Source organism: Candidatus Thiothrix putei (assembly GCA_029972225.1).
GTDB classification, from domain to species: domain Bacteria; phylum Pseudomonadota; class Gammaproteobacteria; order Thiotrichales; family Thiotrichaceae; genus Thiothrix; species Thiothrix putei.
Map to the genome: position 1 here is coordinate 1,306,717 of CP124756.1, position 57,075 is coordinate 1,363,791.

General features: G+C 50.1%; 60 protein-coding genes and 1 tRNA gene (2 of these 61 cut by a window edge). 49 read left to right on the forward strand and 12 right to left on the reverse strand.

Annotation, left to right across the window (positions count from 1 at the left end; genetic code table 11):
* The 13 genes from QJT81_06725 to lpxC all read left to right on the forward strand — a co-directional run.
* A protein-coding gene (locus QJT81_06725; protein ID WGZ95674.1) for a penicillin-binding protein 2 crosses the window boundary here: on the forward strand, window positions 1-229 show its end. 1,568 nt of this gene lie to the left of the window's left edge; only the last 229 of its 1,797 coding nucleotides appear in the window; its start codon lies off the left edge, out of view; it ends in the stop codon at window positions 227-229.
* Window positions 226-1,716 (forward strand): UDP-N-acetylmuramoyl-L-alanyl-D-glutamate--2,6-diaminopimelate ligase, encoded by a 1,491-nt coding sequence (locus QJT81_06730; protein WGZ95675.1) that lies wholly within the window; start codon window positions 226-228, stop codon window positions 1,714-1,716. Before QJT81_06725 ends, QJT81_06730 begins: the two co-directional genes overlap by 4 nt.
* Window positions 1,713-3,056: a UDP-N-acetylmuramoyl-tripeptide--D-alanyl-D-alanine ligase gene (murF, locus tag QJT81_06735; protein ID WGZ95676.1), complete on the forward strand. Its 1,344-nt coding sequence runs from the start codon at window positions 1,713-1,715 to the stop codon at window positions 3,054-3,056. Before QJT81_06730 ends, murF begins: the two co-directional genes overlap by 4 nt.
* A complete protein-coding gene (gene mraY / locus QJT81_06740; protein ID WGZ95677.1) occupies window positions 3,056-4,138 on the forward strand; it encodes a phospho-N-acetylmuramoyl-pentapeptide-transferase in 1,083 nt (360 codons plus the stop codon). The genes murF and mraY overlap by 1 nt, the downstream gene beginning before the upstream one ends.
* A gap of 19 nt (window positions 4,139-4,157) precedes the next feature.
* Window positions 4,158-5,516, forward strand: a complete 1,359-nt coding sequence (gene murD / locus QJT81_06745; GenBank protein ID WGZ95678.1) for a UDP-N-acetylmuramoyl-L-alanine--D-glutamate ligase — start codon at window positions 4,158-4,160, stop codon at window positions 5,514-5,516.
* Window positions 5,513-6,742: a putative lipid II flippase FtsW gene (gene ftsW, locus QJT81_06750; protein ID WGZ95679.1), complete on the forward strand. Its 1,230-nt coding sequence runs from the start codon at window positions 5,513-5,515 to the stop codon at window positions 6,740-6,742. Before murD ends, ftsW begins: the two co-directional genes overlap by 4 nt.
* Window positions 6,732-7,856, forward strand: a complete 1,125-nt coding sequence (gene murG / locus QJT81_06755) for an undecaprenyldiphospho-muramoylpentapeptide beta-N-acetylglucosaminyltransferase (GenBank protein ID WGZ95680.1) — start codon at window positions 6,732-6,734, stop codon at window positions 7,854-7,856. The genes ftsW and murG overlap by 11 nt, the downstream gene beginning before the upstream one ends.
* Complete coding sequence (gene murC / locus QJT81_06760) at window positions 7,853-9,289, forward strand: UDP-N-acetylmuramate--L-alanine ligase (GenBank protein WGZ95681.1); 1,437 nt, start codon at window positions 7,853-7,855, stop codon at window positions 9,287-9,289. The genes murG and murC overlap by 4 nt, the downstream gene beginning before the upstream one ends.
* Complete coding sequence (locus QJT81_06765; GenBank protein WGZ95682.1) at window positions 9,286-10,206, forward strand: D-alanine--D-alanine ligase; 921 nt, start codon at window positions 9,286-9,288, stop codon at window positions 10,204-10,206. Before murC ends, QJT81_06765 begins: the two co-directional genes overlap by 4 nt.
* Window positions 10,206-11,030 (forward strand): cell division protein FtsQ/DivIB, encoded by an 825-nt coding sequence (locus QJT81_06770; protein WGZ95683.1) that lies wholly within the window; start codon window positions 10,206-10,208, stop codon window positions 11,028-11,030. The genes QJT81_06765 and QJT81_06770 overlap by 1 nt, the downstream gene beginning before the upstream one ends.
* Window positions 11,011-12,255, forward strand: coding sequence for a cell division protein FtsA (gene ftsA / locus QJT81_06775; protein WGZ95684.1), 1,245 nt, complete (start codon window positions 11,011-11,013; stop codon window positions 12,253-12,255). The genes QJT81_06770 and ftsA overlap by 20 nt, the downstream gene beginning before the upstream one ends.
* Before the next feature lie 18 nt (window positions 12,256-12,273).
* The gene (gene ftsZ / locus QJT81_06780; protein ID WGZ95685.1) at window positions 12,274-13,488 is read left to right on the forward strand and encodes a cell division protein FtsZ; all 1,215 of its coding nucleotides are present in this window, start codon (window positions 12,274-12,276) and stop codon (window positions 13,486-13,488) included.
* A 231-nt stretch (window positions 13,489-13,719) separates the two neighbouring features.
* Window positions 13,720-14,637, forward strand: coding sequence for a UDP-3-O-acyl-N-acetylglucosamine deacetylase (gene lpxC / locus QJT81_06785; protein ID WGZ95686.1), 918 nt, complete (start codon window positions 13,720-13,722; stop codon window positions 14,635-14,637).
* A gap of 4 nt (window positions 14,638-14,641) precedes the next feature.
* Here the strand turns inward: lpxC and QJT81_06790 are convergent, their stop codons facing one another.
* Window positions 14,642-15,064, reverse strand: coding sequence for a hypothetical protein (locus QJT81_06790; GenBank protein ID WGZ95687.1), 423 nt, complete (start codon window positions 15,062-15,064; stop codon window positions 14,642-14,644).
* A 137-nt stretch (window positions 15,065-15,201) separates the two neighbouring features.
* On the opposite strand from QJT81_06790, the gene QJT81_06795 reads away from it, so the two are divergent.
* The 4 genes from QJT81_06795 to QJT81_06810 all read left to right on the forward strand — a co-directional run bounded on the left by QJT81_06795 (window position 15,202) and on the right by QJT81_06810 (window position 21,116).
* Complete coding sequence (locus QJT81_06795; GenBank protein ID WGZ95688.1) at window positions 15,202-16,116, forward strand: peptidoglycan DD-metalloendopeptidase family protein; 915 nt, start codon at window positions 15,202-15,204, stop codon at window positions 16,114-16,116.
* Window positions 16,117-16,234: 118 nt separating this feature from the next.
* On the forward strand, window positions 16,235-18,946 hold the full coding sequence (gene secA / locus QJT81_06800; GenBank protein WGZ95689.1) for a preprotein translocase subunit SecA: 2,712 nt from the start codon (window positions 16,235-16,237) through the stop codon (window positions 18,944-18,946).
* Between the two features lie 21 nt (window positions 18,947-18,967).
* Window positions 18,968-20,176 (forward strand): bifunctional glutamate N-acetyltransferase/amino-acid acetyltransferase ArgJ, encoded by a 1,209-nt coding sequence (argJ, locus tag QJT81_06805; protein ID WGZ95690.1) that lies wholly within the window; start codon window positions 18,968-18,970, stop codon window positions 20,174-20,176.
* Complete coding sequence (locus QJT81_06810; protein WGZ95691.1) at window positions 20,157-21,116, forward strand: Nudix family hydrolase; 960 nt, start codon at window positions 20,157-20,159, stop codon at window positions 21,114-21,116. The genes argJ and QJT81_06810 overlap by 20 nt, the downstream gene beginning before the upstream one ends.
* A gap of 10 nt (window positions 21,117-21,126) precedes the next feature.
* Here QJT81_06810 and QJT81_06815 read toward each other — a convergent pair whose 3' ends face one another.
* From QJT81_06815 to ccsA, 5 genes are all read right to left on the reverse strand, one after another.
* On the reverse strand, window positions 21,127-21,330 hold the full coding sequence (locus QJT81_06815; GenBank protein WGZ95692.1) for a DUF465 domain-containing protein: 204 nt from the start codon (window positions 21,328-21,330) through the stop codon (window positions 21,127-21,129).
* A gap of 7 nt (window positions 21,331-21,337) precedes the next feature.
* Window positions 21,338-22,927 (reverse strand): DEAD/DEAH box helicase, encoded by a 1,590-nt coding sequence (locus QJT81_06820; GenBank protein WGZ95693.1) that lies wholly within the window; start codon window positions 22,925-22,927, stop codon window positions 21,338-21,340.
* 201 nt (window positions 22,928-23,128) lie between these two features.
* Window positions 23,129-24,493, reverse strand: a complete 1,365-nt coding sequence (gene radA, locus QJT81_06825) for a DNA repair protein RadA (GenBank protein WGZ95694.1) — start codon at window positions 24,491-24,493, stop codon at window positions 23,129-23,131.
* A complete protein-coding gene (locus QJT81_06830) occupies window positions 24,486-25,775 on the reverse strand; it encodes an HlyC/CorC family transporter (GenBank protein WGZ95695.1) in 1,290 nt (429 codons plus the stop codon). The genes radA and QJT81_06830 overlap by 8 nt, the downstream gene beginning before the upstream one ends.
* Window positions 25,776-25,777: 2 nt before the next feature.
* Window positions 25,778-26,581 carry a cytochrome c biogenesis protein CcsA gene (gene ccsA / locus QJT81_06835; GenBank protein ID WGZ95696.1) on the reverse strand — a complete coding sequence of 268 codons (804 nt, stop codon included), beginning with the start codon at window positions 26,579-26,581 and terminating at the stop codon, window positions 25,778-25,780.
* 132 nt (window positions 26,582-26,713) lie between these two features.
* On the opposite strand from ccsA, the gene ffh reads away from it, so the two are divergent.
* From ffh to trxA, 13 genes are all read left to right on the forward strand, one after another.
* The gene (ffh, locus tag QJT81_06840) at window positions 26,714-28,099 is read left to right on the forward strand and encodes a signal recognition particle protein (GenBank protein ID WGZ95697.1); all 1,386 of its coding nucleotides are present in this window, start codon (window positions 26,714-26,716) and stop codon (window positions 28,097-28,099) included.
* A gap of 109 nt (window positions 28,100-28,208) precedes the next feature.
* Window positions 28,209-28,556, forward strand: coding sequence for a hypothetical protein (locus QJT81_06845; protein ID WGZ95698.1), 348 nt, complete (start codon window positions 28,209-28,211; stop codon window positions 28,554-28,556).
* Window positions 28,557-28,980: 424 nt separating this feature from the next.
* Window positions 28,981-29,337 (forward strand): hypothetical protein, encoded by a 357-nt coding sequence (locus tag QJT81_06850; protein ID WGZ95699.1) that lies wholly within the window; start codon window positions 28,981-28,983, stop codon window positions 29,335-29,337.
* A gap of 227 nt (window positions 29,338-29,564) precedes the next feature.
* Complete coding sequence (locus QJT81_06855) at window positions 29,565-30,800, forward strand: hypothetical protein (protein ID WGZ95700.1); 1,236 nt, start codon at window positions 29,565-29,567, stop codon at window positions 30,798-30,800.
* A gap of 115 nt (window positions 30,801-30,915) precedes the next feature.
* Window positions 30,916-31,626 carry a DUF1287 domain-containing protein gene (locus QJT81_06860; GenBank protein WGZ95701.1) on the forward strand — a complete coding sequence of 237 codons (711 nt, stop codon included), beginning with the start codon at window positions 30,916-30,918 and terminating at the stop codon, window positions 31,624-31,626.
* Window positions 31,627-31,796: 170 nt separating this feature from the next.
* Window positions 31,797-32,051, forward strand: coding sequence for a 30S ribosomal protein S16 (gene rpsP / locus QJT81_06865; GenBank protein ID WGZ95702.1), 255 nt, complete (start codon window positions 31,797-31,799; stop codon window positions 32,049-32,051).
* A gap of 6 nt (window positions 32,052-32,057) precedes the next feature.
* Complete coding sequence (gene rimM, locus QJT81_06870) at window positions 32,058-32,564, forward strand: ribosome maturation factor RimM (protein WGZ95703.1); 507 nt, start codon at window positions 32,058-32,060, stop codon at window positions 32,562-32,564.
* A gap of 5 nt (window positions 32,565-32,569) precedes the next feature.
* A complete protein-coding gene (trmD, locus tag QJT81_06875) occupies window positions 32,570-33,307 on the forward strand; it encodes a tRNA (guanosine(37)-N1)-methyltransferase TrmD (protein ID WGZ95704.1) in 738 nt (245 codons plus the stop codon).
* A gap of 22 nt (window positions 33,308-33,329) precedes the next feature.
* A complete protein-coding gene (gene rplS / locus QJT81_06880; GenBank protein ID WGZ95705.1) occupies window positions 33,330-33,674 on the forward strand; it encodes a 50S ribosomal protein L19 in 345 nt (114 codons plus the stop codon).
* Between the two features lie 197 nt (window positions 33,675-33,871).
* Window positions 33,872-35,686, forward strand: coding sequence for an EAL domain-containing protein (locus QJT81_06885; protein WGZ95706.1), 1,815 nt, complete (start codon window positions 33,872-33,874; stop codon window positions 35,684-35,686).
* Between the two features lie 15 nt (window positions 35,687-35,701).
* Window positions 35,702-37,051: a UDP-N-acetylmuramate:L-alanyl-gamma-D-glutamyl-meso-diaminopimelate ligase gene (mpl, locus tag QJT81_06890; GenBank protein WGZ95707.1), complete on the forward strand. Its 1,350-nt coding sequence runs from the start codon at window positions 35,702-35,704 to the stop codon at window positions 37,049-37,051.
* A 12-nt stretch (window positions 37,052-37,063) separates the two neighbouring features.
* Entirely contained in the window at window positions 37,064-37,675 is a 612-nt protein-coding gene (locus QJT81_06895) for a flavin prenyltransferase UbiX (protein ID WGZ95708.1), read from the forward strand.
* 34 nt (window positions 37,676-37,709) lie between these two features.
* Window positions 37,710-38,072, forward strand: a complete 363-nt coding sequence (trxA, locus tag QJT81_06900) for a thioredoxin (protein WGZ95709.1) — start codon at window positions 37,710-37,712, stop codon at window positions 38,070-38,072.
* Window positions 38,073-38,135: 63 nt separating this feature from the next.
* Here the strand turns inward: trxA and QJT81_06905 are convergent, their stop codons facing one another.
* Window positions 38,136-38,744: a metal-dependent hydrolase gene (locus QJT81_06905; GenBank protein ID WGZ95710.1), complete on the reverse strand. Its 609-nt coding sequence runs from the start codon at window positions 38,742-38,744 to the stop codon at window positions 38,136-38,138.
* A gap of 305 nt (window positions 38,745-39,049) precedes the next feature.
* Between QJT81_06905 and aroC the strand changes: the two genes are divergently transcribed.
* From aroC to QJT81_06940, 7 genes are all read left to right on the forward strand, one after another.
* Window positions 39,050-40,147: a chorismate synthase gene (aroC, locus tag QJT81_06910; protein ID WGZ95711.1), complete on the forward strand. Its 1,098-nt coding sequence runs from the start codon at window positions 39,050-39,052 to the stop codon at window positions 40,145-40,147.
* On the forward strand, window positions 40,144-41,322 hold the full coding sequence (locus QJT81_06915) for an MFS transporter (GenBank protein ID WGZ95712.1): 1,179 nt from the start codon (window positions 40,144-40,146) through the stop codon (window positions 41,320-41,322). The genes aroC and QJT81_06915 overlap by 4 nt, the downstream gene beginning before the upstream one ends.
* Entirely contained in the window at window positions 41,306-42,097 is a 792-nt protein-coding gene (locus QJT81_06920) for a biotin--[acetyl-CoA-carboxylase] ligase (GenBank protein WGZ95713.1), read from the forward strand. Before QJT81_06915 ends, QJT81_06920 begins: the two co-directional genes overlap by 17 nt.
* A gap of 5 nt (window positions 42,098-42,102) precedes the next feature.
* Window positions 42,103-42,861 carry a type III pantothenate kinase gene (locus QJT81_06925; GenBank protein ID WGZ95714.1) on the forward strand — a complete coding sequence of 253 codons (759 nt, stop codon included), beginning with the start codon at window positions 42,103-42,105 and terminating at the stop codon, window positions 42,859-42,861.
* A complete protein-coding gene (locus QJT81_06930; protein ID WGZ95715.1) occupies window positions 42,846-43,490 on the forward strand; it encodes an SPOR domain-containing protein in 645 nt (214 codons plus the stop codon). The genes QJT81_06925 and QJT81_06930 overlap by 16 nt, the downstream gene beginning before the upstream one ends.
* Before the next feature lie 129 nt (window positions 43,491-43,619).
* Window positions 43,620-43,970: a hypothetical protein gene (locus QJT81_06935; protein WGZ95716.1), complete on the forward strand. Its 351-nt coding sequence runs from the start codon at window positions 43,620-43,622 to the stop codon at window positions 43,968-43,970.
* 26 nt (window positions 43,971-43,996) lie between these two features.
* A complete protein-coding gene (locus QJT81_06940; GenBank protein ID WGZ95717.1) occupies window positions 43,997-44,413 on the forward strand; it encodes a DUF1311 domain-containing protein in 417 nt (138 codons plus the stop codon).
* Window positions 44,414-44,437: 24 nt separating this feature from the next.
* On the opposite strand, the gene corA is transcribed toward QJT81_06940, so the two are convergent.
* Entirely contained in the window at window positions 44,438-45,487 is a 1,050-nt protein-coding gene (gene corA / locus QJT81_06945) for a magnesium/cobalt transporter CorA (GenBank protein WGZ95718.1), read from the reverse strand.
* A 13-nt stretch (window positions 45,488-45,500) separates the two neighbouring features.
* Window positions 45,501-46,109, reverse strand: coding sequence for a peptide deformylase (def, locus tag QJT81_06950; protein WGZ95719.1), 609 nt, complete (start codon window positions 46,107-46,109; stop codon window positions 45,501-45,503).
* A gap of 27 nt (window positions 46,110-46,136) precedes the next feature.
* On the opposite strand from def, the gene QJT81_06955 reads away from it, so the two are divergent.
* On the forward strand, window positions 46,137-47,378 hold the full coding sequence (locus QJT81_06955) for an AI-2E family transporter (protein ID WGZ95720.1): 1,242 nt from the start codon (window positions 46,137-46,139) through the stop codon (window positions 47,376-47,378).
* Here QJT81_06955 and QJT81_06960 read toward each other — a convergent pair.
* Entirely contained in the window at window positions 47,363-48,208 is an 846-nt protein-coding gene (locus QJT81_06960) for a CHAD domain-containing protein (protein ID WGZ95721.1), read from the reverse strand. The genes QJT81_06955 and QJT81_06960 overlap by 16 nt on opposite strands.
* Before the next feature lie 138 nt (window positions 48,209-48,346).
* On the opposite strand from QJT81_06960, the gene QJT81_06965 reads away from it, so the two are divergent.
* The 11 genes from QJT81_06965 (at window position 48,347) to QJT81_07015 (ending at window position 55,701) form a co-directional block, all read left to right on the forward strand.
* Window positions 48,347-48,868: a HyaD/HybD family hydrogenase maturation endopeptidase gene (locus QJT81_06965; protein ID WGZ95722.1), complete on the forward strand. Its 522-nt coding sequence runs from the start codon at window positions 48,347-48,349 to the stop codon at window positions 48,866-48,868.
* Entirely contained in the window at window positions 48,865-49,290 is a 426-nt protein-coding gene (locus QJT81_06970) for a hydrogenase expression/formation C-terminal domain-containing protein (protein WGZ95723.1), read from the forward strand. Before QJT81_06965 ends, QJT81_06970 begins: the two co-directional genes overlap by 4 nt.
* A 121-nt stretch (window positions 49,291-49,411) precedes the next feature.
* Window positions 49,412-50,641: a (Fe-S)-binding protein gene (locus QJT81_06975; GenBank protein ID WGZ95724.1), complete on the forward strand. Its 1,230-nt coding sequence runs from the start codon at window positions 49,412-49,414 to the stop codon at window positions 50,639-50,641.
* A gap of 37 nt (window positions 50,642-50,678) precedes the next feature.
* Window positions 50,679-51,119 carry a hypothetical protein gene (locus QJT81_06980; protein ID WGZ95725.1) on the forward strand — a complete coding sequence of 147 codons (441 nt, stop codon included), beginning with the start codon at window positions 50,679-50,681 and terminating at the stop codon, window positions 51,117-51,119.
* A 10-nt stretch (window positions 51,120-51,129) separates the two neighbouring features.
* Window positions 51,130-52,851 carry a nickel-dependent hydrogenase large subunit gene (locus tag QJT81_06985; protein ID WGZ95726.1) on the forward strand — a complete coding sequence of 574 codons (1,722 nt, stop codon included), beginning with the start codon at window positions 51,130-51,132 and terminating at the stop codon, window positions 52,849-52,851.
* Between the two features lie 107 nt (window positions 52,852-52,958).
* Window positions 52,959-53,034: transfer RNA gene (locus tag QJT81_06990), tRNA-Thr, on the forward strand.
* A 125-nt stretch (window positions 53,035-53,159) separates the two neighbouring features.
* A complete protein-coding gene (locus tag QJT81_06995; GenBank protein WGZ95727.1) occupies window positions 53,160-53,579 on the forward strand; it encodes a hypothetical protein in 420 nt (139 codons plus the stop codon).
* Window positions 53,524-53,976 (forward strand): hypothetical protein, encoded by a 453-nt coding sequence (locus QJT81_07000; protein ID WGZ95728.1) that lies wholly within the window; start codon window positions 53,524-53,526, stop codon window positions 53,974-53,976. Before QJT81_06995 ends, QJT81_07000 begins: the two co-directional genes overlap by 56 nt.
* Window positions 53,977-53,993: 17 nt before the next feature.
* Window positions 53,994-54,236 (forward strand): hypothetical protein, encoded by a 243-nt coding sequence (locus tag QJT81_07005; protein ID WGZ95729.1) that lies wholly within the window; start codon window positions 53,994-53,996, stop codon window positions 54,234-54,236.
* Between the two features lie 12 nt (window positions 54,237-54,248).
* The gene (locus QJT81_07010) at window positions 54,249-54,992 is read left to right on the forward strand and encodes an SLC13 family permease (protein WGZ95730.1); all 744 of its coding nucleotides are present in this window, start codon (window positions 54,249-54,251) and stop codon (window positions 54,990-54,992) included.
* A gap of 10 nt (window positions 54,993-55,002) precedes the next feature.
* The gene (locus QJT81_07015) at window positions 55,003-55,701 is read left to right on the forward strand and encodes an SLC13 family permease (GenBank protein ID WGZ95731.1); all 699 of its coding nucleotides are present in this window, start codon (window positions 55,003-55,005) and stop codon (window positions 55,699-55,701) included.
* Here the strand turns inward: QJT81_07015 and clpX are convergent.
* Window positions 55,629-56,651: an ATP-dependent Clp protease ATP-binding subunit ClpX gene (gene clpX / locus QJT81_07020; protein WGZ95732.1), complete on the reverse strand. Its 1,023-nt coding sequence runs from the start codon at window positions 56,649-56,651 to the stop codon at window positions 55,629-55,631. The genes QJT81_07015 and clpX overlap by 73 nt on opposite strands.
* Window positions 56,648-57,075 carry the 3' portion of a nitrogen fixation protein NifM gene (gene nifM / locus QJT81_07025; protein WGZ95733.1) on the reverse strand. 454 nt of this gene lie beyond the right edge of the window, so the window shows 428 of its 882 coding nt (coding positions 455-882); its start codon lies off the right edge, out of view; it ends in the stop codon at window positions 56,648-56,650. The genes clpX and nifM overlap by 4 nt, the downstream gene beginning before the upstream one ends.

A 57,075-nucleotide genomic window follows, 5' to 3' on the forward strand; every position in this document is an offset into this window, starting at 1 on the left:
GACCAGTTTTATTGGGGTTGCACCGGCTAGCCGTCCACGTTTAGTGGTCGCTGTTCAGATTGATGAACCTCAGATTGATGATAGTGGCGGCCGTGCCGCAGCACCCGTTTTTTCCAAAGTCATGGCAGAATCACTACGCTTGCTTGATGTGCCTCCAGATAACCTGCCTAGTGAGCATCCGCCGATGCCGCAACCTGTAGCACCAGCCAATGTGGGAGGTGCTACATGAGCCATTCTGTATCCCTCCGCGCTTTATTAACCGGTTTGGTTGAATCCGTACCGGATATCGAGATTACGGGGTTGACTTTGGATAATCGCCAAGTTCAACCCGGCATGGCGTTTGTGGCTTTGCGTGGCACGCGCCAACATGGTTTGGATTATGCTGAAGCGGCTGTCCGTGCTGGGGCGAGTGTCGTGCTTTACGAGCCGGAAATAGGTTTACAGCCACCAGTTTTGTCGGTTGACGCGGTGTCTGTCCCTGCTTTGAGGGAACATTTAGGGACACTCGCCGACCGTTTTAATGCGAATCCCAGTGCCGGGTTGTTCATGGTGGGGGTGACTGGTACTGATGGTAAAACGTCAGTAAGCCATTTCGTTGCCGAAGCATTGAATACTGACCCTGTGCAGCCAACAGCAGTTATTGGAACGTTAGGCATTGGTGTGCCGGGAGCTTTACAGCCTGCAACACATACCACGCCTGATGCGCTCACGGTTCACCACTTGTTACGCCGTTTGCATGACGATGGTTTTACTGCTGTTGCGATGGAAGTGTCTTCGCACGCGCTGGATCAGGGGCGGGTCAATGGTATCCGCTTTAATGTGGCGGTTTTGACTAACTTGACCCGCGATCATCTGGATTATCACGGCACTGTGGAAGCTTATGCTGAAGCTAAGCGTAAATTGTTTCATTGGCCGGATTTGCAAGCGGTCGTGTTGAATCTGGATGATGCTTTTGGGCAACGCTTAGCAGCCGAGTTATCCGAAAAACAGGTGCGTGTCATCGGTTATGGCGTGGGCAATGCGGCTGATTATCCGACGGGAACCTTGGTTGCAACAGAACCTGTATTTGATCACAGCGGGATCAGTGCCAAGGTGTCGAACGGGCAGGAAGCGGGGGTATTGCAAGCACCGGTGTTAGGGCAATTCAACTTGCATAACGTGCTGGCAGCTTTGGGGGTCTTGTTGGCAAAAGGCTTAGCATTGTCGGATGCTTTGCAACGCTTGCAACACGTACAGGTTGTGCCGGGGCGCATGGAGCGGGTCGGTGCAGATGCAGGCAGACTGGTGGTGGTGGACTACGCACATACACCCGGCGCATTGCAGCAGGTATTAACGGCGGTGCGGGTGCATACCCGTGGGCGTTTGCTGTGTGTGTTTGGCTGTGGCGGCGACCGTGATCGTGGAAAACGACCGTTAATGGCAAAAATAGCCGAATCTGATGCTGACGTGGTGATCGTAACCGACGATAATCCGCGCTCTGAAAATCCGCAGCAGATATTTGAGGACATTATGCAAGGCTTCCACAATAAAACGGGCGTGACCTTTGAGCACGACCGTACTAAAGCGATTCGCCTCGCCATTGGGCAAGCACAGCCCGGCGATACCGTATTGATTGCAGGCAAAGGCCATGAAACCGTACAGATTTTAGCGCATGGCACGGTGCCATTTGATGACCGCATTCAAGCAGCACTGGCGTTGCAGGAGTGTGGCGCATGACGTGGTTGAGTCTTGCTGAGATTGCTGAACTGACGGGTGGAACGCTGCATGGTCAGAATGTGGCGATTGAGCGTGTGGAGCGCGACTCACGGCAAGTGCAAAGCGGTGATTTATTCCTTGCTCTGAGGGGGGAGCGGTTTGATGCCCACGACTTTGTGCCACAGGTGGCAGGCAAAGCCAGTGGTGCATTGGTTTCCCGCTTAATCGACGCAGCTATTCCTCAGGTAGTAGTGGACGATGTGCGCTTGGCATTGGGACGGTTAGCGGCGGCATGGCGACAAACGTTTACTCTGCCTTTGATCGGGTTGACCGGTAGTAATGGCAAAACCACCGTAAAAGAAATGCTGACAGCTATCTTGTCATTACAGGGTGACACTTTAGCGACGGCGGGTAATCTCAATAATGATATTGGAATGCCGCTGACGTTATTGGGTTTGCGCCAGCAACACGCGTTTGCTGTGATTGAAATGGGCATGAGCCATTTTGGTGAAATTGATTATTTGGCTCGTATCGCCCGCCCGGATGTTGCCATTATTAACAATGCCGGTGCTGCCCATTTGGAGGGTGTCGGTGATCTTGCCGGTGTGGCACGCGCTAAAGGTGAAATTTTCAATGGTTTGTCAGCAAACGGTGTTGCCATTCTGAATGCCGATGATGCGTATGTGGATTATTGGCTCGGTCTGAATACCGGTAGGAGGATAATGACCTTTGGTCTGAATAACCCAGCGGATGTGCAGGGCAGTGTCGCTGGCAATCAGTTGCACATTACCGCTAACGGGAAAGCGGTCGCCGTTAGTTTGCCGTTATTGGGGCGGCATAATCAGATGAATGCATTGGCAGCGGCGACTGCGGCACTGGCGTTGGGCGTGTCATTGGATACCGTGCAGCGTGGTTTGGAATCCTTAGCGGCGATCAAGGGGCGCTTATGCCCGAAAGCGGGTGCGCATGGCGGTTTGGTGATTGACGATACGTACAATGCCAATCCGAGTTCTACAGCGGCGGCAGTGGCGGTATTGGCAGGAATGCAGGGCAGAAGGGTGTTGGTCTTGGGGGATATGGGCGAATTGGGCGCGAATGGAGTGGCATTACATGCCGGTATTGGTCAGCAGGCGGCGCAAGCCGGAATTGATGCTTTGTATACTTTAGGCACGTTGAGTGCGCACGCGAGTGCAGCGTTTGGTAAGGCAGGCTATGCTTTTAGTGAACTGGATGCGTTACTGGATGCGTTACAGGCGGCATTGCAGCCGGATACAACGCTGTTGGTGAAAGGTTCGCGTTCGGCACGGATGGAACGGGTGGTGGATGCATTGACAGTCGCGGCTGTCCAGGAGGTCGCGTAATGTTGGTTTGGTTGTTTGATTTCCTGAGTGATTTTTACCGTGGTTTTAATGTATTTCAATATTTAACCTTGCGGGCTATTTTGGGTTTATTGACGGCGTTGTTCATTGCATTGTGGACAGGGCCGCGCATGATTCGGGCGCTCACTCGCTTAAAAATTGGGCAATATATTCGTGAAGATGGCCCCCAGCACCAAATGAAGGCGGGTACGCCCACCATGGGCGGGGTGATGATTATTCTGGCTATTGGCGTTGCCACCTTGTTGTGGGCGGATTTGAGCAATCATTATGTGTGGGTGGTATTGCTGGTCACGCTGGGGTTTGGTTTGGTAGGTGGTTTGGATGATTACATCAAACTCAAGCAGCGTCGTAATTTGGGCTTGACCGCTAAGCAAAAATACGTGGGCTTGAGCTTGATTGGGTTTGCCGCCGCCTTTTATTTGTTTTTCACCGCAGCGACTCCGGTGGAAACGACGTTTTTCTTGCCGGTATTCAAAGATGCACATTGGCAGATGGGCTGGTTATTCATTCCTTGGGTGTATTTGGTGGTGGTGGGTTCGAGTAATGCGGTGAACCTGACTGATGGTTTGGATGGCTTGGCGATTATGCCGACCATTATGGTGGCTGGTGGTTTGGCAATTTTTGCTTATGTGAGCGGACATGCCACGATTTCACAGTATTTGGGAGTGCCACGGATTCCCGGTGCAGGTGAGTTAGTGGTATTTTGTGCGGCAATATTCGGTGCTGGTTTGGGTTTCTTGTGGTTTAACACGTACCCCGCGCAAGTGTTCATGGGCGATGTCGGCGCATTGGCACTGGGGGCGGCACTTGGCATCGTCGCGGTGGTGGTGCGTCAGGAAATCGTTTTGGCAATTATGGGCGGAATTTTTGTGTTAGAAACCCTCTCGGTTATTATGCAAGTAGGCTATTTTAAAGCGACGAGTGGCAAGCGGATTTTCCGCATGGCTCCTTTGCACCACCATTATGAGAAAAAAGGCTGGCCCGAACCACGGGTCATTGTCCGTTTTTGGATTGTCACGGTGATTTTGGTGATGATCGGTTTGGCAACCTTGAAGATTCGTTAAGGCAATGAGTGACGCTGGTATGACAATGCAAATGCACAATTGGGATACGCTGGTGGTTGGCTTAGGTCAGACCGGGTTGTCGGTTGCGCGGCATTTGCAGGCGCGTGGGGTGGCGTTTGCGGTGGTGGATAGCCGTGCTAACCCGCCGGGCAAAGATGAGTTGCTGGCAGAGTTTCCACAAACGCCTTACCACTTTGGGGCATTTGCTGAGGCCGCTGCTTGGTTTGCCAGTGCAACTACCTTGGTGGTCAGCCCCGGTATTGCGATTGCGACCCCGGAAATCCATGCCGCTGGTGAACGCGGTGCGGCAATCATTGGTGACATTGAGTTGTTTGTGCGCGAAGCCCCAGCTCCCGTGATTGCGATTACCGGCTCTAACGGCAAAAGCAGTGTTACCACGCTGGTGGATTTAATGGCGCAAAAAGCCGGAATGAAGTCTTACGCAGGCGGCAATCTGGGCTATGCAGCGCTGGATTTGCTGGCACAGCCGACGCCGGATTTGTATGTGATGGAACTTTCCAGCTTTCAATTGGAAACCACCCAGTCGCTACGCGCCGTCTCAGCCGTGGTATTAAATGTCAGCGAAGATCACATGGACAGATACCCCAGCTTTGCTGATTATGCCGCCGCCAAGCAAGTTGCGTACCAACATTGTGGATGTGCGGTAGTAAATCGTGACGATGCGGTGGTAATGGCGATGCTGGCAGACTTGACGGACGCTGAGCGCAGTCGAAGCGTCAGTTTTGGCTTGGATATTCCGACAGACGGTCAATACGGTCTGCGTGAACACGCGGGTAAACGCTGGTTAGCCAAGGGTGAAACCCTGTTGCTGGTGGTGGATGAAATGAAATTGCCGGGTGAGCACAATTACGCGAATGCACTGGCAGCGTTGGCGTTGGGCGAGGCAGCCGGTATTCCGCTGGATGGTATGTTGGCAGCTTTGCGTGAGTTCAGCGGCTTGGCACATCGCACCCAGTGGGTTCGCGAACGCGCTGGGGTGAATTGGTATAACGATTCCAAAGGCACGAATGTTGGCGCGACGCTGGCAGCCTTAGCAGGTTTACCCGGCAAAACCGTGTTGATTGCGGGTGGGCAGGGCAAAGGGGCAGATTTTTCGCCCTTGCGTGCGGTGGCAATGGCAAAAGCACGGGCGCTGGTGTTGATTGGTGAGGATCGCAATAAAATTGCTGATGTGGTGGAGGGGTATGCCCCGTATGTGTTTGCGCATGATATGGCGGATGCTGTGGCTATTGCAGCAGCGTTGGCGCAAGCGGGGGATAACGTGCTGCTGTCACCGGCTTGTGCGAGTTTTGATATGTTCAAAAGCTATGTGCATCGCGGTGACGTGTTTACTGCGGAAGTCAGGAGCTTGCCATGATTAAACTGCCTAGCTTGATGCTGGATACCCCGACCGACAATTTTTGGTCACGTTATGTGGATCGTGATTTGCTGATTGCGTTGCTGGCTATCATCGGTATCGGGATTGTAATGTTGGCATCGGCGTCGTTATGGGTGGCAGAAAAACAGTACAACGACCCGTATTTTTACCTGCAACGCCAAGCGTTCTATCTGGCGATTGGGGTGGTGTTGGCGCTGGGGATGTATCAAATTCGGGTGGATTTCTGGCAGCAATTAGGGGTGCGTCTATTGCCGCTGGTGCTAGTGTTGTTGGTGTTGGTGCTGATCCCCGGTATTGGCAAGGAAGTGAATGGTAGTCGGCGTTGGCTAAATCTGGGTTTCATGGCGATACAGGTGTCGGAGCTGGCGAAACTGATTATGTTGCTGTACCTGTCAGGTTACTTGATTCGCCACGGGAAAAGCTTGGCAACGTCGCCGTCTTATCAGCCCTTATTGATTCCTTTGGTGGTGTTGGGGGTCACGGGTGGTTTGTTATTGCTGGAGCCGGATTTTGGGTCGACGATTGTTATTTTCGTCACGGGTTTGTCGTTGCTGTTTTTGGGGGGGGTGCCGCTGCAACGGCTGGGTATCCTGATTGGTGGCGCGATTTTGGTAATGATTCCGGTGTCGATGATGGGCTATCGCGGTGCGCGTTGGGATGCCTTGATGAACCCGTGGGCGCACGAAGCCGACAAGGGGTATCAGACGGTTCATGCGCTGATGGCGATTGGTGACGGAGGTTGGTTTGGCAACGGCTTGGGTGGCGGTATCCAGAAGTTGTTTTACCTGCCGGAAGCGCACAACGATTTTATTTTCTCAATATTGGCGGAAGAGTTCGGCTTTATCGGCATGTTGGTGGTGCTGAGTTTGTACGGTTGGCTGGTGTTACGTGCGTTTGTGATCGGCTTTCAGGCAGATAAAGCGGGTAAGCATTTTGGTGCGTATGTGGCTTATGGGATCGGGTTTTGGATGGGGTTTCAGGTCATCCTGCATATTGGGGTGAATTTGGCGGTATTGCCCCCTAAAGGTTTGACCTTGCCGTTGATGAGTTATGGCGGGAGCAGTTTATTGGTCACGTTGATGGCAATGGCTTTATTGATGCGGGTGCACCGTGAAACCCAGTTGGTGCAGTTTGGTTTACCAGAAGTGCGTGCGCCCAAACCACCCAAAGCGCGAGCGATTCGGAGGACTACCCGTGGCGAGTAAACAGCAGCGTCCGATTATGATTACCGCAGGTGGCACGGGTGGGCATGTTTACCCCGGTTTGGCGGTGGCGCGTGCTTTGATCGCCCAGGGGATTCCTGTGGTGTGGATGGGAACACGCAAAGGATTGGAAGCACGCGTGATTCCCGAAGCCGGTATCGAGATGGCGTGGTTGGATGTCAGTGCCTTGCGTGGCAAAGGCTTGCGGGCATTGTTGTTAGCGCCAGTGAATCTGGTGCGGGCGTTGTGGCAGGCGCTGCAAATCGTGCGCAAACATCAGCCCGCTGCGGTATTAGGCATGGGCGGATTTGTGGCAGGTCCCGGTGGCTTGATGGCGGCGTTGCTGGGCAAGCCGGTAGTGATTCATGAGCAGAATGCCGTCGCAGGTTTAACCAATAAGCTGTTATCCCGCGTTAGTCGGCGGGTGTTGGAAGGTTTCCCTGGCACGTTTACTGCGAGCCAAAAGGTGATGGCAACCGGCAACCCAGTGCGTTTGGACATTGCCAGTTTGCCCGCGCCCTTGGAGCGTTTGGTTGATTGTGACGATGAGCCGGTACACGTATTAGTGGTCGGTGGCAGTCTGGGGGCGCAAGCGTTAAACCAGATGGTTCCGCAAGCATTGGCGCAATTGGATACGGCAATTCGCCCGTTAGTGCGCCACCAAGCTGGTGTGAAAAATATTGAGGATGCCCGTAGCCAATACGCCGTAGCTGGTGTTGAAGCGGAGGTGATGCCGTTCATTGAGGACATGGCGGAAGCGTATGCATGGGCGGATTTGGTGATTTGCCGTGCCGGTGCGCTCACCATTGCCGAATTGGCAGCGGCAGGTGTGGCGGCAGTGTTAGTGCCTTACCCACACGCGGTGGATGATCACCAGACCGCGAACGGCAATTACTTGGCCGAAAACGGCGCGGCGTTATTGATTCAGCAGCGCGATTTAACCCCAGAAAAACTCGCGGGCGTATTAAAAGAGTTGTGTACGGATCGCGCCCGTTTACGGCAAATGAGCATCGCGTCGCGCACCTTGGCGAAGCCTCATGCAACGGCACAAGTGGCGGCGATTTGTGCCGCTTACGCCGGTTATGATTTCGATAATTCAGCAGGAAAACAACAATGAAAATAGGCAATGACGATCTGGCTCGCAAACGCATTAATCGGCTGCATTTCATCGGTATCGGTGGTGCGGGGATGGGCGGTATTGCTGAGGTGGTCGCCAATTTGGGCTATCAGGTATCCGGTTCGGATGTGGCAGAGGGCGCGATGACCCGCCGCCTGCAATCGTTGGGGATTACGGTTTACAAAGGTCATGCAGCGGAAAACGTTGCGGGTGCAGACGTGATCGTGGTGTCGACCGCGATTGATGCGACTAACCCTGAAATCGTCGCGGCGCGTGAAAAACGTTTGCCGATTGTGCGCCGTGCGGAAATGTTGGCGGAACTGATGCGTTTCCGGCAGGGCATTGCGGTGGCAGGTACGCACGGTAAAACCACGACGACCAGTCTGACCACGAGTTTGCTGGTGGAAGGTGGGATGGATCCGACCTACGTGATCGGTGGCAAGCTGAACAGTTCCGCGAGTAATTCCAAACTCGGCACGGGTGAATATCTGGTGGCGGAGGCGGATGAAAGCGATGCGTCATTCCTGCATCTGCAACCGATGATTGCGGTGGTCACGAATATCGACGAAGACCACATGTCGACGTATGGCAACGATTTCAATAAGTTGAAGCAAACGTTTGTGGAGTTTTTGCACCACTTGCCGTTCTACGGGCTGGCGGTGTTGTGTGTGGATGATGAATACGTGCGTGAAATCATGCCGGACGTTAGGCGACCGATTGTCACCTACGGCATTGATCAGGAAGCGGATGTGCGGGCGACGAATCTACGCTTTGAGGGTACACAAAGCCATTTTACGGTGCATTGCGTCAAAGGTAATCGCACCTTGGACATCGTGCTGAATTTGCCGGGGCGTCATAACGTCTTGAATGCACTGGCGGCGATTGCGATTGCGGCGGAATTGGATGTGTCGGATCAAGCCATTATGGATGGTTTGCGCAAATTTGACGGGGTGGGGCGGCGTTTCCAGCAATACGGTGACATTACTTTCGCGCCGGGTAAGCAGGCAACCTTGGTCGATGATTACGGGCATCACCCGCGTGAAATGAAAGCGACACTGGAGGCAGTGCGCAATGCCTGGCCGACGCGGCGTTTGGTGCAGGTGTTTCAGCCGCACCGTTACACCCGTACCCGCGATTTGTTTGAAGATTTCGCGCAAGTGTTGTCGGAAACCGATGTGCTGGTGTTGATGGATGTGTACCCCGCCAGCGAACAGCCGATTCCGGGTGCGGATGGGCGGGCGTTGGCACGGGCGATTCGTATCCGTGGCAAGGTTGACCCGATTTTTGTGACTGACGTGGAAGATGTACCGGGCGTGTTAAAGCATGTATTGCAGGATGGCGATGTGATTTTGACCCAAGGCGCGGGTAGCGTGGGCGCATTAGCCGCGAGCTTGCCCGAAAAACTGATGCTGAAGCCGGAGGGTGGTGCATGAGTCAGAACCCAGTCGCTAAATTCGGCAAAGTCGCGGTGTTATACGGTGGTTGGGCAGCCGAACGCCCGATTTCGCTGAAAAGTGGTGCGGCAGTGCTGGCAGGCTTGCAAGCCAGTGGCGTGGATGCGCACGGTATTGATGTTGACCGTAACATTATTAAGACGCTTCAAGACGGTGGCTTTGATCGGGTATTTAATATTCTGCACGGCGCGGGCGGCGAAGATGGCGTGTTGCAAGGTGCGCTGGAAATTTTGGGTCTGCCTTACACCGGTTGTGGGGTAATGGCTTCGGCGATCAGCATGGATAAGCTCATGACCAAGCGGGTGTGGGCAGGTGCGGGGTTGCCGACGCCAGCGTATCGGGTGCTGACGGCGGCTACCGATTTTGAGGCAGTGGTTGCCGAGCTAGGCTTGCCCTTGATGGTGAAACCGGCGACGGAAGGTTCCAGCATTGGCATGAGCAAAGTGAAAGTGGCGGCGGATTTGGCGGGTGCTTATCACAAAGCCGCTGAATGCAGCGCGGTGGTGATTGCTGAGCAGTGGATAACCGGTGCGGAATATACCGCCGGAATCGTTGCTGGCGAATCATTGCCGCTGATTCGCTTGGAAGTGCCGGGTGAGTTTTACGATTACGAGGCGAAATATGTCTCGGATGATACCCATTATTTTTGCCCCTGTGGTTTAAACGAGTCAGAAGAGCAGGCCATGCAAGTGCTGGCACAGCAAGCCTTTGCAGCGGTTGGCGGGCGTGGCTGGGGTCGGGTTGACCTGATGCGGGATGCCCAAGGCAAAGCATGGTTGATCGAAGTCAATACTAACCCCGGTATGACGGATCACAGTTTGGTGCCAATGGGCGCTCGCGCGATTGGAATGGATTTTAACGCGCTGGTTGTGCGCATTTTGGAGACGACATTGTAATGGCAACACCACGCCGCAACACGGTTAAACGGACTCGCACAAGTTTCAGTTTCACTGAGATTTCACCGGGTCTGTTGAGGTTAGTGGCGGTGTTGGTGTTAGGGCTAATGCTGTTGGCGGGAGTGCTGGGAGTAAGAGCCATGCTCAATAACCCAGAAAACCTGCCCATTAGTCGGATTGATCTACAAGGCGAGAGGAAGTTCATCAAAGATGCAGAGTTACAGGCGGTTATTGGAAAATACCAACAGACCAACCTATACCTGCTTGATGTGAATGCATTAGAGACTGATTTGAAAACACTACCTTGGGTACGGGCTGTTACCTTGCGTAAAGCGTGGCCTGATCAGTTGATTGTGGGGATTGAGGAACAGCATCCTGTCGCCTTGTGGGGGCGTGAGCGCTTAATGAATAAGTACGGTGAATTATTTGCCGCTGATTTGTCTTCTATACGTGGCTTGTTGCCGACCTTGTACAGTCCTGAAGATAAAGGGCGTGAAATCGCTGAACGTTATTTGCAGGTCAAGGAATGGCTGAAAGATTTGCCATTGGAAATTTCGGAGTTGACCGAAGATGAAAGCGGTTCATGGCGCTTAAAGATTAAAGATGGCCCAGAAATTATGATTGGTAGCGAAGATCAAGAACGCCGGATACAACGGTTCAGGGTTGGTTTCCAGCAAGAGTTAGCCAAAAAACTAGCGAATGTACGGCGAGTAGATTTGCGTTATACCAATGGTTTTGCAGTGGAATGGAAAAAATCCCCAGTCGGCTCGCGGGATTCAACGAACGGAGTCGCAGGAGTGAGTGATGTCAAAAAAAGATCATAACGTGATTGTAGCGCTGGATCTGGGAACCTCGAAAGTGGTTGCTTTGGTTGGTGAAATCAATGACGCTGGACGTTTGGAGATTATTGGTATCGGTTCATACCCATCACGGGGGATGAAAAAAGGTGTGGTGGTCAATATTGAGTCCACTATCCAGTCGATTCAGCGTGCAGTGGAAGAAGCCGAATTGATGGCGGGTATCCAAATCCGCTCCGTATATGTGGGTATTGCCGGTAGTCATGTTCGTAGCCTGAACTCCCATGGCATTGTGGCTATTAAGGATAAAGAAGTCACCGTAAGCGATGTTGAGCGGGTGATGGATGCGGCGCGTGCAGTGGCTGTCCCTGCTGACCAACGGATTTTGCATGTGTTGCCGCAGGAATATGTGATCGACCAGCAAGAAGGTATTCGTGAACCGATTGGTATGTCCGGGGTGCGTTTGGAGGCACGGGTGCATCTGGTGACGGCAGCGCATAGTGCGGCACAGAATTTAGTCAAATGTGTGGAGCGTTGCGGTTTACACGTTGAAGACATCATTCTGGAACAAGTTGCCTCCAGCTATGCGGTGTTGGAAGAAGATGAAAAAGAACTGGGTGTATGCCTCGTTGACATCGGTGGCGGGACTAGCGACATTGCGGTGTTCATGAATGGTTCAATTCATCACACTGCCGTCATTCCTATTGCGGGTGATCAAGTCACCAATGACATTGCGGTAGCGGTCAGAACCCCGACGCAACACGCAGAAGAGATTAAGATTAAACACGGTCGGGCTTTACGCCAGCTTGTCGATGAGGATGAGTTGATTGAAGTGCCGGGTGTCGGGGAGCGGGAACCGCGCAGTCTGTCAGTGCAGACATTGGCGTCCGTGATCGAACCCCGTTATGAAGAATTGTTTTCACTCGTGCTTCAGGAATTGCGTCGTAGCGGTTATGAAGAACGAATTGGTGCAGGTATCGTGCTGACAGGCGGCTCTTCCAAAATGCGGGGAGTACGCGAGTTAGCTGAAGAAGTGTTCCATATGCCGGTTAGGATTGGAATGCCTCGGAATATCGGTGGCTTGCGCGGTGAAGTCGAAAATCCTATCCATTCCACTGGGGTAGGGCTACTGCTGTACGGGATGGCACAGCAGGCATATGGCACCAAGCGTACCTATCCAACCCCTGGCGTTATGTCGACGGAAGATGGCTGGTGGGATCGCTTGAAAAGCTGGTTTAACGGTAATTTTTAACAGTCGGAGAGTACGGGCATGTTTGAATTTATGGATAGCGCAGCCAAAGGTGCTGCAATCAAAGTAATTGGTGTCGGCGGCGGCGGTGGCAATGCGGTCAAGCACATGCTGGCATCCGGTATCGAAGGTGTTGAATACATTTGTGCGAATACTGATTCCCAAGCATTAGCTGGGATTGGCGTCAAAAGTGTCCTGCAATTGGGTACTTCCTTGACCAAAGGTCTGGGTGCGGGCGCAAACCCTGAAATTGGGCGCGAAGCTGCCATCGAAGACCGTGAACGCATCAAAGAATTGGTGAGCGGTACGGATATGTTGTTCATCACTGCTGGTATGGGTGGTGGTACAGGGACAGGTGCTGCGCCAGTCATTGCTGAAATTGCACGTGACATGGGAATTTTGACCGTTGCGGTGGTGACCCGTCCCTTCTTGATGGAAGGTTCACGTCGCAAGAAGTCTGCGGATGCAGGTATTACCGAGTTGCACAAGCATGTTGACTCCCTGATTACCATTCCTAACCAGAAATTGCTGACTTCATTGGGTAAGAACGTCTCTTTGCTATCCGCTTTTGAAGCAGCGAATGATGTGTTACTGAAAGCGGTACAAGGTATTGCGGAACTCATCACTAATCCGGGGTTGATCAACGTTGACTTTGCTGACGTGCGTGCAGTCATGATGAACGGCGGTGTTACCATGATGGGGTCAGGTGAAGCACAAGGTGAAGACCGTGCTTCCAAAGCGGCGCAAATGGCAATTTCCAGCCCACTGTTGGAAGACATCCGTTTGGATGGCTCTCACGGTATTCTGGTTAGCATTAGTGGTGGTTTGGATATGACCATGCACGAGTTTGAAGAAGTGGGGTCTGTCGTGGGGCAGTTTGCCGCAGATGATGCCAATGTGATCATAGGTACAACATTGAATCCGGAGTTGGGCGACAAGATTCGTGTCACGATCGTTGCAACGGGGTTGGAAGAAGGCGGTTTGACAGCAGCACGCCCGGCCTTGTCAGTGGTTGGTCAACAACCTGCAAGAGGTGTAGACCGTCATGCTCAACAGCAGGCAGCGGTAAACGAGCAGCGCAATCGTGTGCGTGAGCTACCGCCTGTGGTACTAGCGCAGGATGTGCCTGGCGTCCGTGGTTCTTATGGTGCGGTTCGCGATACCCCAACATATATCCGTAATGGCAGCGAAAGTAGCTTAGACATTCCTGCTTTTCTGCGTAAGCAAGCTGATTAATAATTATACTGTTTCGTTGGACAGTCGACATGCCCGTCGATGCATTGGAGCAAATGCTCCAATGCCAATGGGGGTGTCAATGGTTTGTTATTTGAGAAGATAATGTTTACGTAAGTCGATTTTGGGCAATTTCGTGTATTTGAGGAAACTTGTTCAGACTCTAATAAGTCAAATCGACTAGAATTCGCGGATTCTAAAAAATAACACGCCAACAACGAAAGGGAGTATACCTTGTTAAGGCAACGGACATTGAAAGCAACGGTATCGACTATCGGTATCGGCTTACACTCTGGTAAAAAAGTCTCCATGACTTTACGCCCAGCATCTTCCAATACTGGCATTGTGTTTCGCCGGGTTGATATGAATCCGCCCGCGTTGATTGAGCTTCACCCTGAACGGGTGGGTGAGACCATGCTTTGCACCGCTTTGATTGCTGACGATGCAAAAGTCGCCACGGTCGAGCATTTGTTATCCGCATTGGCAGGTTTAGGAATAGATAATCTCTATGTGGATTTAGATGCCGCAGAAATTCCTATCATGGATGGCAGTGCGGCTCCTTTTCTATACCTACTGTTGTCTACGGGTATCGAAGAACTCAAAGCACCTAAGCGTTTTATCCGCATCAAAAAGCCGCTTGAAGCTAGCCGAAGTAATGCTTGGGCGAAATTACTACCGTATGCTGGTTTTAAAGCCAGCTTTGAAATTGAATTTGATCACCCTGCTGTTAGTTCTACCGCGCAAGCTTTGGAAATCGACTTTTCTCGGCAAGCTTATGCGAGTGAGATTGCCCGTGCCCGTACCTTTGGGTTTATGCGTGACGTAGAAATGCTGCGTTCCCGTAATCTGGGTTTAGGTGGTAGTCTGGAAAACGCCATTGTACTGGATGAGTTTCGTGTACTGAATCAGGATGGTCTGCGTTATCGCGATGAGTTTATCCGTCACAAAATCCTTGATGCGATTGGTGACTTGTATACATTAGGGCATGGCATCATTGGTTATTATCAGGGGCATAAATCAGGTCATGCTATCAATAACTTACTGGTACGTGAGTTACTTCAGCAGCAGGATGCTTGGGAAATGGTTACGCTGGACGAAAAACAAAGAGAACAAGCCATTTTTGCAGACAACTATGCCTTTGTCGGGATTTGAACTATCAAGGTCGTGAGTGGCTAGCTGTTTGTGCAAGTTGCTGGACGGCGGCTCGAAGTTCTTTATCATCAATACCTTGGGCGATGCTTTGCATGATAATGGCAGCATTGTTTGAGAGTCTAAAATTGCCTGTCTTTTGCTCAACACTTGCAAGATGTAAGCCGATCACCTTAATATCAATGCCGCGAATGTTAGTGTTTAAGCATTTGCTTAAATGTTTGCTGAGTAAGTGCTGCTGAAAGCGGGCTTGCGTAGCAAAATGAGGGTCGTCGGTTAGGAGTGTTATACGTTGGTTTTTTAACAAAGGCCAAAAGTGGTTTTCTACAGGAACAGAAAAGAAGCACGCAATTTCTGCCGTGAGTTGGTCAAGCTGATACAATTTCTCATCAAACCCCTTGCTAATCAGTTGATTAATTTTTTTCATCATGGTTGTGCTCCCCGAAATCCACAATCTTCTACTATAAACGCTATAGTCGCATTTTTTTAGCTAGTGAGGAATCCAAGAGATTTACTATCATGCAGGTAATCTGTCTTAGTGATGACGGCACACGCCGTAGATCGTTTATGTTACACCCCTGGAAACACCTGATTATCCCCGCAGGCATCGTTGCTTTGCTGGTGGTAGGGCTTTCCGTTAACCAAATGCTGGGTCTTTACCAACTCGATGCTACGCCGCCGAATGCTGAAGTGTCTGAAAATGATGCGAGCAAACTGTTATCTGCTCTGGAGCAGCAAATTTCTACGGTTGACCAGATTAAGAAAGCCTACGCTAACTATACTGTCGATGTGGATACATTATCGGTGCGTTTAGGTACATTGGAAGCAGAAATCGCACGTTTGAATGCTTTGGCAAAACGTGTTGCGAATAAAGCCAAACTTGATCCCCAGGAATTCTCGTTGGATACCAAACCTGCGCGAGGCGGTCTCGCTAGTGAAGAGCCTGAGGTTGTTATTCCCAAATTATCATCCAATGAATTTTTAGCCTCGTTTGAGCTGGTTGAAAATAATCTGGATCGCCAAAAAGGTATGTTGGCGACCTTAGACCAGATTCTTGAGGGTATTAATGTGCAAGCAGAAGTCTCTCCTAGTGGTAGGCCAGTACGCAGTGGTTACATCTCTTCTGAGTTTGGTTTCCGGCGTGACCCTTTTAATGGTCGTCAGAAAATGCACAAAGGCGTTGACTATGCGGGGCCACAAGGTACGGAAATTTATGCGGTAGGTGGTGGGGTGGTTTCTTTCGCTGGGAATCGCAATGATGGTTATGGCAATGTCGTCGAGGTTGATCATGGCGATGGCTTAATTAGCCGCTATGCTCATTTAAGTACCACGAAGGTTGCCGAAGGCGAAGTGGTGAAAAAGGGTGATAATGTTGCGTGGATGGGAAGCACGGGGCGTTCCACAGGTTCCCACCTGCATCTTGAAGTATTAAAGAATGGCGAACAGGTTAATCCGCGTGAATACCTTGGACACGAAGAATAATTCACCGTACAGCCAGTTAAACCGTATATAATGTAATACAAACCGTCCGGTGTAGCGATGTGTCCGCACAGCGTTGCACCGGACTTTCTGTTTGGAAAGGATACAAGAGAGTAAACGTATGCTGGGTTCTGTAGCCAAAAAGATTTTTGGCAGCCGCAATGACCGTCTGGTCAAGTCTTATTCCAAAGCCGTCAAGAAAATCAATGCGCTGGAAGAACAGTACAAAGCGCTGTCTGATGCCCAATTAGCGGCAAAAACCACCGAGTTCCGTAATCGTCTGCAACAGGATGAAACGCTCGCTAGCTTATTGCCTGAAGCATTTGCTGTTGTCCGCGAAGCCAGCCAACGGGTGTTGGGGATGCGCCATTATGACGTGCAGATGATCGGCGGTATGGTATTGAATGACGGCAAAATTGCTGAAATGAAAACCGGTGAAGGTAAAACCTTGGTGGCAACGTTAGCTGCTTACCTGAATGCTTTGCCGGGTAATGGGATGCATGTCATCACTGTCAATGATTACCTTGCACAGCGTGATGCCGTACAAATGTCGCGTTTGTACGGTTTCTTAGGGCTGACGACCGGGGTTATTATCAATGGTTTGAGTTCTGAGCAACGTCGTGAAGCCTATGCGGCTGATATTACTTACGGTACTAACAACGAATTTGGTTTTGACTATTTACGCGATAACATGGCCTTCCGTAAGGAAGACCGGGTGCAACGTGATCTGTATTACGCGATTGTGGATGAGGTCGACTCCATCCTGATTGATGAGGCGCGTACCCCGCTGATTATTTCCGGCCCTAGCCATGATGCGTCCCAACTGTATATGGCAATCGACCAACTCATCCCGATGTTGGAAAAGCAACAGGAAGAAAACGGTGATGGCGATTATTCTGTGGATGAAAAAGCCCGTCAGGTCTACATGACTGAAACAGGTCAAGAACGTGCGGAACAATTGCTATGGCAGGCAGGCGTGTTGCCGGAAGGTCAAGGTTTGTATGATACGGTGAGCATCAGTGTGTTGCATCACCTGAATGCTGCTTTGCGTGCTCATGCGCTGTTCCAGCGTAACGTCGATTACATTGTGCGCGATGGCAAAATCGTCATTGTCGATGAATTTACCGGTCGTACAATGCCGGGACGTCGCTGGTCGGAAGGGTTGCATCAAGCGATTGAGGCCAAAGAAAAAGTCGAGATTCAGGCTGAAAACCAAACACTGGCGTCGATTACGTTCCAGAATTATTTCCGTTTGTATGAAAAGCTCTCTGGTATGACGGGGACGGCTGACACGGAAGCGTTCGAGTTGCAACAGATCTATGGCTTGGAAGTTGTGGTTATTCCAACGCATCGTCCCATGCAGCGAATTGATTCCAACGATTTGATTTACCTGACGGCGGAAGAGAAATACGAAGCCATCATCAAGGAAATCGAAACCGAAGTCGCTAAAGGCAGACCGGTTTTGGTGGGTACAGCGTCGATTGAGACGTCGGAGTTAGTGTCCAACAAGCTGAAAGAATTGCGAATTCCGCATGAAGTCCTCAATGCTAAGCAGCATGAACGTGAAGCCCATATTATTGCTAATGCGGGTCGCCCCGGAGCGGTGACGATTGCCACGAACATGGCAGGTCGTGGTACAGATATTGTCCTCGGCGGTAGCATGGATGAAGAACTCAAACAGTTGGGTGAAAATCCCAATCCTGAAGCCGTTAGCAAAATCAAAGCCTTGTGGCAGAAGCGTCATGATGCGGTAGTGGCCTCCGGTGGTTTGCATATCCTTGGTACGGAACGCCACGAATCACGCCGTATTGACAACCAGTTGCGTGGTCGTGCCGGTCGTCAAGGTGACCCCGGTTCTTCACGCTTCTTCCTGTCGTTGGAAGATAACCTGATGCGTATTTTCGCCTCCGAGCGGGTGAAAAGCATGATGCAGCGTTTGGGGATGGAGAAAGGGCAGGCGATTGAAGCAGGTTTGGTATCCAAATCCATCGAAAATGCCCAGCGTAAGGTAGAAGCTCACAACTACGACATTCGTAAACATTTGTTGGAGTACGATGACGTTGCCAATGATCAGCGTAAGGTAGTGTATTCCCAACGCAATGATTTGCTGGAAGTGGATGATATTAAGGATACTATTGAGGCAATCCGTGAAGATGTCGTCGATGCAATGTTTGCGACACATATTCCACCCGGCAGTATTGACGAGCAATGGGATGTTGATGGCCTTTACAAGCAGCTTTACACCGATTTCGGGGTGGATTTGCCGCTCAAGCAATGGTTAGCCACCGAGAAAAACTTGCATGAAGAAAGTCTGCGTGACCGGGTTCAGGAGCAGGTTGCTGCCGTGCTTCAGCAGAAGGAAACCATGATTGGCGCACCCAATATGCGCCGTTTGGAACGTGATGTGATGCTGCATGTGCTGGATGGCGAATGGAAAGAGCATCTTGCAGCCATGGATTATTTGCGTCAAAGTGTGGGCTTGCGTGGTTATGCGCAGAAAAACCCTAAGCAGGAATACAAGCGTGAAGCGTTTGAAATGTTTGAGCAGTTGCTGGAACGTATCAAGCACGATGTGGTGGCTTTCCTCATGCGTATCCAGTTACAAGAGCCGCAGCAAGCAATGGCTGAGCTAGAAACGCATGAACCTCAGCCGATGGCCTTTTCTCACCCTGATGCAGGTAATGCTTTCGAGGATGAGGAGGTGGTGGATGCCGTAGTGGGTAGTAACACGAGTAATCCCTATGAGCGTGATGGCCTGAAAGTAGGGCGTAATGACCCTTGTCCGTGTGGTTCTGGTAAGAAATACAAAAATTGTCACGGTCAATTGGTTTGATTTTATCCCGGAGTAGGTAACATGGCAGTCAACTTACATGCACCTGATACTTTATTGCCCATTGCTGGTGTGCGTTTAGCATCGGTTAATGCCGGTATTCGCTACAAAAATCGTAACGATGTGTTATTGATTGAGTTGGAACCGGGTAGCCATACAGCGGCAGTGTTCACACGTAATGCGTTTTGTGCAGCACCTGTGCATGTTTGCCGCCATAACTTACAGCATTCTAATCCACGCTATTTGTTGATTAATGCGGGCAATGCGAATGCAGGTACGGGTGAGCTGGGTATGCAGGCTGCCCGTGAAAGTTGTGAGCAAGTGGCACAGCAGGGTGCATGTTGGGCGGAGCAAGTGTTGCCTTTCTCAACTGGTGTGATTGGTCAGCAATTGCCAGTGGATAAAATAACCACTGCTTTGCCAGAAGCCTTTGCTAAATTGGATGCAGGCGGTTGGATGGAAGCCTCGCGTACTATTATGACTACGGATACGGTAGCGAAAGCGCTAAGCCGCCAAGTGGAAATCTTTGGTGAAACCGTGACAATCACGGGGATTGCGAAAGGTGCGGGGATGATTCACCCCAATATGGCAACCATGTTGGCGTATGTTGCTACCGATGCCTTGGTTGAAAAAGACATTCTACAAAATCTGTTGAATGATGTAGTGGAAGAAACTTTCAACTGCATCACTGTTGATGGCGATACTTCAACTAATGATTCTTTGATTGTCATGGCAACTGGCAGTTCAGGTATTTATGTAGGCGGTGATGGTTTGCCTGCGTTCCGTCAAGCCCTATTGGAGGTTTGTCTGTATTTAGCCCAAGCGATTGTGCGTGATGGTGAAGGTGCAACCAAGTTCATCAGCATTGCTGTGCAAGGTGCTGCAACGCGTGCTGAAGCCCGTGTCGTTGGCAATACCGTGGCATTATCCCCGTTGGTGAAAACCGCATTATTTGCCAGTGACCCGAACTGGGGGCGTATTCTTGCCGCCGTAGGACGTAGTCATGTTGATGCGTTGGATGTAAGCCGTATTAGTATTTGGTTAGGTAAAACGCTGTTGATCGAAAACGGTGAGCCAGCCGTCACCTACCGTGAAGAATTGGGCGCAGCAGAAACCAAGCGCGATGAAATCGATATTCGTATCCATTTAGGGCGTGGCGAAGCCAGTGCGACGACGTGGACATGTGATTTTTCTTACGATTACGTCAAAATCAATGCCGAATACCGCAGTTGACTATTTGCATGTTGTCGCAGCGGTTATCCGTGATGCATCAGGCAATATCTTGTTGGCACAACGCCCTGCCAATAAACATCAGGGCGGTAAGTGGGAGTTTCCCGGTGGCAAAGTCGAATCCGGTGAAACGCCACAGCAAGCGCTAAGCCGTGAACTGCACGAAGAACTCGGCATTACCGTGGAGGATGCAGCGCCCTTGATCAAGGTTCGCTATGTTTATCCTGAACGTGCAGTATTACTGGATGTGTGGGAGGTAACGGCTTTCAGTGGCGAGGCGCATGGGCGAGAAGGGCAGCCTGTCGCATGGTTTCACGTTGATCAATTGTCAGCACTTGAATTTCCTCCCGCTAATGCACCGATTGTTAACGCGGCACGTTTGCCTGCTCATTGTCTGATTACGCCAGAGCCACAAGATTCCGCTAAGTTTTTGCAACAGTTAGTGCAACGTTTACAGGCTGGTGTGCGTCTGATTGTTTTTCGTGCGAAAACATTGGATGCAGCAGGCTACGTGGCCTTAGCTCATGAAGTGATTCGTTTGGGGCATTCGTTTGGTGCAACGATTATGCTGAACTCCCCCCCTGAGATGCTGGTGCAGGCAGATGGTTTACATCTGACGAGCCGTCAGCTCTTTACTGAGAGCGCAGCGAGTATCAGGGATACCTTATTGCCGGGGCAATGGTTATCAGCTTCTTGCCATAGCGTAGCGGAGTTGCAACAGGTAGCCATGCTTGGTGCGGACTTTGCTTTCCTCTCGCCCGTCTTACCAACGTTATCGCATCCGGGAGAAGAGCATTTAGGTTGGGAGGTATTCGCTGCTATGGTGGATCAGGTGAATATTCCTGTATACGCTCTTGGTGGTATGGATGCTCAACACGTGTCAACAGCGCGGCATTACGGAGGACAGGGTATTGCTGCCATCCGTCGTTTGTGGGATGTGTAGTCTAAGTGTTTCAAGCATTGAGGTCTGGAATTAACTGACTATTGATGCGTGAAATCATATCTTTTAACAATAGCTTGCGTTTTTTTAAACGTGAAATCCTGATTTGATCACTGTGAGGTTCTTGCAATAATGTTGCAAGAACCTCATCCAGTTCCCGGTGTTCTTGGGTGAGTTCCGCGAGTTTCCGGTGAAGTGCTTCCGTGTCTTGCTGCATAATGGTTCTACTTGGTCAAAATACGGCGTTTTTCCTTGTAACGGATAACGACTTGTTTGTCAGTTTTGGGTTTGTCGCTCTGTTGTGCGTAATCGGGTTTTTCCCAACTGCCAATTTCATAAGAACCCCCTTGATCACGGCGGGGTGCAGGGGTAGCAGTGTAGCCACCTTCGCGTTTACGTTGTGCGCCACCGTTTAAGCGACCATAAGGGCCTTTGCGTTGCTGGCGATCAGCAGCGTTGGCTGAGGCTGGTTCTTGAGCTGGTGTAGGGCGGTTGTCTCGGCGACTACTTTGTTGCTGGTTTGGGTTACGTCCGCTACCTTGAGCTTGATGTGAGGAGCGGTTTTGGTTTGATCCAGAGCGGCCTTGTTGTTGGCGTCCGCGTTCGCCTTGGTTACCATTAGTGCTGTTATGTTGGCGTTGCCCATTACTGTTGCTGCGATTGCTTCTGGGGGCTCGTACTGAGGGGGTAAAGCCTGATGTATGTTCCAGCGGGGCAAGACCAGGCAGGGTGCATTGTTCGATAGAGTCGCCGAGGAATGTTTCAATTAACTTCAGATTCTCACGTTCGCGAGGTAATACCACGGCAATAACCGCTTCTTCCCGTTCTGGGCTGAGACCTTGTAGCCGAGCCTCATAATCTTCGACTTTGTGAGGTAACTCAAAGTTGATGATGTGCTCCCCCCCTTGGAAGTGTGGGTGGAGGCCATCTTGGTCCGCGTAAATCAGAATGGGTGCTGAGACGCCATTGCGTTCTTCTGCGGGTAAATCGGAGGCGACTTCAGCAGTATGTCCATGATTTGCAAGACTTTCTGCTAAGGCTTTCGCTACTTTTGTGGTCATTGTAAAAATACAGGTGGGTTCACCTGAAAACTCATCCAATAAATGATCCATCAGCGCAATTTTGTGCGTGTAATCATCCGCTAAATGGACAACTTGTGGAATTTGTAACAGTGGGTTTCGGTCATCATCCACTTCAAGTTCTTCGGCTCCAGCCAGTACAGCACGAGCATAGCCAGCAATATCATTTTCTGGGCGTACAAATGCAATCACGGGGCAGGCGGTGGTACGTTCCGAGAGAATCTTGTTAACGAGACCATGCAAACCTTTGTGGTAAATGGCGCTGAGGTCGTCAATCACTAACATCTCTAACTTAGAAAAGTCTGCTTTGTTGTTATCAACCAGATCATTCAGACGACCAGGGGTGGCAATCATTAAGTCAAGTGGTCGGCGTAACAAGCGCATTTGCGGCTGATACGGGCGTCCACTAACGATGAAGCCTGAGCGAATCTGTGGCTCATCCCCCATCAAGCGTTTGATGGTGTAGTTAATCTGATTGACCCGATCCCGCCGTGAAGTAAGGATCAAAACACGGGTATGCCGTTGATCTTCAATTGGGTTGGTCAACACGTAGTTGATGGCCGGGATCAGGAATGCTCCCGTTTTACCGGAAGCTGATTGCGTCCAAACAATGACACTTTTATTTTGTGCCACAAGGGGAATCAACTGTTTTTGTAGTTCAGTCGGATTCTCGTAACCGGCAGCTTCAATTTTTGCTGCAAATTCTGGATGTAAGCCTAATTCTGAAAAAGACAAGATAGATACTCCCCGTCTGTGAATGTGGGTGAGAGTAATAAATAAGTAAATATTATCAAACTGGAGAGAAATATTAGCAATATAATGCTTTCAGCGACTGCCCGTACCTTTATTTGTAACGTTTGCATGGCCCGAACCGAATAATAAATTATTATATCTGTTGTTGGGAGTCAACAAATTATGCACGTTATTGTTGCGAATTTACATCACAATGTCTATCGCTTTCTCCAATCTGGCAATAGCGACCACTTTCATCCCCTCAATAGGGTGACGTGGCTTATTTCCTTTCGCTACGATGGCCTGTTTAAAACCGTGTTTAGCAGCCTCACGCAAACGCTCCTCACCGTTTGGAACCGGGCGAATCTCGCCAGCCAGCCCAACTTCTCCAAAAACCACCAGATCAGCAGGCAGAGGACGGTTGCGAAAACTTGAGAGAGCCGCCAACAACAATGATAAATCAGCAGCGGTTTCTGAAATCTTAACACCACCGACGACATTTATGAATACGTCTTGGTCAAACATTGAAATTCCGGCGTGGCGATGTAGCACGGCAAGTAGCATGGCAAGGCGGTTTTGTTCTAATCCTAAGGTGACACGGCGGGGTACAGCACCGTGACTTTGGTCAACCAATGCTTGTACTTCGACCATCAGCGGGCGCGTACCTTCGCGGGTTACCATGATGACACTACCGGATACGGGTTCTTCGTGGCGTGAAAGAAAAATGGCGGAAGGGTTGCTGACACCTTTCAAGCCTTGTTCGGTCATAGCGAATACGCCAAGTTCGTTGACTGCGCCAAAACGATTTTTGACGGCGCGAATAATGCGGTAGCGTCCACCGGGGTCGCCCTCAAAATACAGTACGGTATCAACCATGTGTTCGAGAACCCTGGGCCCGGCGAGTGTACCCTCCTTGGTGACGTGACCGACGAGAAACATGGCGGTATTCGTTTGTTTGGCAAAACGCACCAGTCTGGCGGCAGACTCACGAATTTGGCTGACCGAGCCGGGGGCTGCTTGCAAACTATCGGTGAATACGGTTTGAATGGAGTCGATGACCATCAGGTGTGGTTTTTCTTGTGATACTAGGCTTAGGATGCTTTCTACACAGGTTTCTGTGAGTAAGCGTAAGTGGTCGCTGGGTAGACCTAAGCGGCGGGCGCGTAGCCCCACTTGTTGCAATGATTCTTCGCCAGTGACGTATAGACTTTTTAGTTCAGGCAATGTCGCAAGCGTTTGCAGGAGGATCGTGGATTTACCAATACCGGGATCACCACCGATCAGGACAACTGAGCCTGTCATTAAACCGCCACCCAGTACGCGATCCAGTTCAGGTTGATGTGTAAGAATGCGTGGTGCTTCGCTTAAACTGACTTCGTTTAAGGAGCGAATGACTGCTTGTTCCCCTGCATATCCGCCTGCACGGTTGTTTTGTGTGTTTTTACTAGCAGGAAAACTTAGCATTTCTTCTAACGTGTTCCACGCGCCACAGTCGCTGCATTGTCCGCTCCATTTGTTGTGTAGGCCGCCGCAAGCTGTACAATGGTATTGAAGTTTGGCCTTACTCATCGTTGTCTGCTGTTTTACGTTGAATTTTAGGGTGAATGATCAAGGTTTTGACTGCATTGTTGCGAGTTTTGCGAATCTCCAGGGGGTAATCGTCGATTAGCATGGTCATACCCGGTACGGGAATAGATTCAAGGTATTCCAAAATAAGGCCGTTAATGGTGTTGGCTTCTTCTGAGGTGAAATTGCTACCCAACTCGCGGTTAATGTCGCGGATAGGGATGCTGCCATCCACCCAGTAACAGCCATCTTCCATGCGTCGAATTTCACGGGATTGACTACTTGGTACGGTTGAGAATTCACCGACAATTTCTTCCAGAATGTCCTCTAGGGCGACTAAGCCACGAATTTCACCATATTCGTCGACCACTAGTGCAATGCGACGGTTTTCTGTTTTGAAGTTCAGTAATTGCTGCGTCAGCTCTGTGCTTTCAGGGATGTAGTAGGCGGGGCGAATACTGGCTTCGAAGCGCTCCCTATCCAAATGCCCGTCACGGAATAGCGGCAAGAGTTTGCGCAAGTGTACGAAGCCGATGACATTATCAAGGCTTTCACGGTAAACCAACAAGCGCGTGAAATTGCTGTTAATAATCTGTTCCTCTAGTTCATTCCAATCCTCGTCCAGATCCAATCCGACCAGTTGGCTGCGGGGAATCATGATGTCTTCCACCGTAGTACTTTCCATATCCATGACCCGCAACAGCATATCAAGGTGTGTTTGGGGGATGTGAGTTCCGGCTGAACTGACTACTGTGCGTAACTCCTCATGGCTGAGCGCGACACGACTGGTTTCATCGCTGGTTGCCCCGAATAGTTTTAATAAGCTGTTAGTAATGAGATTCAGTAGAAAAATGAAAGGCCACATGATCTTCATCATGGCTGAGTAAATGCGCGACGCAATAAATGCAATTGGCTCTGGGTGCATCGCAGCAAGAGTTTTCGGGGTGATTTCACCGAAAATCAGTAGGAGGAAGGTCAAAATGCCGGTTGCAATGGCCAGCCCAGCATCACCAAATAAACGCAAGCCTAGCAAGGTCGCCAATTGGGTAATCAGAATGTTGACGAAGTTATTACCGAGCAAAATCAAGCTAATTAAGCGGTCAGGGCGATTCAACAGTTTTTGAGCTAAAACTGCTCCAGTATGCCCTTTTTCGGCTTGATGCTTGAGTTTATAACGATTAAGAGACATTAACGCTGTTTCAGAGCCAGAGAAGAAGGCAGACAGTAGAAACAGAATAAATAGAGCGAAGAACAGAATGCCTAATGGTATCTCATTAATATTCATGGTTATTTTACTAGGAACTCCAGCACGAATTTGCTACCAAAAAAAGCCAGCATTAAAATGAAAAAGCCACTGAGTGTCCAGCGAATAGCGATACGCCCCCGCCAGCCGTATTGCCAGTGCCCGATGAGTAGCGTGGTGAAGACTATCCAAGCCACAATGGACAAAATAGTTTTGTGAGCCAAGTGTTGTGCAAACAGGTTATCGACATACAAAGCACCGCTCAATAAACCAAATGACAGCAAAATGACGCCAAGCACTATCAGCTTGAACAATAGTGCTTCCATATCCAGCAGGGGAGGCAGAGTACGCACTAGGCCACCCGGTTGGTGATTGTGCAGGTGACGATTTTGCAGAGCAAGCAGTAGCGCCTGTAAAGCAGCTAAAGTCAAGATGCTATAAGCCAATAAGGAAGTAAAAATGTGCACACCTAAACCATTGTTCAAGTTAATCACTGCCGTTTGAGTGGGATTCAGTAATGGCAGCAACATCGCGCTTAAGGTAAAAGGTACCACTAAAATCCCTAACGTTTCCAAAGGGCGTTTTAGCATGGTGAAAAACAGCAGTAAATTGCACAGCCACATGACGATAGAACTGGCAGAGGCAAAGCTAATCGATACCCCATCTGCTTGACCAATGTGATGTAAGATGCTTCCGCCATGCAATAGTAACGCAATGATCCACAGCACAACCAATACACCGCGATGTTTAGGTGAGCGGGTTTGCAAGCGATCCCTCAAGCGTACCCCTATCAGTAGCCAAGTCGTCACCCATGCTAGAGTCGCGAACAGGTTAAGTATTATTGTCATTACTCAAATAGATTTCGTGTGTTAGGTCATCAATTTTCAGGGTTACGTTCCTGTTTCGGGAACGCATTCACTGTTGCTTTAATGCTATGATAGCAACTTGTGCCTGAATGGGACTAGCAAGAAGTCAAAATCATGTTCGAGAATTTAAGTGAACGTCTTTCGCAGACGGTAAAAAAACTACGCGGTCAGGCTCGTTTGACCGATGAGAATATTAAAGATGCACTGCGTGATGTGCGAATGGCACTGTTGGAGGCGGATGTGGCGCTGCCGGTGGTACGCGAATTCACCAATCGGGTGCGTGAACGGGCCATTGGGCAAGAGGTATTGGAAAGTCTTAGCCCCGGTCAAGCCTTGATTAAAGTGGTCAACGACGAGTTAGTTGATCTCATGGGCAAGGCGAATGAAAGCTTGTCTTTGAACGCTCAGCCCCCCGCCGTCATTTTGATGGCAGGTCTACAAGGTGCGGGTAAAACCACGACGGTTGGTAAATTAACGCGTTTCTTGAAAGAGCGTCAGAATAAGTCCGTGATGGTGGCGAGTTGCGATGTTTACCGTCCTGCTGCGATTAAACAGCTTGAAACCATCGCAGGGCAAACGGGCGGGGTTTTCTTTCCCAGTGAGGTAGCGCAAAAGCCAGTTGAGATTGCTAAAGCCGCAATAGCACAAGCGAAGCTTAAGTATATGGATGTGCTGATCATTGACACAGCAGGGCGCTTGCACGTTGATGCAGATATGATGGCAGAAATCCAAGCGATTCATGCGGCTGTGAACCCGATTGAAACTCTGTTCGTCGTGGATAGTATGACGGGGCAGGATGCCGCTAATACTGCCAAAGCATTTGGTGATGCCTTGCCGTTGACGGGGGTGGTGTTAACGAAGGCGGATGGAGATGCACGAGGTGGTGCGGCCTTATCGGTGCGGTACATCACGGGCAAACCAATTAAGTTCATCGGGATGGGCGAAAAGCTGGATGCTTTGGAGCCTTTCCATCCAGAACGTATGGCCTCGCGTATTTTGGGTATGGGCGATGTGCTAAGTTTGATCGAAGAAGCCCAGCGTCAGGTTGACCATAAGAAAGCGGCACAGTTAGCCAAAAAGCTTAACAAAGGCAAGTCCTTCGATTTTGAAGATTTGCGTGACCAAATGTTACAAATGCAAAAAATGGGTGGTATGGCTGGCTTGATGGATAAGTTGCCGGGTATGGGGAATTTGCCCGCTAATGTTAAAGATCAGGCCAATGATAAGGAGGTACGTCGTATGATCGCGATCATTAATTCGATGACGTTGGAAGAGCGGCGCAATCCGGATATCATCAAGGCATCCCGCAAACGTAGGATTGCGTCCGGTTGTGGGTTGCAAGTGCAAGATGTTAACCGCCTGCTTAAGCAGCACTTGCAGATGAGTAAAATGATGAAGCAGTTTTCAAAAGGTGGTTTACGCAAGTTGATGGGGGGTATGAAAGGAAAGTTACCGATGGGTGGTGGGGGATTTCCTCCTATGGGAGGCTTTCCAGGGTAGCTATATTAGGTTTTTTTGATATTTCTGACGACCATTAGGAAAATTTACGCTAAGATGGGTTTGCCTAGTGAATTGTCTGGTTGTATGATGCGCAGCATCCAGAAAATTCATGGCCTGGATTAAGACCTATGTTAGCATCAACTCTGGTGTTGCAAGGTTTCCCTTTCCAAATCAATTGTTTAGAGAGTTTTATATTATGAAAATCAAATCTCAAGTGGCTATCGCTGGTCTGTTGTTCGCTGGTTTGCTGACTACAGGTTGCCAACAAATGGGCCAACAAACTTCTCAGCAGGCAGCTCCTGAAGCACCTGCTGTTGTTGCACCTCCTGCACCTGTTGCTCCTGTGCGTCAAGCACCAGCTCCAGTAGTTCCTAAAGTTAAAGCTAAAGGCAACTACAAAGGTCCAGTCGCTATGGATCCTGCTTCTCAAGGTGCAATGCAACAGTACCAGAAGTAATCTGGTATTTAGCATAAAACGCTATTCCTTATTGTTAGGCTGGCGTCGAAAAAGCCTCTTGTCTTTTCAAGAGGCTTTTTTATTGGTAAATAACATAATAAGTACTTAGGCATAAGTTACTCGGAACTTTGCAATCGTAACCGATTGATTTGTAATGGGTGGTTTTTCCGAAAAACTTTTGCATAAGTACTTATCTTATTGTTTGATAAAATATTCTTTGTTTGAACCTTTCTGATGTTTGATGCAACCTACCAGAAGGGCTTAAAAATTAGCTCTAATGAATTAACACTTGTGGGAATTTAACAGTTCTGACAGTTTTTTGTGGTAATTCATGCTAAATTCATCCGTGTGTGTGGTAAAGAAACCCCTTGAGTTTTGCTGCACAGTGTGTGTTTTCCTTAAACAATGTAAAGAGACCAAGACGATGAAAATCAAATCTCAACTGACACTGGCAACGTTGATCGTTGCTGCTATGTTTGCGACTGGTTGCCAACAAATGAGCCAACAGACTGCACAGCAAGCAGCACCTGCTGCAACTGAAACGCCAGCAGCAACTGCTACTCCAGCCGCTGGTGAACACTGCCATGACGAAGCACCTTCTTGCGCTAATAAGTGCCATAGCCACCCTGGTGCTGTTCCGGGTCACAAGCATGTATATGGTTGTGTTGCGGGTCAAGGCCAGCGTCCAGTGGTTCCTAAGGTTAAAGCCAAAGGTAACTACAAAGGTGCGGTTTCCATGGATCAGTCGTCCAAAGCTGTCATGCAGCAATACCAGAAGTAAGGCATGACTGTAGCTGATGCATGACATCAGTGAGCGGTATGATATGAAACTGCCTGATTACAGTGTGATCAGGCAGTTTTTTATTGAAATTCTTGATAAGCCGAACTACCCTAGCAGTCTTTGGGAACTTATGGGCATATTTCCTATCCTAACTTTGCATGGGGAAGCCTGTTGGGCGTTTGTTTATTTAGTGTTCTTCTGATGAACCGTATCAAGTTGTAAATTTCATGAAAAAAGCGTTTATTCTGGCATGGTTGCTGGCAGTGATTTCATTTATGCCTTCGTTCGCGGTTGCCGCCGTCTGGCCTAGTGAAAATGTGTGGGATGATGTGTGGGAAGAGCGTTACCACCAATGGGTACGAACAGCTTGGAAAGATGATATTTTCATGGATCCTGCGAAACCGATTTATTATCGGTTTGAGAATGATTGCGCAGATGCAGTTTATGCTATGCGACTTATCTTTTCATTTGAACATCGCTTGCCTTTTGTTGTGGGCAATCGGGACAAAGCAGGGCGTACCATTAGTAATGACCTGTCCACATGGGATAATTTGCCACCCGATCAACGTGTGCGCCAATTCTTGGATTATGTTGCCGATATGACCAGCACGGTTTCATTACGTAATGATACTTACCCTATTGCTTTGCATGATATTAAACCCGGTGATATTTATGTTGCGCCCGGTGTGCACTCCTATCAAATTGTTGATGTGACTGATGCGGGAATTGCAGAGGTAATGGCTTCTACAACGCCTAAGCAAGCGCGTTATCTGCTAAGGACACCATCGTTTCCTTTTTATGTGCCGGAAGATAAAACATTGGGTGATGGCTATCGCCGTTTTAAGCAGCCACAAAACATCATGAAAGCCGCTAACCAGCAGCCTGGTTATAGCGAAGAACAGTTCCACTTAGCCGCAGAAGTTGCTTACGACTATGTGAAGTATACCGATATTATTTCTGGTAAATTAGCCAAGCGTCCTGAAACGGCTGATGAGAAAACGCAACGTTTGTTGTTGGCGTTGTGTATGTATGCCAATGACCGCGCAGTCTATGTTTACGATGCATTATGGTATTTGCAAAAGATCCGTGGTGAAGGACGTCGTTGCATGAATGCTAAAGAATACGATGACCATTCAACACCTGGTCGTGATAAGCGTTTAGTGTTGTTCTTTAATTCCATTCGTCATCATTTAGATCGTGTTGGTCGTTTTGACCCGCGTTCTCAGCCTGCACGCTGGGCAAAAGCGGTTTTTGCTAATGATCAACCGCCACCGCAAGAATTAAAAAGCCTCAATGATTTTTGCATGGTACAGATGACATTGGGAGAAGAGTATTACATGACACTGCGTGAATTGCGTCAAAATGTGGAAGCTGGAAGTTTGGTTTCTGATCCACATGCACCTTTGCCTTTCCGTTGGGGAGTAGTAAAAGAGCCTTACCGTGCAGATTGCCCTACTTATTAAGGTTAGGTGTTCTTTTATCGGGCTAAACTGGCGTTCTATTTGGGATTATTATTATAATAATTGATTATTTCGGTGAGTCTGTTTATTGGGGATATCAGGATCAGGAGTGGGGTAAATGAGTAGTGTTTTTGATATGCCGAGCTTGTCCAAATGGGGAGTATCCGTCATTTTGACGGGGGCACTGATGTTTGCTGGGCTGGCTGGCTGTTCAACACAGCAAGCAGCGGTTGATGTAAAGCGTTCAGCGCCAGCGCGAAGCAATGTGGCAACGCCTGAGCGTTTGTCGTATGCAGCATTGGATCGTTTGCGACACCGTGTGGTTTATGACGGTCGTTATATTCCAATTAGTTATCCTAATGGTGATGTGCCGTCGAATGTTGGGGTTTGCACGGATACGGTTATCCGTTCGTATCGCAAGCTGGGGATAGATCTGCAACGTTTGGTGCATGAGGATATGAGCCGTAATTTCCATGCGTATCCCAACCTTACAAAGTGGGGTTTGTCTCGCCCGGATCCCAATATTGATCATCGCCGGGTTCATAATCTGAAAGCTTTTTTCCAGCGCCACGGTGCAACCGTACCAGTGACCGGCAATGCGGCAGACTATCGTCCCGGTGATCTGGTTACGTGGAGTTTGGGGGGGGATCAGGAGCATATTGGAATTGTGGTCAACCGTAAGTCATCTGCTGACCCGCGACGTCATTTAGTCGTTCACAATATTGCTGAAGGTGAAAAAATTGAAGATGTACTGTTTGCTATGCCAATCACGGGGCATTACCGTTATTTTCCCGGTAATACAGGGTTGAAATACGTTTCTACACAGTAGAGTTCTTGACTTAAAAGTAGCCTTATACGGAAGCCTCCAGCTCTTGGGGGCTTTTTTGTGGGTAAGTGGTTAATGAATACTTCACTTTTTCTGAAATTAACGTAGAATTGCGCGTTTACTTCGGGCAGCCTCGGTTGCTTCGTATTAACTGAATTTTGTAAGGTCTTCAAATGGTCAATATTCGTCTGGCTAGAGGTGGTGCAAAAAAGCATCCATTTTACCACATTGTCGTTAGCGACAAGCGCAAGCCACGTGACAGTGGTTACATTGAACGTATCGGCTACTTCAACCCGGTTGCCCGTGGTCAAGAGGTTCGTCTGCACATTGAGCAAGATCGTGTGGCTTACTGGGTAGCATGTGGCGCACAACCTACTGAGCGTGTTGCCAAGCTTCTGAAAGAATCTACAGAAACTGTGGCGGCGTAAATCATTATGTCCCAACCGGACATTGTAACACTTGGCAAGATTTCTGCTGCGTTTGGCATTAAAGGTTGGGTCAAAGTATTTTCACACACACACCACTTGGATGGGATTCTAGGCTATAAACCTTGGTTCTTGAAAGTGGCTGATGAGTGGCAGCCTTGCAAATTGCTCAATGGGCAAATTCAGGGTAAAGGTATTGTTGCCCAACTTGATGGTGTTGTTGACCGTACCCAAGCTGAAAAGCTCATAGGTTGTGAGATTGGCGTACCGCGTAGCTGCTTACATCCGTTAGATGCAGGTGAATACTACTGGGCTGATTTAATTGGCATGGAAGTTGTCACTGTTAACGGTGTGTTATTAGGTGGGGTTGATCATCTGTTTGAAACAGGTGCTAATGATGTCTTGGTCGTGCAAGGTGAGCGGGAACGTTTACTTCCTTGGGTGCTGGATACATTCATTAAATCCGTTTCACTGGATGAAAAACGCATCGTGGTGGACTGGGATCCTGATTTTTAATGCCCATGCGGTTTGATGTTATCACCTTATTTCCTGAATTGGTTGAGGCGGTCATCAGCAGCGGCGTTACTGGTCGAGCGGCAGAGCGGGGAATTATTTCCCTGAAGCAGTGGAATCCACGTCATTATGCAACGGATGTTCATCGCACGGTAGATGATCGTCCTTACGGCGGTGGGCCGGGCATGGTGATGAAAGGTGATTGTCTGTTGCAAGCAATCCGTGATGCCCGCCAAGGCAATTCGGGTAAAGTGATTTATTTAAGTCCGCAAGGCGTAACACTCAACCAAAAATTGGTTAATGAATTAGCTACAGAACCAGGTTTGATTTTGCTTTGTGGTCGCTATGAAGGGATAGATGAGCGGGTCATTACCTTAGAAGTGGATATGGAATGCTCAATTGGTGACTATGTTCTCAGCGGTGGCGAGTTGGGTGCAATGGTACTGATCGATGCAGTGACCCGCTTATTGCCAGGCACATTGGGACATAATGAGTCAGCAGCTCAGGATTCCTTTTTTGATGGATTGTTGGACTGTCCACACTATACCCGACCTGAAGAACTGGAAGGGGTGGCGTTACCCGCAGTCCTTAAAAGTGGTAATCATGCCCTGATTGCCCGTTGGCGCAAAAAGCAGGCGCTAGGAAAAACATGGCGACGCAGGCCGGAATTGTTAGAATCACGACAGTTAACCGACAGTGAGCGTGTGTTGCTGAACGAGTATATAAACGAGTTTGACAAGCAGTGAAGAACTGCATTAGAGGATTATCATGAACACGATTATTCAACAACTTGAACAAGAGCAAATGACCAAGGTAATCCCGGATTTTAACCCCGGCGATACCGTTGTCGTTAATGTACGCGTAAAAGAAGGCGATAAAGAACGCCAGCAGGCTTATGAAGGTGTGGTGATTGCGAAGAAAAATCGTGGTCTAAATTCCGCATTTACTGTTCGCAAAATGTCTTATGGTGAAGGTGTTGAGCGTGTTTTTCAAACATATAGCAGCAGCATTGCCAGCATCGTCGTGAAGCGTAGAGGTGATGTTCGTCGCGCTAAATTGTACTACCTGCGCGGCCTTACTGGTAAGTCAGCACGTATCAAAGAAAAACTCTGAGTTGCTTTTGCACCTCGATGGTAAAGCCGACAGTACTCATGCAGTCTGTCGGCTTTGTTGTGTCTGTTGTATTTATCATTTGATTTGTCAATAGGGCGTTTCGTCGCTGAATACTGTACATCGCCACTGTCTGTGCCTACTATCGACATTGGATAATAGTTTATAAAATAAATACGCTATAGTAGGTGGGGGCTTTTGTGGCCAATTTCGTTGATTTTTTGTCTAATAGTGCCATTTTTGGCGCGTTACTTACCATTGGTGTGGTAGCAGTTTTGGTATGGTGGTGGTTATCTGCTCGCCGTCAGTTTGACCGACAATTGCGTTTGGCTCAGCAAAATATGTTGGTATCCTCCCTGTCTGACGTTCAGGAGTCGGCGGTGTTGGTTGATAGCAATGGCTTGGTTGATTTTGTTAATCCTGCGGCTGAAAAAATTCTGAATTACAAACTTCGTAGTGCACGAGGCAAGCACTACGGCGAATTATTTACTTTAATTGACCCTTTAACCCGTAACCCTGTCAGTTGGTTGGATATCGCTAAGCGCAATGACCGTCCCTTATTGCGCTATGCATTGTTGAATACAGCAGGGTTGAATGATGTGCAAGTGACTTACACGGTACAGCCTGTGTTATTTGAGGATGCAGATAAGCCTTGTTACTTGTTATTGGTACGAGATCAGACCGAATTACATGCAATGCAACTGCGTTTGGATCACGTTGAAATGCATGATCAGCAAACGTTGCTGTTAAATCGTAAGAGTTTTGAGTTACGCTTGAAAGTGGCGATTGATCAGGTGCGTCAACACGGTGTTAAACATTCGTTTTGTCTGATTTCGATGGATCAATTCAAACTGGTCAATGATGCGATGGGGCATAATGCCGGGGATGTGTTGATTGAACGCATTTCACGGATGTTGAAAGAGGAGATTGACGCTCGCCGAGATATTTTGGCGCGTTTAGGCGGTGATGAATTTGGGATTTTGTTTCAAGAAATTGAGCCATCGGTTGCCATTCGAGCGGCTGAGCAAATTCGCATAAAACTTGAACAATATGCCTTTGATTGGAACAAGATGCGCCAAAAAGTGACGGCGAGTATTGCATTTGTGCCACTTTATAAAGGTCTGAAAACGCCGAATCGTATCTTGGCGGAAGCGGATGCAGCGTGTAGGGTTGCCAAGGCTAAAGGTGGTAATCGCATCCATATTTACAAGCCAAATGATCAGGAAGTAACCAAGCATCGCGGTAATATGGTCTGGCTTGGTCGGTTGAAAAAAGCCATTGATGCCAGTAATTTTCGCTTGGTTGCACAGCCTATCCACCCCCTGAATCCGGGAGAATTCAAAAAACCATTTTGTCATTATGAAGTGTTGATACGCTTGTATGATGAAAGCAACCAACCGGTGTCACCGGATGAGTTTATTCCGGCTGCTGAATATTATTCGATGATGCCACGCTTGGATCGTTGGGTGGTGCGTAAACTGTTACAAACGTTACGTGAAATTACTCAGCAAGTGCCTCGCCCCATTTTTGCGGTGAATTTATCAGGGCAGAGTTTGGATGAGCAGGATTTCCTGAGATTTGTACTGGATGAAATTCAAGAAGCTGGGATTAGCCCCGCTATGTTGTGTTTTGAGATTACTGAGCGGGTCGCTATTCATAATCTTGAGTTAGCACAACATTTTATTCAAACCCTGAAGGGCTTGGGGTGCAGTTTCTCTCTCGATGATTTTGGTACAGGGGTCAGTTCCTTTGGTTATTTGAAGTCGTTGCCGGTAGATTATCTGAAAATTGATGGCAGTTTTATCAAGGATATTATTAACGATGACGTGGCACACGCGATGGTGCATTCGGTCAATCAAGTCGGGCATTTGATGGGGTTGAAAGTGATTGCGGAGTATGTCGAAAACGATCGGGTCATACAGATTCTGCGAGAGATTGGTGTAGACTACGGGCAAGGTTATGGCATTTCTAAACCGATTCCGATCGAAGAAGCTGTGCGCAATCACATGAGTTAAGGTTTATACACACGCATGAAAATTCATATTTTGGGTATCTGTGGCACGTTCATGGGCGGTATTGCCCTGTTGGCACGGGAACAGGGGCATGAAGTCACCGGTTCCGATACTAACATCTACCCGCCGATGAGCACGATGTTGGCGGAGCAGGGTGTGGCGATTATCCAGGGTTTCCAGCCACACGATTTACCTGCTGATGCGGATACTCTAGTTGTGGGCAATGTTATGCGCCGTGGTTTGGATATTGTTGAGCATATGTTGGATCACAACCTGCCGTACACGTCGGGTCCTCAGTGGTTAGGTGAACAAATTCTGCGGGAACGTTGGGTGTTGGCGGTGGCAGGCACTCACGGCAAAACCACGACCGCGAGTATGTTGGCGTGGATTTTGGAATATGCTGGTTTGAATCCGGGGTTTCTGATTGGTGGCGTGCCGCAAAATTTTGGCGTATCTGCACGTTTGGGCGATTCACCGTTTTTTGTGGTGGAAGCCGACGAATACGATACCGCTTTTTTTGATAAGCGTTCTAAGTTTGTGCATTACCACCCGCGTACTGTGATTCTGAATAATCTGGAATACGATCATGCTGATATTTTTCCCGATGTGCAGGCGATTAAAACCCAGTTTCATCATTTGATGCGTACTGTGCCGGGTAGTGGTTTGGCGGTGGTAAATGGGCAAGATGCTAACCTGAAAGATACCTTGGCAATGGGGTGCTGGACACCGGTAGAAACCTTTGCCGATGGTGATTGGCAAGCGGAGTATTTACAAGCGGATGGCAGTGAGTTTCGTGTCCTCTACCACGGTGTGGAACAGGGTATGGTGCATTGGACGTTATTGGGCGAACACAATGTTAACAATGCGTTAGCGGCGATTGCAGCGGCGCGTCATGCCGGTGTTCCGGCAGAACATGCGATTGCGGGCTTGGCGGAGTTCCAAGGGGTGAAACGGCGGATGCAAGTGCGGGGTACGGTGCGTGATGTCACCGTATACGATGACTTTGCGCATCACCCGACGGCGATTACCACCACACTGGCAGGTTTGCGGGCAAAAGTGGGTAAGGCACGCATTATTGCGTTGCTGGAGCCCCGCTCTAATACCATGAGATTGGGGATACACAAAGTGCAATTGGCTAAATCCTTGCAAGCTGCCGATGCGGTGTTTCTCTATCAGCCTCAAGGTTTAGGGTGGGATCTGGCGGATGTTGTGGCAGACATCGGTGCAAAAGCGCAGTTATTTCAGGACATTGATACGCTGGCAGCTATTGTGGCGGATAGTACGCAAGCGGGAGACCATGTTCTGGTTATGAGTAATGGCGGTTTCGGTGGGATTCATGACAAGCTGTTAGCACGATTGGCGAATTGAGATGGTCGGTACTTGAAAACCATTACTTTGATTATGACCGGTGCATCCGGTGCGCAATACGGTCTGCGATTGTTGGAATTTCTGTTGCAACACGATTATCGGGTGTTTCTGCTCTTGTCGCGCCCTGCACAAGTGGTAGTCAATATGGAAACAGAACACCGTTTACCGGGGCGTGCAGGCGACATTCAAACCTATTTCACGCATTTGTATGGCGCACAGCCGGGTCAATTGCAAGTGTTTGAGCGTGAACAATGGGCTGCACCGATTGCCAGTGGCAGTGGGGTGGCAGATGCAACGGTGGTTTGCCCCTGCACCACGGGTACACTGTCTGCGATTGCTTGCGGAAGTAGCCGTAATTTGATCGAACGCGCCGCTGATGTGTGTTTGAAAGAACGTAAAAAACTGATTTTGGTGGTGCGCGAAACCCCCTTTTCTGAGATTCATCTGGAAAACATGCTGAAACTGGCGCGGATGGGGGTTATTATCATGCCCGCCAATCCGGGCTTTTACCAACGCCCGACCTCCGTGCAAGAACTGGTTGATTTCATGGTGGCGCGGGTACTGGATCATTTAGGCATTCCTCATCAGTTATTGCCCCGCTGGGGCGAAACGCCGTTGGAATAGTCCACTTTTTACTTTTATACACAGGAGCTATGCCATGGCAACCATGGAAATGACCGCACAAGATTTTGAAGAGACTATCACTACCAATGACATCGTGATCATTGACTTTTGGGCGCCTTGGTGCGGGCCGTGCCGTTCGTTTGCACCCATTTTTGAAAAGGTTTCTGACAACCACACTGACATCGTGTTTGCTAAGGTGAATACAGAGGAAGAGCAAGAGTTGGCAGGGCATTTCCAGATTCGTTCCATCCCGACGTTGATGATTTTTCGTGAACAGGTGATCTTGTTTGCTGAGGCGGGTATGTTGAGCGAGCCGCAGTTGGAACAAGTGATTGCGAAGGTTCGTGAGCTGGATATGGCTAAGGTTCATGCCGATATTGCGGCACAGCAGCAATAATCATGCTGGTGTAGAGACGCAAAATGTTGCGTCTCTACCAGAATCTGTCGCTTAGGTTGTATGCTAAAAACCCCATAGCGCGAAAAAGCTGACAAAGCCGATAGCCAAAATACTGTAAAATTCAATGGCACGTCCCCTGCCTACTGGCATCAAAGCGGAGCGCATCCCTGTTTTCGTTTCTACGAACCGTGCATTATCGAGATCGTCCAACAATAAATGCAGCAAATAACTGGTGCTGGAAGCTAAAAAGGCGGGTAATGCTGCCGCTGCGCCAACGGTTAAATAAGCAACCCATGCTACACCTAACGATAAGCACACTGCTGCGATGACTGAATGGGTATGCCCACCACGCTTCATGATTTGGCTTAACACTTCCCAAAAGTGTGAAACCATGAATAAAGCAATCGGTATGGCAATTAATAAATCGGCTGGTCGGTAGAAAAACTGGATGCTAGGCACAATGACGGCAGCGACTTGGCTAAGGCGTTGCACGACTCGGAAACTGCTGGAGTGAATATCATCAATATCTGCCAACAAGCCACCAACATAGCCGCTCAGAGCAGTGACACCGATGATTTCCCAGCCTAATTCTGGTGCGATAATGGAAGACACTGCGGCAGATCCTACGCCAGTCGCGACTGCTGCCAGATGGTATGTACTGCATTCTGCCATGGTACTTGCCCCTAATGAATCGTGTTATTACTTTATTGCCCGTTGTTTCATGCCTCTGCCCACAGGCTGAAACTTCTTCTATTTAGAAAGATTTGCTCGGATAAGTTCCTGTTACTTAGCTTGGTCAAGCCAAGTTTAAAAAACGAGGGAGGGGTGCTCCCTCATACGGGCTTTTGCGTCGATTTGACTCAATTGTTTTTTATGATAAGTATGAGCAATCTTATATCAATAAAGCTGAATGGGAGATAAATAAGCAAGACGAAAAGGGCTGCACGGGTTTTTGAATAGCTGTTACAATCACCCCCATGTCAGGAAATACCTTTGGAAAACTATTTTCCGTGACCTCCTTCGGCGAGAGTCATGGGCCCGCAATCGGTTGCATCGTGGATGGCTGCCCGCCCGGACTCGTCCTCACCGAAGCCGATATTCAAATTGACCTTGATCGGCGCAAGCCGGGGCAAAGTCGCCACACCACCCAGCGGCGTGAAGCCGACGCGGTGCAAATCCTTTCCGGTGTATTCGAGGGTAAAACCACGGGTACGACGATTGCGCTGCTCATCCAGAATACGGATCAGCGTTCTAAGGATTACGGCGACATTATGGATCGTTTCCGCCCCGGTCATGCCGATTACACGTATTACAAAAAATACGGCTTCCGCGATTACCGTGGGGGCGGGCGTTCGTCTGCCCGCGAAACCGCAATGCGGGTTGCGGCGGGGTCGATTGCCAAGAAGTGGTTGTTGGAACGTTACGGCGTGGTGATTCGCGGCTATCTGTCGCAACTCGGCCCCATCGTTGCAGAAGCCTTAGATTGGGACGAAATCGCCAATAACCCCTTCTTCTGCCCCGATGCCAGCAAAGTGCAGCCGATGGAAGATTACATGGATGCCTTGCGCAAAGAAGGCAATTCCGTCGGTGCGAAAATCACCACGGTAGCCTCTAATGTGCCACCCGGTTGGGGTGAACCGATTTTCGACCGGTTGGATGCGGACATTGCGCACGCAATGATGTCGATCAATGCGGCGAAGGGTGTGGAAATCGGTGCGGGTTTCGACTGCGTGGCGCAAAAAGGCACAGAGCACCGCGATGAAATCACCCTGCAAGGCTTCCTAAGCAACCATTCTGGGGGCGTATTGGGGGGTATTTCATCGGGTCAGGAAATCATTGTGCATACTGCGTTCAAGCCCACCTCCAGTATGCGCTTGCCGGGGCGTACTGTGAATCTGTCCGGTGATGCGGTAGAAGTGATTACCAAAGGGCGGCATGACCCGTGCGTTGGGATTCGTGCTACGCCGATTTGCGAGGCAATGCTCGCAATTACGTTGATGGATCATGCGTTGCGGCATCGCGGGCAGAATGCGGATGTGACGACCGAATTACCGGATATTCCAGCTTCAGCATGAAGAACCCCTCCCCCGGAGTAAAGCCGCCTTATGGGCGGCTTTCGGCTTTCTACTTCGCCTATTTTGCGGCACTCGGTGTGTTTGTGCCGTATTGGACAGTGTATCTGAAAAACATTGCCGGATTTTCACCGGCACAAATCGGTGAATTAATGGCGGTGTTTATGGCAACCAAGATTGTCGCACCGTTCATTTGGGGCTGGTTGGCGGATCATACTGGAGAGCGCTTGCGTATTATTCGTATTGCTACTTTACTCTCAGTTGTGTGTTTTACCGGTGTGTATTGGCAACATAGCTTTGGGTGGATGGCGGTTGTTATGGCGGGGTTTGGGTTTTTCTGGAACGCTTCGTTGCCACAATTTGAGGCATTGACTCTGAACCATTTGGGTAGTCTCATTGGACGTTATAGCCGCATTCGCTTGTGGGGGTCGGTAGGGTTCATTGTGACGGTAGCGACTTTGCCAGCGGTGTTGGAACGCTATGGCGTGGCAGTGGTGATGGATGCCTTGTTGTTGCTGTTTGTGGGGATCTGGTTGTCAACAGGGTTGGTGCAAGATAAGCCTCATGCTGCGCAAAGCATTGCAACCAGTCGTTTGCGTGAAGTGTTGCGTCATCCTGCCGTGTGGGTGTTGTTGTTAGCGTGTGCGTTGCAACAGGCGAGTCACGGTGCTTATTACACCTTTTTTAGTATTTATTTGGAAGATCACGGCTATTCACGTCAGGTGACTGGGTGGATGTGGGCGTTGGGCGTGATGGCTGAAGTGGGCTTGTTTGTGGTGATGCATCGCTTGATTGGGCGGTTTGGGGCGGCGCATTTGTTTGTTTGGGCATTATTGTTAACCGCTTTACGCTGGGTGGTGTTGGGGACTTGGGCAGATAATGGGGTGGTATTGATGGTGTCGCAATTATTTCATGCGGCTACTTACGGTTTATTTCATGCTTCAGCGATTCATTTGATACACCACCAATTTCCGGGAAAATTACAAGGCAGGGGACAAGCCTTATATTCCGGCTTAAGTTATGGTGTTGGCGGTGCATTGGGGAGTTTATTCAGTGGCTATGCTTGGGAATATTGGGGGGCTGTGAATACCTTTTATGCCGCTGCGGCGCTTGCTGCTGGCGCTTGGTTGTTGGCGCTGATTTATGTAAGGGAGGAAGCTCATGTCATTCACCGTTGAGCCGTTGTCTGCCGATAATATCTGCCGCCATTTGGATAGCGCTACGTTACTGGCTTTGCATGAGCTGTATGTTTTTCCTGAGGTGAATTCTACCAATGCGTGGGCGTTGCAACACGGTATCTGTGGCGATGTGTGTTTGGCAGAACAACAAAGTGCTGGAAGGGGGAGGCGTGGGCGGCAATGGCAATCGCCATGGGGAGCGAATATCTACCTTTCCTTGCGTTGGTGTTTTACGCCAGTACTGGAACATTTGCCGTTATTGAGTTTAGTCACGGGGTTGGCAGTTGCCGATGCGCTCGAAGATTGTGCAATTCACGGACACGGCCTGAAATGGCCTAACGATGTGTACTATGATGGAAAGAAGTTGGGTGGTATTTTACTGGAAGCGGTTGGTTCACAAGCACATGTCGTGATAGGTATTGGCTTGAACGTCAATATGTTGCCGGAAGCGGGTACGGTTATTGATCAACCATGGACGAGCCTGCAACAAATTAGCGGTCAGTCGGTAGATCGCAATGCAGTAGTGGCGGCAGTATTACAGCGTTTGCTCAAGCGTTTGCAGGATTTTCCCTGTTTGGATATGGCGCAATTCCAGCAGGATTGGCAGCAGCGTGATTTGTTGCAGGGGCGCGAGGTGCAAGTACACAGCGGGCGGGAAAGTCTGCAAGGGCTTGCATCAGGTGTCGATCATCGTGGACAATTGCGTATTATTTTGCATGATGGATCAATAAAAAATCTATCGTCAGCAGAGGTCTCAGTGCGATTAGGAATGTAATAGTAATGGTTTTGCTGGTAGATGCGGGCAACTCACGCCTGAAATGGTCGGAGCTTGATACTGCGGGTAATCTGTCTACCCAGCAGGCATGGGCGTATGGTGATCGCCCTGCATTGAGTGTTTTTTTAGATTTACTGGATGCTTATCCGCAGGTGGCACATATCACGTTGGTGCATGTTTTAACGCACTTGTTTGCTGAGAGTGTGCAAGTGGCTTGCGAACAACGCGGTATCCATTTACACAGTGTGCGTTCTGTGTCGTGTGCTTATGGCATTGTCAATGGCTACCAACAGCCTAGTGCCTTGGGAGCTGACCGTTTTGTGGGTTTAGTGGCAGCGCATCGTTTAGCGGGGGGAGAGGCCAGCATTGTGATTGATTGCGGCACTGCGATCACGGTGGATGCCGTTAGTCGTGACGGGCGGCATTTGGGGGGCTTGATTCTGCCCGGATTGCAATTGTCTGCTGAGGCTCTGATTGCGCGTGCGCAGGGCAGACTTAGTTTGTCATTTGCACAACCTAACATTTTTGCAGACAGTACCGGGAGGGCTATCGGTAGTGGTTGCTTATTTGGTTTAGTGGGGGCGATTGAGGGAATTTGTTCGCGGATGCAACAGGCTTTGCCGTCTCCTGCGGTAAGGGTATTAACGGGGGGGGATGCTGAGTATTTGCGTTCATGGTTGCCGGGTGATTATCTACTGCAACCAGACTTGTTGATGCAGGGGTTAGCCTATATTACGGAGCAGGAAGCATGTACCAGTTGCTGATTGCGCTGTTATTCCTGAACGTATCAATATTGACTTGGAATGTAGTGTTGTCGCCGGATGTTCGTGAATTTCGTCCGGTATTGGTGGAACCAAACATTCCGCCGCTGGAGTTGCGTCAAGATGTCGATGAGGTAGTGTATAGCAGTACCTCGGCAGGTATACAAAGCAGTTGTTACAGTATCGGCCCCTACAATAGTGAAAAAGCAGCACAATTAGTGGCAGGTAAGGTACGTGCTTTTGGTCTTGCGGTATCGATACGCAAAATGCGTAGCATGGAAACGCTAAACTTTTTGGTATACATTCCCCCAGTGGCTGCTTACGCAGAGGCTGAAAAGATTGCGCAAGATATTGTGAAAAATGATGTTCGCGACGTGCAAATTCTCACACAAGGGCCCTATCAAAATGCCATTTCTCTGGGTTTCTTCAATAACTTAAATAAAGCCAAACGTCATGCTGAATATATCCGCTATCTAGGGTATGACGCGCAGTACACCGAACAGCAAGCTCCCCGTGAGGTATTTTGGGTGGATTATGATGAGCCTTTTGGCAACGATGCACCCGTGCAAGCATGGAGCGCGGCGGTAGATGCTACTTCTGAGGTACAGCGTATTCCACGCGCTTGTCGCTAACTCCCTGTTTGTGGGATTTTATCAGTAAAATTCGACCGGATATAACGGTCTCACGGCAATATTATTAAGCCTAGCCTATATAAATGCTTTGGATGTGTTTGAGTCCTTTGCGTGAGAAGGGTGGGTGTTATGGTCAAAATTGAGACGCCAAATTATACTGTTTGGCAGCAGTCATTGTTTTGGTTGGGGTGGTTGTCATTACTAATACCGGGTTATTTCATCAGCTACGGCTTTTCGTTGGTCGGTTCGTTGGTATTGAGTGGTTATACTGAAACGGTTGATCTGGTGCTGGTATTGATCATGGGTACGGCATTGATTGAACTGTTGCTCATTGCTATTTACACCTTGACGCGTTTCTGGTTTCAGGAATCGTCCTTTGGGCGCTTGGTGTTGTGGTTAGTGTTGGGTGCAGCAGGGATTCCACTGGCAGCTTTACTAGGCTGCGTCTATGCTTATGCCAAACTGGTGTTGTATATGTAAGTTGGATTATTCCGGGAGGCTGTCTGATGCGATACATTTTAGTGTTTGCTTGTGCTTGGGTTCTTACGCTGCCGGTGCAGGCAAAAACGACCCAGCATACGATTGATCTGACCACAGAGAGTTGCCTTAGCACCAACGATTCGACGGCGGGGATGTTGGAATGTTTCAGCCGTGCAGAAAAGGATTGGGATACTGAACTGAATCGTGTTTATAAAGCCTTGCAAGGTAAACTCAAACCAGCCGCTCAGGATGCGCTCAAACAAGCCCAACGCGCATGGATTGTACAGCGTGATAAGGAATTTGAGTTAATTAATGCAATCCACGCGCAAATGGATGGCACCATGTGGATTGCCGTGATGGCAGGTGAACGTGCTGATGTCGTCAAGGCACGGGTAGTTGCCCTGCAAGATTATGTGGATTTGTTGGAGGAAGGGGCGCAGTAATTATTGTGGTGTTTGTACTCCTACTTACAACCATTTACGCCATTTGAAAGCTAACAACATCCCAATAGCGAGTAAAATCATGATCCCCCAGACGATGAAATAGCCAGAGCGCCACTGTAGTTCGGGCATATAGTCAAAATTCATGCCGTAAACCCCGACGATGAAAGTCAGTGGAATGAAAATAGTTCCGACCACGGTGAGTACACGCATGATGTCGTTCATGTGATTGCTCAGGCTGGACAGGTAAATATCCAACATGCCGCTGAGCATTTCGCGGTAGGTTTCGATCAGGTCGATGATTTGTACGGCATGGTCGTAACAGTCGCTAAAATACGGGCGCATGGCGGCATTGACTAATTCTGCATCGTGTTGAATCAAGCGGCTAATGACTTCACGTTGTGGCCATAAGGCACGGCGTAATAGCAATAGGTCACGCTTGAGTTGATGCAGGGTGTTGAGTATGGCTTTATCAGGGTTTTCCAACACCCGATCTTCCAACACTTCAATTTGCTCCCCAATATCTTCTAGCAGTGGGAACGCGGAGTCGATCACCACGTCCACCAGTGCGTACAGCAAGTAATCCACGCCACGGGTACGAATACGCCCGAAACCTTGTCGCAGGCGTTGGCGTACTGGCTCAAAGGCCGCCCCATCGCCGCTGCAAAAGCTCAGCAAATGCCCATTACCGACGAATACGCTGACTTGTTCCAATACAATATCATCCTCAATCAGGTGGGGCAGGTTGAGGATCAGAAAAGCGTGTTGTTCGTGGAAGTCGATTTTGGGGCGTTGTCCGCTATTGAGAATATCTTCCAGTGCCAAGGGGTGTAGCCCAAAGGTTTCCCCCAATTCACGGATAGCAATCGGATCGTTCACGCCGGTGACATCCAGCCAATCGACCAAGGTGTTTTGTTGCGCGTCTTGGCACTGCTGCTGTGTGGGGGAATGCGTTTCGCTGAAGTTTTCACCGTCGTATTCAAACAGGCGGATATGAGTGGTATCGCTTGTGGTGTGCCGGGTTAGCGTACCCGGTGGTGTGCCGGGGGGATGGTAGCGTTTGCCGAAGGTTTCCATGCTGCTGTGATCCTTAATGCGCTAGACGCATGGTTTCCATTTGCTGAAACACAGCCTCGCTGACGGTTTCGGTGGGGTCTGCCAAACGTTCTGGGAATAAGATGCCATCCAGATGATCACATTCGTGCTGGATGATTCGTGCGACGAATCCGCTGTATTCCGCTTCCACCTGCTCTCCCGTGCGTGTCCAGTAGCGGATGCGCAAGCGTTCGGCACGTTTTACCTGCGCCCGTGTGTCGGGTACGCTCAAACAGCCTTCCCAGCCGCTGCAAGTGGTGTCTGATTGCCAGAGGATTTCCGGGTTGATCATCGCAATAGGTTCCATGAAAGGCGCGTCGGGGTAACGTTTATTGGGCTGCGAGGCAACAATGATTATACGTAAGGGAACAAACACTTGGGGAGCCGCAATTCCAACACCATTAGCAGCTTGCATGGTTGTTAGCATCTCATCCAGCAAGGTTTGGATGGCATGAACCTGTATGTCGACCACTTCTTGTGCACGTTGATGCAGGATAGGAGCGTCATGAGTGGCGATGGCAAGGGTGCGTGTTTCGAGCATAAGCGTCTGTCTGGTGATGATAGCGATGCCACGATACTTTAACACGATAGTGGTATAATGCATCGCTTCACCATTGCCGAGAACTGATGGATGCTACCGAATAATGACAATAATGCGGGGTTGTTGCCCAGCCCGATTCCACGACAGCCGCGAGTGCGTTGGGAGCATGTGTTACCCATGCTCAGTCGCTTGTTGGTGTGGGGAATCATCTTTGGTTTGCTGACGTTGCTTAGTTCTTTTTTTGCTCTGATTTTTCTGACATTTGTGTTTGCTTATCTACAATCAGGCATTGTGGATGTATTGACCCGGCGGATGCGTTGGCTACGTGTGCCTATGGTTGTGTTGGTGGGTTCTTTGTTTCTCGGTGCCATTATCACGGTTAGCTTGTTTCTTGCTCCGCAGGTCTATCAACAGGCAACTGGCTTTGCGAAAAGTTTTTTCGGGTATATGGAGCGCATTGATACCGAGGTATTGGACTTGGCTGAGCGTTACCCCTTATTGCAAGAGGCTATCCCGGAACTAAGGCGTTTACCTGCACAGCAGTCTACATCGACATCTCCAGAATGGGCTGTACCTGTACAGAATGGCTCAGTCGTCACTAATAGTGTAGAACCGCCAGTGCAACGGGCATTTCGGGACTCACCAACGGGGTTGTTAATCGGTTTGCTGACTGGAAAAGAGAAGTCCGTTGATGGTCGCGAAGCGGTCAAGGTAGCACTGGATCAGTTAACCAATGTGAGTCGTCAGGCATTAGCTCTTTTGACGACTTTTTTACTGGCTTTGCTGTTTGCATTCCTGATTGTGTTGGATTTGCCGCATCTGGCTGCCAGTGTGCGTGACTTGGAAAACACCCGTTTGCGTTTCATTTACGTGGAGGTGGCTGACAATATTTACCAATTTGGTAAGGTGTTAGGACACGCGATGCAGGCACAGTTTTACATTGCGTGTGTGAATACGCTATTGACGGCGATTGGGTTGCATGTGTTGGGAATGGGAGAACACATGGCGTTCCTTTCCGTGTTGGTGTTTTTGTTTAGCTTTGTGCCAGTAGCTGGTGTGTTCATTAGCTCGATTCCGATTTGTTTGATTGCATTAAATACGGGAGGACTGAATTTGATGCTATTGAGCGTGGCGATGATTACGATCATTCATTTGGTGGAGGGTTACATCCTCAATCCACTGATTTACGGGGCGCGGTTGCGGGTGAATCCGGTGATCGTGCTGATTATTCTGACGGTGGGCGGCAAGTTGTTCCATATTTGGGGGTTGATTTTAGGTTTGCCGGTCTGCATCTACTTGTTTGGTCATGCTATTCGTTACCGGGATCGCTGATGGTCGATTGCTATCAGGTGGGTAGTGACGGTGGCATCCAGTCGAATCAGAATGCTCTGAAACTGGTATTGCTCTTCCTTGAATTGTGTACATAAAGCTGCTGATTCCGCTAGTTGCTGGATAGATAATGCCCGGTCAGCTCTGTTGCTATCCAGCCAGCTTTCTGCCACTTGCCTGTCTTGAATATCGCCTAGTAGGTCATGCCAGTGCTTCAGTCCGGCATTTGCATCCGTTGGAATAGCGCCGATATGCCGCAAAGTATTGACCAGATAGCGCAGGTTTTTGACGGCTATCCTCAAGCGGTGAAGTGTGGCGGGTTCATCTTGCTTGACGGCAGCAAGGCGAGCTTGAACTTTTCCCAGTGTTTTCCACCATAGCGCTAAGGCTGTCACCGTAAAATAGCCAGGATGGTTCTCACAATGCTGAAAAAAATGTTCGAGTGAAGCTGCTAGACGTTTTCTGAAAGCCTTATCGGCAATTTTGGGGCGCAGAACTCCCCATGCCCATAATTCTGCTTGGATGCCCGCTTCCAGTTCCCGGTTTAATTCCGGGTTTTTACCTAGCCGCTCCTGCATGACTTGCAGGTCACGTAACTGGTTTAGGGCTTTCAGCCAGCGGCTCATCGGCTTGCGCCATTTTCTGGTCTTGCTAGTGGCACGTAGTAACGGCTCTACAGCCAACACGCTACGGGATGCAATACGGAAATCGTGAATGGTATCAGGGGAATCATCCACCCTCACTTGTGCCGCAAGTTGCAGGTAGTTATCGATGCGTTCCTGTAAGGCGTTGATAGTGAAAGCGTCCATATTTGTATCGTGAGTGTCAGACACAAGCCGTTTTTCCTAATTCAGGTCAAGGTTTTCTAATCTTACCGGCTTGATGCCCGCTTGTATTGACCAATGTCAAGCGTCTATCATCGAAAGTATTCACAATGGTACATATGGCAATCTAGAAGATAAGTGAAAATTATGTTGGTACTAGGTATTGGTAATAGTTTATTGCGAGATGAAGGCATTGGCATTCATGTGCTTAACTTTATGCGGAAGTTTTTTCCACTATTTCCAGATGTTACCTATCTAGATGGTGGAACGTTAAGTTTTACTCTTGCTAGTGAGATTGAAGAACATGAGCATTTATTGGTGTTAGATGCGGTGGAGTTACACGCCCCGCCCGGCACGCTTTGCTGCTACGAAGATGAGGAGATGGATCATTTTTTGGGTACAGCTAAGCACAGTGCCCATGAGGTGGGTTTGTTGGATTTAATGGACATTGCACGTTTAACAGGGCATTTGCCTAAACGTCGCGCTTTGGTGGGTATTCAGTACCAATCATTCGCGTGGGGCGAGGAGCCTACCCTGAAAGTTAAACATAATATTCCACTGGCAGGCCGTTTGGCGGCTAATGTTTTACAAAAATGGGAGTTCGAGGCGTATCCACCTTGCTACCTTCGTACTCCCCATCAAGTACCCAAGTTGGAGATAGCTAAATGAGTTTAAATGATATTCCTGTTCATGCTGCCAGCATTGCCACAGGCAATTTACGTCCGGTGCTGCACGAAATCCGCCATGCACTTAGCGAGTTAATCGCGCACGGCACTCACGGCATGATCGACTTACACAGCTTGCCCTTTTCCCCACAGGAATATGCTGAACTCGACGAATTTTTAGGGGAAGGCGAAATCGACCTTACCCTGAATGTGCTGGGCAAAACCCGTTTACGCGAAAGCGGCTACGCGGGTGTCTGGCGCATTGAACACTTTGACGGCAACGACAAACGTATCGGTTATTTCATCGAAATAGGGCATGTGCCGGAAATCCTGCGTTCCCAATGCGACGATATTAAGGAAGGCTTGGCAGCCATGACCACGATTCTGGCGATGGAGGAAGACACAAATGAGGATGCAAACACCTAATCCCTAACCCGCTCGCACAGCCCCAGTCTCGAAGGGCTGATCTTCGATGCGATTTCGCTGGATTACCATGGCAAGTTTCTTCAGCTCCTGCGTGTCGTGCGGGATGTGAGCGGAAGCCTGCTTGTTCTACACCGAAAACCCTGAGCCACGCTTTACGCCGATCTACAAACTCGAACCGTTGCGGCGTGTGTGGGAACAGGAATACACCCTGATCGGCAAGCTCAAAGCCAAGCTGGGTTTAAGCAAACCCGTTACCGATGCCGAACTCGCCGAATGGCAGGAGCTGGTTTACAACAACTGCTCGTTGTGCGGACGTTGCACCTTGATTTGCCCGGTGGGGAATGACATTACCTACATGATCCGCCGGATGCGCGAAGGTATGGTGGCTTCGGGGCACGCGCCCGAAGGCTTGATTGGCGCATCCACCCGTGCGGTGCAAATCGGCAGCCCGATGGGGGGCAAACTCCCCGCCTTGCAAGCCCAAGTGCGCCATCTGGAAAAATCCAGTGGGTTGACTGTGCCGTTTGACCAAGAAGGCGCGGAATATTTGCTGATGCTGTCGTCGATGGAAATCATGAACTACCCCGAATACTTGGGGGCAGTTGCCAAAATCCTCACCAATGCAGGCAAAACCTGGACGTTGAGCAGTGAATGCTTTGAAGCCACTAATTCCGGCATTCAAATCGGTTCATCCGACATTGCACGGGAACTGGTGAGCCGGGTCGTGGCTGCTGCCGAAAAGCTCAAAGTCAAAACGGTGATCAGCCCCGAATGCGGTCACGCTTACACCGCACTGCGTTGGGAAGGGCCCAATCTAATCGGTCGCCCTTACACCTTTGCCGCCAAACATATCGTCGAAGTGCTGGATGAGTTGCGGGCAGAAGGTTTGCTGCAAACCGAAGGCTTCGAGGAATCCAAACTCACCTTCCACGACCCCTGCCAATTGGTACGCCGTGGCGGTGTGGTCGAACAGCCGCGCAACTTGCTGAATATGGTGGCGAAAAACTTCGTGGAAATGGCAGATCACGGCACGCTTAACTGGTGTTGCGGCGCTGGCGGCGGCGTGAGTGCCAACGAAGATGCCGAAGAGGTCAAGCTTAAAGCCTTCCAGCGTAAGAAAAAGCAACTGGACGAACTGCATGTAGATACGCTGGTAACGGCGTGCGCCAACTGCCGCATCCAGTTGGAAGAAGGCATGGAAGTTAACCAGATGGACATCCCGGTGTTGGGCTTGACTGAAATGATTGCGGAACATTTGAAGAAAATCCCCCTCAATCCCCCTTTTGCAAAGGGGGAGGCAAGAGAAGATATGCCACGAATCCAGTTCCCCCCTTTGAAAAAGGGGGGTTAGGGGGGATTTCTCTTCCTGATGCGAAAGGAGGTGCAACATGATCACCCAAGATACCGATTTCAAACAGGCACTCGATAAGTTGGGGCTGGCGCAGCAACGCCGTGTTGGTGCAGCTTTCGTGCGCAATGTGTTGGCACTCAACCCCGCCGTCACCAAAGCGGTAGACGCTGCTGCCAACGAAGACACCACTGCTGACGAACTCGCTGTGGCATTCAAGCAAGCCAAAGCTGCCGCGCTCGACAGCCATACCCGGTGCGGTTCGGACAGCGATTGGCAAGCACAAGCAGGCTATTTCGTCGCCCGTGCGGCTACCGCCTTAGTTGCCCCCGACAAGCAGGCCAAAGCCCCCGCGTGGGAAGCCGCAGTCAATGCACGGATGGCACGTACTTGTGGGCACATTGATGCCTCCGATGAATCCATGCACGAGGAAAACGAAGCCCAGTACCGCCTCCTTGAGCAATTCCTGAACGACATTTGAGGATACTAAAATGACTGAACGTGTCGTTGTCGACCCTATCACCCGCATCGAAGGCCACTTACGCATCGAAGCGCAAATGAATGGCAACACCATCGAACAGGCGTATTCCGCCGGGACTATGGTGCGCGGTATCGAAATCATCCTGCGTGGGCGTGACCCGCGTGATGCATGGGCGTATGCGCAACGCATTTGCGGTGTGTGTACGCTGGTGCATGGCATTGCCTCGGTGCGCTCGGTGGAAGATGCGCTGAATTACAGCATTCCGCCCAATGCGCAACTGATCCGCAACCTGATGATCGCGGCGCAATACGTGCATGACCATGTGATGCATTTCTACCATTTGCACGCACTCGATTGGGTGGATGTGGTGTCCGCACTTAGTGCCGACCCCAAAGCCACGTCTGAGTTGGCGCAAAAGATTTCCCCAAGCTGGCCGAATTCTTCCGCCGGTTATTTTGCTGACCAGCAAGCCAAGCTGAAAAAGTTTGTCGAAGCGGGGCAGTTGGGTATTTTTGCCAAGGCGTATTGGGGGCATCCGGCTTACAAACTGCCACCTGAAGCCAACTTGATGGCAGTGTCGCACTACCTCGAAGCCCTTGCATGGCAACGCGATGTGGTGAAATTGCACACCATTTTCGGTGGTAAAAATCCGCACCCTAACTTCCTCGTCGGCGGCGTGCCTTGCCCGATTGATCTGAATTCCGATTCCGCCCTCAATATGAAACGCCTGTCGCAAGTGCAGGACATCATCAAGAAAATGCAGGTATTCGTCGATCAGGTTTACGTGCCGGATACGCTGGCGATTGCCAGTTTTTACAAGGATTGGTTCAAGCAGGGCGAAGGCTTGGGTAATTTCATGACTTACGGCGACTTTCCTGAAAAAGGCATGGATGACCCCGCGTCGTTCCTGATTCCTTCTGGAGTGATTCTTAACCGCGACTTGTCGAAAATCCATCCGGTGGATTTGAATGCTGAAGACCAGATTCAGGAATTCGTCGCGCATTCTTGGTACGACTACAGCGAGGGTAAGGACAAAGGTTTGCATCCGTATGCGGGCGAAACCGAGCTGAATTACACCGGCCCGAAACCGCCGTATAAGCAACTGGAAGTCGATCAGTCGTATTCGTGGATGAAATCGCCGCGCTGGAAAGGGCAGGCGGTCGAAGTGGGACCATTGGCACGTGTACTGATGTTGTATGCCACCGGGCACGAACACACCAAATCGTTGGTTGATTACACCCTGAAATATCTGGATGTGCCGGTGGATGCGCTGTATTCCACCTTGGGGCGCACGGCTGCCCGCACGCTGGAAACCAAAATCATCGCCGACAAAATGCAAACATGGTTCGATCATTTGATTGCCAATATCAAGGCGGGCGATACCAAAACCTTCAACGAGACTTTGTGGGAGCCGTCAAGCTGGCCTTCCAAAGCGCAGGGTGTGGGTTATATGGAAGCCCCGCGTGGTGCGCTGGCGCATTGGATTGTGATTAAGGATCAGAAGATTGCCAACTATCAGGCTGTCGTTCCGAGTACCTGGAATGCGGGGCCGCGTGACGTGCAGAATCAGGCTGGGGCGTATGAAGCGTCGTTGCAAGGCCATGTGTTGTATGATCCGAAGCAGCCGGTGGAGATTTTGCGCACCATCCATAGTTTTGACCCGTGCATTGCCTGCGCGGTGCATGTGACTGACCCGGATGGGGAGGAATTGATTAAGGTGAATGTACAGTAATAATACCGTTGGTCGGTGCTACGAGAACGCTCATAGATTAGAGCAGTAAGTGCACAAAAAAATAGTTGCATCGTCTGAAATGATTCTATAATATTCGCGTCTCCCAAGCCGGCGTAGCTCAGTTGGTAGAGCAACTGACTTGTAATCAGTAGGTCCCGCGTTCGATTCGTGGTGCCGGCACCAAATTACAGTTCGAGCCAGTCTTCATCTCTTGATGTTGACTGGTGATCGGGCAAATACTGCATCTACACCACCACTGCCATTAAGTTAAGCCCCCATATCGCCAAGTTGAGTGACCGCTGCAAAGTATGGTGAATGAAGCGATGCAGGCAGCCGGAGTGGAGTCAGTGACTGCCAGTGCCTACACGCAAGCACGGCATAAACTGCGGCATACCGCCTTCATTGAGCTGAACCAGACTGCGGTGGTGGAGGTAATGTACGGTGATGGCGTGTACCAAACCTTCTGGGGCTACCGGATATTGGGCGTGGATGGCTCCAAAATTCGCTTGCCGGATACCGATGAGATGGGCATGGTGTTTGGTACGCACCGTTATTCGATCAAAGGTAAAGAGGCGGTCATCGAAGGGAAACACGCGATGGGCTTGGCCTCGGTGTTGTACGATGTCCTCAACCGGGTAGCCGTCGATGCTACCCTGACACGGGGCGATGCGTATGAAGTGGACTTGGCGATCCAGCACCTCCCACACACGGCGTCGGCTGACGTTTGACCGCAACTATGCCTCCTACGAATTGTTGGCGGAACTGACCCAACAGCAACGCGCCTTTGCCATCCGCTGTTCTGCCGCCTCCTTCGCCACCGCCCGCGCCATGCTCAAGGGCGAAGGTGCTGACAGCCAAATTCAAGGCGCTATACCACCTGCGCTGGGGCATTACACCCAACACCGACAAACGGTCAATCGGGGCATGGCGTTCAATATCATCAAGAACCAAGCGTTCGACCTACTCAACAGCAGCATCAGCAGTCACAAACTGCTGAAGAAAATGACGGCACTGTTCCTGCAAAGCCCCAATGCTGACCGGAAAGGCAGAAACCCTCCCCGCCAGCAGTCCTCCGCCCATCGCTTGCTCAATTACCATAAACGCAAAAAGAAGCATTGTTTTTGAGCTATGGGCTTAACTTAATGGCAGTGATTTTAGGCAGTATGCAGGCACTGGAAACCATCAAGCTAATTGTTGGCAGTGGTGAAACGCTGACAGGGCGGGTATTGTTGTTTGACGGGAGTGGATGGGATTCAAATTGCCGCGTGATCCTCATTGCCCAGTTTGTGGCGGGATCATACGCACCCCACTTGCGAGTTCCCAGTAATAAACAAAAGGAGAGTTTCAATCCAATCAATACCGTTGGTGCAGAGACGGTTTGTTAAAGGGAGGCAATCATGGGTTGGGAAGGTATTCTGGCTATTGTGCTGGTACTGGGCGTACTGGGGTTTCTGGCATTGTCGCGGATTGCACCTGATCTGATATTGATGGCTGCCCTCATCATCCTGATGGTGACAGGCATCCTGCAACCGGATGAAGCCTTTGCCGGGTTTGCCAATACCGGGCTGATGACGATTGCGGCATTGTATATTGTGGCAGCCGGTCTGCGTGAAACCGGGGCAATCCAGTGCATCACGCGCCGCTTGCTGGGGCAACCCTCCAGTGTGCGCGGGGCGCAATTGCGCCTGTTGCTGCCAACCGCTGGTTTGAGTGCTTTCCTCAACAATACCACTGTGGTGGCGATGCTGATCCCGGCGGTGCAGGACTGGGGCAAACGCCTGAAACTGCCCCCCTCCAAATTGCTGCTACCCCTTAGTTACATTGCCATCATGGGTGGGACTTGCACCCTGATTGGTACCAGCACTAACTTGGTGGTCAACGGCCTACTGCAAAAAGGCGGGCATGAGGGGCTGGGCATGTTTGACATGACTTGGGTAGGGTTAAGTCTGCTGCTGGTGGGAAGCACATTCCTGCTGCTGTTTGGCAACCGCTTGCTGCCTGACAGTGCCGGGGTTACCGACAACCTCGACAAAGTACGTGAATACCATGTGGAAATGTGCGTGGAAAAGGGCAGCGTATTGGTGGGGCAAACGCTGGCGGTTGCTGGGCTGGTCAACCTCGGTTACGGCTATCTGGCATAAGGGGTTGGGCGTGCGGTTACAGGTAGGGGATACCTTGTTGATGGAAGCAGGTAAGGAGTTTGCTAAGCAGTACGGTTTCCGCAAGGACTTCCTGCTGGTGAGTGCGCTGGAGGATTCCAGCCCGCCCAACTTCCAGAAAACACGTTTGGCTTTGGCAATTTTAGTGGCGATGGTGGCGCTCAGCGCGTTCGGGATCATTCCGATCCTGCAAGCGGCGTGGCTGGCTGCGGGGGTGATGTTGCTGAGCGGATGCCTGAATGCCGGGCGGGCGCGGCGCTCGGTGGATTTCACCGTGTTGACCGTGATTGGCGCATCGTTCGCGCTGGGTGATGCCATGACCAAGACAGGGGCGGCACAATGGCTGGCGGAAACCCTGGTTCTGGGCTGGGTAGCATCCCCGTTGCTTGCCTTGGTGATGGTTTATGTGATGACGGTCATTTTTACAGAACTGATCACTAATAATGCCGCTGCTGTTCTAATGTTTCCGATAGGCAGTGCGCTGGCGACAGAGTTGGGGGGCAGCCTGATGCCATTCGCTGTGGCGATTATGTTTGCGGCATCTGCCAGCTTTATCACTCCCATCGGCTACCAGACTAATCTGATGGTGTTCGGGCCTGGTGGCTACCGGATGTGGGATTACCTGCGCTTGGGTTTGCCGATGAGCCTATTGGCGGGGTGTGCGGTTATTCCGGTGATTTTGTGGTTATGACCGTTGTGATTCCGAACCGGGAAACGTCCGATGAATTCGGGGATTAATCCGAAATGGCGCAAGTCTTCCGGCTGCACTTCGCTGAACAGGCGCAGCTTGTCGGCTTTGGGGTCATCCGGCGTGTGCGTGGAGTGGAAACCGATGCCTTTTGCACCCGGTTTGAGGCGTTTTTCCAGCAGTTTTTCCAAGCCGGAGAATGCGCCGCCGACGATGAACAGGATATTGCGCGTGTCGAGCATTACCGGGGCTTGGTCTTTGCGACCTTTGGCGGGGACTTTGACGGTTGTGCCTTCGACCAGTTTCAGCAGGGCTTGTTGCACGCCTTCGCCGCCGACATCGCGGGTTCCGTGCGAGTTTTCACCGCTGCGGGCGAGTTTGTCGATTTCGTCGATGTAAACGATGCCCCATTCCGCCAGTTCCTTGTTGCCGTCGGCACTGTCGAGCAGGCGGGCAATGATGCTTTCCACGTCTTCACCGACGTAGCCCGCTTGGGTTAGCGTGGTGGCATCGGCGATGACGAACGGTACGCCCACGATCCGCGCCAAGGTGCTGGCCAGCAGGGTTTTACCGGTGCCGGAAGGCTCTAGTAGCAGGATGTTGGATTTGTCGAGTTCGACCACCGATTTGTCGGTGCGGGTGCAGATGCGCGGCTTGTCGGTTTCCAGATTCAGGCGTTTGAAATGGTTGTAAACCGCGACGGCGAGGGTTTCTTTGGCGGTGTCTTGCCCGATCACGTAACCGTCGAGGATCGCTTTGATTTGCAGCGGTTTGGGTGGCGGGGTGGTAGAGACGCAAAATTTTGCGTCTCTACGGCGTGTCCAAGTGCTGATGACTTGGTGGGCAAGGCGCACGCAGGCTTCGCAAATGTGTCCGTTCATCCCGGCAATCAGCGGGATGTGCGCGGTTTGCTCTTGTCCGCAGAAGGAACAGGCGGCTGTTTTATCGCTCATGGGGATACCTCCGGGGTGGTGGCTTGCAATTGCTTTAACCATTCTTTCTGGCAGTTGCGCTGGGCGCGTTCTTGCAACTGGGTACGGATTTGCGCTTTGGCTTTGGTCAGAGACACTTGTTGCGCGGGGTAGATGTGTTCGCACAGCAACAGGTGGAAGCCGAGTTCGGTTTCGATGGGGGCGCTGACTTGCCCCGCATTCAGGGCGAACAGGGCGGCATCGAGTTGTGGGTAGAGTTTGCCGTAGGGCAGGTTGCCGAGCTTGCCGCCTTCCATTGCGGTCGGGCATTCCGAATATTGGCGTGCCAGCTTGCCGAATTGTTTGGCATTGCCGGTAGCTTCGGCGGCAATGCTGCGGATGCGTTGCAGCACGGTGTCGTACTGGTTTTCGGCGTAATCGTTGTTGACGGTGATGAGGATTTGCC

Bases quoted from the DNA above. Each gene is read 5' to 3' on its own strand.
- rplS (WGZ95705.1), top strand. From the start codon at position 33,330: ATGAACACGATTATTCAACAACTTGAACAAGAGCAAATGACCAAGGTA.
- QJT81_06855 (WGZ95700.1), top strand. From the start codon at position 29,565: ATGAAAAAAGCGTTTATTCTGGCATGGTTGCTGGCAGTGATTTCATTT.
- QJT81_06815 (WGZ95692.1), bottom strand. From the start codon at position 21,330: ATGCAGCAAGACACGGAAGCACTTCACCGGAAACTCGCGGAACTCACC.
- rpsP (WGZ95702.1), top strand. From the start codon at position 31,797: ATGGTCAATATTCGTCTGGCTAGAGGTGGTGCAAAAAAGCATCCATTT.
- QJT81_06970 (WGZ95723.1), top strand. From the start codon at position 48,865: ATGAGTTTAAATGATATTCCTGTTCATGCTGCCAGCATTGCCACAGGC.
- murC (WGZ95681.1), top strand. From the start codon at position 7,853: ATGAAAATAGGCAATGACGATCTGGCTCGCAAACGCATTAATCGGCTG.
- QJT81_07005 (WGZ95729.1), top strand. From the start codon at position 53,994: ATGGCAGTGATTTTAGGCAGTATGCAGGCACTGGAAACCATCAAGCTA.
- murF (WGZ95676.1), top strand. From the start codon at position 1,713: ATGACGTGGTTGAGTCTTGCTGAGATTGCTGAACTGACGGGTGGAACG.
- QJT81_06795 (WGZ95688.1), top strand. From the start codon at position 15,202: ATGTTACACCCCTGGAAACACCTGATTATCCCCGCAGGCATCGTTGCT.
- QJT81_07010 (WGZ95730.1), top strand. From the start codon at position 54,249: ATGGGTTGGGAAGGTATTCTGGCTATTGTGCTGGTACTGGGCGTACTG.
- trxA (WGZ95709.1), top strand. From the start codon at position 37,710: ATGGCAACCATGGAAATGACCGCACAAGATTTTGAAGAGACTATCACT.
- clpX (WGZ95732.1), bottom strand. From the start codon at position 56,651: ATGAGCGATAAAACAGCCGCCTGTTCCTTCTGCGGACAAGAGCAAACC.
- secA (WGZ95689.1), top strand. From the start codon at position 16,235: ATGCTGGGTTCTGTAGCCAAAAAGATTTTTGGCAGCCGCAATGACCGT.
- QJT81_06790 (WGZ95687.1), bottom strand. From the start codon at position 15,064: ATGATGAAAAAAATTAATCAACTGATTAGCAAGGGGTTTGATGAGAAA.
- murD (WGZ95678.1), top strand. From the start codon at position 4,158: ATGACAATGCAAATGCACAATTGGGATACGCTGGTGGTTGGCTTAGGT.
- rimM (WGZ95703.1), top strand. From the start codon at position 32,058: ATGTCCCAACCGGACATTGTAACACTTGGCAAGATTTCTGCTGCGTTT.
- QJT81_06770 (WGZ95683.1), top strand. From the start codon at position 10,206: ATGGCAACACCACGCCGCAACACGGTTAAACGGACTCGCACAAGTTTC.
- radA (WGZ95694.1), bottom strand. From the start codon at position 24,493: ATGAGTAAGGCCAAACTTCAATACCATTGTACAGCTTGCGGCGGCCTA.
- QJT81_06995 (WGZ95727.1), top strand. From the start codon at position 53,160: ATGGTGAATGAAGCGATGCAGGCAGCCGGAGTGGAGTCAGTGACTGCC.
- QJT81_06860 (WGZ95701.1), top strand. From the start codon at position 30,916: ATGAGTAGTGTTTTTGATATGCCGAGCTTGTCCAAATGGGGAGTATCC.
- QJT81_06915 (WGZ95712.1), top strand. From the start codon at position 40,144: ATGAAGAACCCCTCCCCCGGAGTAAAGCCGCCTTATGGGCGGCTTTCG.
- QJT81_06985 (WGZ95726.1), top strand. From the start codon at position 51,130: ATGACTGAACGTGTCGTTGTCGACCCTATCACCCGCATCGAAGGCCAC.
- QJT81_06920 (WGZ95713.1), top strand. From the start codon at position 41,306: ATGTCATTCACCGTTGAGCCGTTGTCTGCCGATAATATCTGCCGCCAT.
- QJT81_06845 (WGZ95698.1), top strand. From the start codon at position 28,209: ATGGCCTGGATTAAGACCTATGTTAGCATCAACTCTGGTGTTGCAAGG.
- ftsW (WGZ95679.1), top strand. From the start codon at position 5,513: ATGATTAAACTGCCTAGCTTGATGCTGGATACCCCGACCGACAATTTT.
- QJT81_06730 (WGZ95675.1), top strand. From the start codon at position 226: ATGAGCCATTCTGTATCCCTCCGCGCTTTATTAACCGGTTTGGTTGAA.
- corA (WGZ95718.1), bottom strand. From the start codon at position 45,487: ATGGAAACCTTCGGCAAACGCTACCATCCCCCCGGCACACCACCGGGT.
- QJT81_06850 (WGZ95699.1), top strand. From the start codon at position 28,981: ATGAAAATCAAATCTCAACTGACACTGGCAACGTTGATCGTTGCTGCT.
- def (WGZ95719.1), bottom strand. From the start codon at position 46,109: ATGCATTATACCACTATCGTGTTAAAGTATCGTGGCATCGCTATCATC.
- QJT81_06940 (WGZ95717.1), top strand. From the start codon at position 43,997: ATGCGATACATTTTAGTGTTTGCTTGTGCTTGGGTTCTTACGCTGCCG.
- argJ (WGZ95690.1), top strand. From the start codon at position 18,968: ATGGCAGTCAACTTACATGCACCTGATACTTTATTGCCCATTGCTGGT.
- QJT81_06765 (WGZ95682.1), top strand. From the start codon at position 9,286: ATGAGTCAGAACCCAGTCGCTAAATTCGGCAAAGTCGCGGTGTTATAC.
- ccsA (WGZ95696.1), bottom strand. From the start codon at position 26,581: ATGACAATAATACTTAACCTGTTCGCGACTCTAGCATGGGTGACGACT.
- QJT81_06810 (WGZ95691.1), top strand. From the start codon at position 20,157: ATGCCGAATACCGCAGTTGACTATTTGCATGTTGTCGCAGCGGTTATC.
- ffh (WGZ95697.1), top strand. From the start codon at position 26,714: ATGTTCGAGAATTTAAGTGAACGTCTTTCGCAGACGGTAAAAAAACTA.
- trmD (WGZ95704.1), top strand. From the start codon at position 32,570: ATGCGGTTTGATGTTATCACCTTATTTCCTGAATTGGTTGAGGCGGTC.
- ftsA (WGZ95684.1), top strand. From the start codon at position 11,011: ATGTCAAAAAAAGATCATAACGTGATTGTAGCGCTGGATCTGGGAACC.
- QJT81_07000 (WGZ95728.1), top strand. From the start codon at position 53,524: ATGAAGTGGACTTGGCGATCCAGCACCTCCCACACACGGCGTCGGCTG.
- QJT81_06925 (WGZ95714.1), top strand. From the start codon at position 42,103: ATGGTTTTGCTGGTAGATGCGGGCAACTCACGCCTGAAATGGTCGGAG.
- aroC (WGZ95711.1), top strand. From the start codon at position 39,050: ATGTCAGGAAATACCTTTGGAAAACTATTTTCCGTGACCTCCTTCGGC.
- QJT81_06905 (WGZ95710.1), bottom strand. From the start codon at position 38,744: ATGGCAGAATGCAGTACATACCATCTGGCAGCAGTCGCGACTGGCGTA.
- QJT81_06935 (WGZ95716.1), top strand. From the start codon at position 43,620: ATGGTCAAAATTGAGACGCCAAATTATACTGTTTGGCAGCAGTCATTG.
- QJT81_06930 (WGZ95715.1), top strand. From the start codon at position 42,846: ATGTACCAGTTGCTGATTGCGCTGTTATTCCTGAACGTATCAATATTG.
- QJT81_06955 (WGZ95720.1), top strand. From the start codon at position 46,137: ATGCTACCGAATAATGACAATAATGCGGGGTTGTTGCCCAGCCCGATT.
- QJT81_06830 (WGZ95695.1), bottom strand. From the start codon at position 25,775: ATGAATATTAATGAGATACCATTAGGCATTCTGTTCTTCGCTCTATTT.
- mpl (WGZ95707.1), top strand. From the start codon at position 35,702: ATGAAAATTCATATTTTGGGTATCTGTGGCACGTTCATGGGCGGTATT.
- ftsZ (WGZ95685.1), top strand. From the start codon at position 12,274: ATGTTTGAATTTATGGATAGCGCAGCCAAAGGTGCTGCAATCAAAGTA.
- mraY (WGZ95677.1), top strand. From the start codon at position 3,056: ATGTTGGTTTGGTTGTTTGATTTCCTGAGTGATTTTTACCGTGGTTTT.
- QJT81_06965 (WGZ95722.1), top strand. From the start codon at position 48,347: ATGTTGGTACTAGGTATTGGTAATAGTTTATTGCGAGATGAAGGCATT.
- QJT81_06980 (WGZ95725.1), top strand. From the start codon at position 50,679: ATGATCACCCAAGATACCGATTTCAAACAGGCACTCGATAAGTTGGGG.